Consider the following 57,671-nt stretch of genomic DNA (forward strand, 5'->3'; position numbering starts at 1 on the left):
TTATTCTCTCCCAGCGCGGTGGCTCTAGTTCTTCTGAAGCCACCTTTCTCATCTTTATTTAGTCTAAACTACAGTAATTAAGTTGATTGAGTAAAAAGCATAAACTTAGATTGTCAGTTCACTCACGCTATGCAGATGGCAGACTGGTGCTGAAAAACCAGCAACCGCCACGACTTGGGGAATCAAGACCCGATCCGAATGCTCTAGGCCCTCATTCTCAGTTAAGATGGGATACTTATAACCAGAGGATTTATCAGGCGCGAGAGTTTGATGAGTCAGGGCAACCCGTAAGAGATATTGATTTTACCAGTCCCACCTATCCTAATGGCAATCCCCGTCCAGATCATCTGCCGCCACCGCATCAACATCGGTGGATACCAAATCCCACTGGTGGTACTCCTACTAGAAGTAGAATCCCGGAAGCACTATGAAATCTGAAAAGTCGGCTATTACCTATAATATCGGTCAAAAATGGGCTGTGACTCTTTGCCCGGAAGCAGAAGAAACACTGGAATTGAAAGTTGCAAAAATCATTGAGTATTTAGACAAAAATTATCTCTTAAAGCAATGGGTAATATCTGATATTGAAGCTACGGGAAGTTACGGCAATTGCTTGACTGCGCGGTGTAATCAGGAAATATTTCAAGTATCTACTTCTGATTTGTTGGAGGTAATGGGGGAAGAAGGTCAAGTTATTGAATTAGATGCTAGTTTAATAAAAGATGACGAGGAATTGTTTAAAATATTGATTAGAGATGGGGTTTCAATTGATTTACTTGGGAGAGGGGAGATGATACCACTGACGGTTTTGGGGAAATATGTTTATGTTGACAAAGAACTGTTTATGTGGTGAATAATATATGACAGCAAAAATAAACATCAGCAACTTGGGTAATTCCTTAGCTTTGCCAATACCGGACTATATTGTAAAATTTTTAAACCTGAAAGTAGATGATTCAGTAATTTGCCGTATAGAAAATGGAAAAATAGTCATAGAACCTGTAAATCAGAAAATTTCCAAATATACCCTAGATGAATTATTAGCAGGCGAAATAGAACCCAGCGAAGAAATCTCTTGGGGAAAACCAGAAGGAGAAGAATTTTGGTAAAATATATCCCAGAACGAGGTCATTTCATTCGCCTCAATTTCGCTCCTCAAGCCGGACACGAACAAATGGGTACTAGACCTGCACTGGTTGTAAGTCAAACTAAATTTAACCGAAAAATGGGGTTTGTGTTTGTCTGTCCGATTAGCACCACACAACGCAAAAATCCGTTTTATGTTCCCATTCCTGAAGGTGAAGCGGTGACAGGTGTAATTATGACAGATCAACTCCGTTATGCAAGATTATCGCTCAAGGCAAGCAAGTTTGATTGGTGAATGTCCAGAAGATTTAGTTAAGGAAGTATTGAAGCGAATTGAACCTATTTTGTTTGAAGATATGACTGTTGATGAGTAGTTAATCATCAAGAATACGGCAGTTGTAGAGTTGGCATTAACAAGATCGCCCAACCATCCAAGAAACCGGGTTTCTGCGATAATTTTTGCATCCTCACGCCCGATTTGGGTAGGAAACCCGGTTTCTGAGCCCTTCGCGATCGCCCCTCAGCCTCAGCCAAGAAACCGGGTTTCTGCGATAATTTTGGCATCCTACCGAAGATTTGGGTAAGAAACCCGGTTTCTGATCCCTCCCCTTCCGCTAGCCACTCACCTATCCTCTGATATGCCACGTCGCCAAGTTATCTTCCAAGCGGGTAATTACTACCATGTTTATAACCGAGGTAATAACCGTCAGCTTATCTTTTTTGAGCGAGAAAACTATATTTATTTTTTACGTCAATTAAGAAACCATCTGATTACTAATGGTGTCGATATTATTGCTTATTGTTTGATGCCGAACCACTATCATTTATTAGTTTACCTGCAAACGGATGATTTTTCCAAGCTGATGCATTCATTTACTCTGTCTTATGCTAAGGCTATCAATAAACGCTATCAAAAAGTGGGTTCACTGTTTCAGGGAAGGTTTCAGGCGATTCATGTAGATAGAGAAGACTATTTATTAAACCTCACTCGCTATGTTCACTTAAACCCAGTCTGTGCTAATATAGTTTAAAAAGCAGAGAATTGGGAGTTTTCCAGCTATCAATAATATATTGCTTTGCGCCAAGGGAGTTTACCTAAAATAGATGTAATGCGATCGCAATTTCACTCAGCAGATGCTTATCGTTTATTTTTACAAGATCATTCCAAAAGCGAGAAATTAATCCAGTATTTAACCTTTGAAGAATAAAAGGTTGAAGAAACCGGGTTTCTGCGATAATTCTGGTATCCTCACCGAGATTAAGTGAAGAAACCCGGTTTCTGAACCCCACGCGATCGCCCAACCATCCAAGAAACCGGGTTTCTGCGATGATTTTTGCATCCTCACGCCCGATTTTGCTCAGAAACCCGGTTTCTGACTCCCCACGCGATCGCTGTTATCATAAAATCACTTGAGAGCAGAAGGGAATGACAATGCAAACCCAAGAAAAACCAGCAATCGAAAAGCAACCCCAAACCGAAAAACGCTACTACACGCCAGAGGAATATCTCGCATTAGAAGAAAGTGCGATCGACAAAAGTGAATACCATGATGGGGAAATCGTACCAATGACAGGCGGAACAACCAACCACAACAAACTCGCACTGAATTTTTGTCGCACATTCCCCTTGACTGTGAATGGTCAAGATTACGAGACATTTATCAATGATGTGCGCCTGTGGATACCCCAAACTCGTCGCTACGTCTATCCCGATATCATCGTCATTCAAGGAGAACCAGTCTATCAAGGAAGTAACAAAACAATTGTCACCAATCCTCTGCTAATCGTCGAGATTTTATCCAATTCAACCAAAGACTACGATCGAGGTGGTAAATTTCTCGCCTATCGATCAATCCCGGAATTTCGCGAATACATTTTAATTGACCAATACAGCTATCACATTGAACAATTTGCTAAAAATTCTAATGGGAAATGGGTATTAACAGAATATGATTCAGACGAATCTGTATTAACCCTAGAATCCGTAGAATTTCAAATGCCGCTGAGAGAGATTTACGCACGAATTAATTTTGAAGTTAAAGACGAAGAAGTAAACCAGCCAACAAGTGACATTCAAAAATAAGATCGAGTCGGCGCCAACCTGTTCAAACACCGGGTTTGTTTGGGACTTTTTCTCGATCGTGAGCTTTGAGCAAGCTCGCCGGATCGGGCCCAGCGGGGATAATGCAGCCGGGATTCAGGGGGAACAAATTGCCGTAATAATCGCGCTTCACAGCCTCCAAATCGCAAGTGCCCGCAACTCCCGGTAACTGGTACAAATCGCGCAGATAAGCTCCCAAATGCTCGTAATCTTGAATGCGGCGCACATTGCATTTGAACAAGCTGTAGTAAACTGCATCAAAACGGAATAGAGTAGTAAAAAGCCGCACGTCTGCTAAAGTCACCCGATCGCCACAAAGGTAACGACTCCTCAAGAGCGATCGATCGATCTCGTCTAAAACAGCAAACAATTCACTGCAAGCCGAATCATAAGCAGCTTGAGATTGGGCGAAACCGCAGCGATAAACGCCGTTATTCACCGATTGGTAAATCTTCTCATTCCACTCGTCAATTTGCGATCGCAAATCCAGAGGATAAAGATCCATTTCAGGATTGCTAGCAAACTCGTTAAACTCCGAGTTTAGCATCACAATAATTTCCGAACTCTCGTTATTGACGATCGTCTTTTTCGACTCATCCCACAGCACCGGCACCGTACACCGCCCCTGATAGCCCGGTAAAGCCAACTGGTAAAGTTCCGGCATCGTGTTGCAGCCAAAAGTCTCCGACTCCATCACCCACATTCCCCCTTCCGAGGGATAGACAATAGATACTGATATCGCATCTTCCAGCCCTTTGAGCGCCCTCGTCACCAGAGTGCGGTGCGCCCAAGGGCATCCCGTACCCACGAAGAGGCGATACCGTCCCGCAGCGGGTTGGTGAGGGTTGTCTGCTTCTGTGCTGACAAAGTTGCGGAAACTGCTGGTGGGGCGAATGTATGCTCCGGTGCGATCGGGCGGCGCTAGTTTTGACATCATTAATTGCCACATTGATGTCCAGACAAATTTGCCTAGCTTGACTGTTACCGATGAAGGAAGCGATTTGTTTTTCACAATGCGATTAAAAGAGGTTTGCTAAACATAATCAGCTTATTTTAACTCACATTGCGATATTTATTCCCTCGATCCCAGGCTCTGCCTGGGAACGCATATCCAGAGGCTCTGCCTCGCACTGTTCCCTCACCTGAGAACGAGTATTCTAGTATCTGCCAGAGGCTATTTCAGCATAAGCTCGATCGATCAATTGGCGAGCAACCGTCTGAATTCCCGTATGTTCGTAATAATTGGTAGTCATGTCTAAAAACGCCGCCACATAATCCAATTTGTCATCGGTAACATCAACGTATTGCTTGAGATGACCCAAAACTATAGCGGGAGTTAAGCCGCGAGACTGTACTAAATTGTTCATCCAACCTTGCGCTGAAGCGAAAGTAGTTGTCACAAATCCGAACTTTTGTGAATTATTGGCGCCCGGAATTAGGTTGCTGATATTTTGGAATGTAGAGTTTTGCTGCAAGGTGGAAGGATTCAATCCGCCTAGGGTATTTTGTGCTACTCTAAGGAAGTCCGGGCCAAGGGGAATTAAACCGTCAGCACAAACTAAAGCAGCCATCCGCATCAGAGATTCGCCTTTGTAATGAGATAAATAATTACCAAAGCTTCCCACATTGTCAAGAGAAATATTGTTAAGTTTGCAGAAGGCAATTAGCTCGATCGCCACTTTGACGCACAAGTCGATCGTTTGAGTTGTGTCAGCTTTGGGAGTGAGGCGGTTGAGAAAGGAAAGAAAGCCGATGTTTTCGCCGATTTTATTCGCCATAGCCGTTGCACCTAACGCACTGTCGGCGCTGTCTGCTAACTGGTAAAGCCTGAGTACGCCTTGATATGGCTCATTGGGGTTAGCGTAAAGCTCGATCGCGCGATCGCGAATTTTCTCAACTAATTTGCGCTTTGTTTCCCCTGTCAGCGCTTGAATAGTATTATCAAAACCCGTGAGATTGTTCCACTCCCCCGGAACCACAAAATCCAGAGATTTTAACATCATCACAGTGACGCCACCCGACGGCAAATTGTCAACCAATTCCACAATAGACTTGCTCATCACAAACTCCTGAATAGCCCGATTTAAAGTGTTCTTCCAAATACTCCAACTTCGGCAAATCCGATTCCAGATTCCAGATAAATTCCCCATAACTAAGTAGGTAAGCACAAATAAATATTACACGACGAGAGCCAGTTTTGCAATCCTCTGAGCTTTTCTCTCTTCTCTAACTCTGCGTTCTCTGCGCCCTCTGCGGTTCATTAAAAAAAGTCTTTACCACAAAACATTTGCATTTCACTCGCCAGCACAAAGTTAAGTTTCATTATATTGACAAACTCAAAATCCTCGCACTGTGTTAAAATAGATGGCGCCAAATACAAAAACATAAAATATGACGGTTGCAGTTAACCAAACTCCGGGATTAGCCTCGCGTTTAGTAAATGGCGTACTCTCCATCAAGCCTTTGGCTAATCTAGCCAAGCACCAAGCGCGGGAAATGATGATAAAAAGAGGAGAAAAAATCGGAGTGCATTGGCGACAAGAATCGCAAGCACTTTTGGCTCGGAATTGGGAGGCAGAATTGCTCAGCGTTCAAAATCCCGATATTGTTTACCCGAAATATTATCTAACTTCATTCCACGCTTATGAAAAAGGTAATATGAGCTGGGAAGCTGCTACAGAAGTTGAAGTGGCCGCCCGTACAGTTCACGCCACAATTTGGCCGGAAGCAGGTGCAGAAGGCGATGCAAAACTCCGCGCCAGCTATCACGAAGTCATCAAATCTCAAATTGCTTCTTCACCGCAAGATATTGTGGATTTGGGATGCAGTGTGGGATTGAGTACGTTTGCTCTTGGGGAGGTTTACCCGGAAGCGAAGATGACTGGGGTAGAGTTGTCGCCTTATTTTTTAGCCGTTGCTAAATACCGTTCTCAACAGCGAGAATCCCAATCTTTAAATCAAAAATCTCCGACTTGGGTTCATGCTGCTGCTGAATCTACTGGTTTGCCTGCCGCTGGTTTTGATTTAGTTTCTATTTGTTTAGTTTGTCACGAATTGCCGCAGAAAGCTACTAAAGAAATATTCCGGGAAGCGAGGCGTTTGCTGCGTGTTGGCGGACATTTGACAATTATGGATATGAATCCTCAGTCGGAAGTTTATGCCAAAATGCCTCCTTATATTTTGACTTTGCTCAAGAGTACGGAGCCTTATTTGGATCAGTATTTTGCCTTGGATATCGAGCAAGCTTTGGTAGATTCCGGTTTTGCACAGCCGACAATAACTTGCAATACAGTCCGACACCGGACTATTGTGGCTAAGGCAATATAGCGGTTTTCAGTAGAGTGAAGTACAGATATCGGGTAGGACACGGCACAGCCGTGTCTAAAGCTGTATTTATTTAATTCGATTGAAAACTGCTATAAATGGTAAAGCTGCATAGATATTATTCAATCCTTGGGGCGGTGCCTGAGTGTAAATAGTCTAATCTGTGGATTTAAAAATTTCTGCGATCGCGCCCCCTACTGATAAATAATTCCGATGCTACCGGATTTGATATTAGACAGCCGTAGAAGCTATTCACAGCGCCATTTGTTAGACATTTTGATAGAACCCTAAAAGAAGGACATATTCATGAACCCGACAGCCCCCTCTCAAAACGTCATCGATTGTTTGCAGGTTATCTTGGATGCCACGGCATCGAAGAATTACGAGCTTTTTACTACAGTGGGTGATGCAGGCTACAAAGCGAGCATTACACAAAAAATGTTTGACGATGTTAGCGAGCAGCTTGCTTCCCGCATGAAAAAGGGATACTCATTTAATTATTTTGGTGAGATAAAACAAGGTAATTCTCCGATTTATTTGTGGAAGCTGAGTTTTGAAGATGGTGGAGATGAATTTGTGGCACACATGACTATGAATGGAGACAAAGTTGCTGGGATTTTCATCGAATAACATATCTTGCTTGATATCAAATCCGTTAGCATCGGAATAGTAAATTCCAGTTCACTGTTGACGGTTCACTGTTCACTGTCAACCGTCAACCGTCAACATCATGTATGAGTGTAACCGGAAATGATATGACACTGCGTTTCACTCTCATCTAACGCCGATCGCCCACAACCGTTAATCGAAACCGATCGGGCGGCACAAAGGTGATTCCCCGGCGCACCGGACGAATTGGCCGATCGAGATTCGATACAAACTGACGGGAAGACAGCACAGTTGCTAAAACCAGCTTCATTTCAAACATCGATAACGCCATCCCGATGCAGCTTCGACTCCCGCCTCCAAACGGTAAAAATTCAGAGGCGGAAAACTTGCGATCTAAAAAGCGATCGGGATTGAAGCCGGCCGGATTTTCGTAGGTTTCAGGGCGACGGTGCGCCAAATAGACACAGGGGATTAAAATCGTTCCCGGTTGATATGTATAGCCTTCGAGTTCGATCGTCCGTTTCACCTTGCGCGGCTGCGAAATTAAGGCAATTGGATAAACCCGCAGCGCTTCCTTGCAGACTGCTGTTAAGTAGGGCGACTGCGAAAGCGCGATCGGATCGGGATTCTCGCCCAATTCATCCAATTCCTTCCGCAACCGACCAAGGCATTCGGGAAACTGATGCAGCCAGTAAAACGCCCAAGTCAACGCCGATCCAGTCGTTTCATGTCCCAATAACAACAGCGTCATCAACTGATCGCGCAATTCTCGATCGCCGAGGGATTCGCCGCTGTCATCGCGGGCCATCATCAACACCGACAGAATATCCGTGCGTGACGAATCGAGAGAATGCGATCGCCTCTCGGCAATTTCCGCATAAATCAGCGAGTCAATCTGCGCCATCTGCTGCAAAAACTGCCCCCACGGACTCCAAGAGCCCAAATTTTGCTGCAACGGTTCAAAGAAAAATTGTATCGAGTACAGTTCAGAGGTAATCGCTTCTAAAAGGTTGCTGAGCAATTGTTTCAGGCGTTCGTAGCGCTCTCCCGGCACTAATCCAAACACGACTTGCAAGATTACTTGCAGCGAAATTTCTGACATTTCTTCGCGGACTGCGATCGCATCTGGGGCTTTCCAGTCGATCGTCTGCTTTTTCGTCAAATCAACAATCAAATGCCCTTGACTGTGCAACTGTTCCCGATGCAGCGCGGGCATTAATAGCTGTCGCTGTCGCAGATGTCGCGGCCCTTCATTCATAATTAGGGATTCATTTCCCACCAGCGGGCGAAATACGTTGGTCACTTTGCCAAACTCAAAGGCATCGGCTAAGGTCGTAAACACCGCCTGAATCGCTTCTGGAGAGCCCAGAAACACCACGGGGGGCGAAGAGGGCCCCAACACGCGGGCGGTAAATGTATCGCCGTATTTGGCCGAGTAGCGATCGAAAAATGCGATCGGGTCAGCTACCAGCGAAAGCGTTTGGAACAAAGCAGGAGAACGAGATCCGGGAGGCAGCGTCATTGAAAAACTGGCGATACACAATATTTCTAGTGTATTTTGACATACTCCGAAGTCCTCGATCGACCTTGCAGCCTGAAATTTATCTGCGATCGATTGCCAAGGCCAGTAGCAAAAATAGTAATGCTATCGGGATCGATCGCAGATTGTACGGCTAGCTTCCCAACCTAAACTGCTAAAAGTTGTAGTCTTAGATGAAATGGATGCTAGCGATCGTGTGTTTGGCATTATGCTCACGAAAATCAAATGACCGAAAGCATCCAGGATACCCGCCACGTGATTCATTCCGAAAGTAGACTCAGGACCGGTGAAATAAAAAACCTGTATCCGATGAAACTTGCCGAACGTATTTATCTCGCGCAAGTCAATGCTTCAATTCTTTAATCTAAAATCTAAAATCTAAAATCTAAAATCGATTGACTTTGGGATACAATTGTTGTAAAAGCTGGTAGCCAGTTGGCTAAATTTGTTATGACATTAACATCCCGTGTTGTTCATAGCGACCCCGATATTCTGGGGGGAACCCCTGTTTTTGTTGGGACTCGTGTACCAATGAGAACCCTACTTGATTATCTTAAGGCTGGTGATTCATTAGAGGTATTTCTAGACCATTTCCCTAGTGTCAGTCGGGAACAGACAATTGCAGCTCTTGAATTAGCAAAGGAAATGCTGACAGCCTATGCGAATCCTGCTTGATGAATGTGCCCCACGACCTTTAAAGCGTGAACTTGCTGATTACGAGATACGCACAGTTGTTGAGATGGGATGGTCAGGAAAGAAGAACGGTGAATTGCTGCTGCTTATGAGTCAAGAGGGCTTCACGATTCTGCTCACCACAGATCAAAATTTGCGTTATCAGCAAAACTTGCAGCAAGCTGGAGTTGCAGTCGTTGTTCTTGTAGCATCGAGTAACAGACTTCCTGATTTACTTCCTCTGATACCAAATGCTCGTAACGTGTTGAATGCCATTACTCCGGGGGAAGTGATTGAAGTCGGAGGTTCTTAAACCCACATTCTGCAGATATTCAAGCAGATTTAATGATTATAAATTTGTGGAAATTCTAGCTTGAAAGGGTGGTTCCGCAGATTGTATGGCTAGCTTCCCAACCTAACATGACTGTTTTACGCTCTACTCCCCAGCAATAGCCACCGAGTTCTCCAGATTCTCGAATCACACGGTGACATGGAATTAGATAGCCGATAGGATTGTTACCGATCGCATTTCCTACAGCTCTAGCAGCAGTTGGGCGAGCTACCATTTGAGCTATACTCTGATAAGTTGCGATCGCACCAAATGGCAATTTCAAAAGTGCTCGCCAAACTTGAATCTGAAAGTTAGTGCCTTTTACCAACAGCGTTAGGGGTTTTTGCTGGCTGAGAGTTTCTGAATTGAAAATCAGGTCACGCAATGATTGAGTGGCTTGCTCATCACGAATAATTTCAGCGTTTTTCCATGCCAATCGCAGTCTTTGTTCGGCGGCTTGTTCGTCGGTTGTCTCCAAAAAATAAAGATTACAAATACCACGGGCAGTTGTAGCAATTAGAGATGTGCCGAACGGGGTATCATGAATGCCATAGCGAATTTGTAAACCTGCTCCGCCTGCTTTGAACTCCCCAGGTGACATTGCTTCTAAGTTCACAAATAAATCGTGTAATCGTCCGGGACTCGATAGCCTCACGTCCAATGTTAGGTCTAGAAGGCTTTTAGTCTGAGTGATTTTTGACTTGGCATATTCAACTGTCAGATATTGCAAAAACCGCTTGGGGCTAATGCCGGCCCATTGAGTAAATAGCCGTTGAAAATGATATTCACTCAGTCCTATGTGTTGGGCCACAGTTGCCAGATTGGGCTGGTTTAGGTGGTGTTGTCGCATAAAGGCGATCGCCCGAGCAATCCGGTGATAATCTTCGCTAGCATAGACACTCGCATTCTGCATCGAAATCATCTAGTTTAAGTCAAGGGAATTTTGATGTTTCCTCACTTTAGCCATAGAGTAGGCTCAAAGCCACCCGTTTCTTGCGGTGAATGCAGCCACTCGATTTTAGATTTTAGATTTTAGATTTTAAATTGAAGAGATTGAAGAGATTGAAGAGATTGAAGAAAGCGACCTCATATCGTTTCCGGTTGGATGGGAATGATCAAGTCAAGGTCGCGCAATTCCACATTCCCCCACGGATCACTCCCCACTCCCCATCATAAGGAGTGTTACCGGAATTGATATCACCCTCCGCGCAACTGCGTCACCAAGTGAACTAATTCGGGTAAAATTAGCTTTTCCACAGCTAGTTTCACGCCATTGCTAGAGCCAGGAAGAGAAAAGACTAACTTGCCTTGATACACGCCTGCAACTGCGCGAGAGGCGATCGCTCTCGAACCAATTTCTTGATAGCTCAAAAACCGAAATATCTCCCCAAATCCCGGTAAAATCCTGTCTAGCAAACTCTCCATCACATCATAGGTCGTATCTCGGGGAGCGATGCCCGTGCCGCCGTTAAAAATGATTGCATCCACATCTTCACGCTGGGAAAACGCCTGCATTTGCAATACAATTTTGGCCGCATCATCTTTAACAACAGTGTAAGCTACCACAGAGTGACCCGCATCTTTTAGCAGCTTCTTAGTTAACAAGCCGCTAGTGTCTGTTTCAGCAGAGCGCGTGTCGCTAACAGTAATGATAGCGCAATTTACGGTTATTTTAGATAAGTCGGGGTGAGGAATTTGCGTCATATAACAGATGTTGAAGGAAAAAGGAAGAAGCAAGAAGGAAGAGGAAATCAGGAAAAGGGAAGAGGGAAAAAGTCATTAGTTAGTTGTGATTTGTTCGTTATTAGTTATTCATTATCAAATAACTAATAACGAACAAATCAAATCCACTCTTCATCGGAATAGTAAATTCGAGTTCACTGTTGACTGTGCACTGTTCACGGCGTCAACAGTCAACAGTCAACAGTCAACAGTCAACATCATGTATGAGTGTAACCGGAAATGATATAACCAATGCCCCATACCCCATGCCCCATGCCCTATTCCCCATCAATTATGCCTTGCTAAATCCTAAGCCGTTTGCTTCCGAGTAGCGTTCCATAAAACGCATAAATCGATCCCATTCTTCGGGACTTCTCATTAGATAAAGAGCTTCCAAACCCGCAGGCTGACCGTTGATGAACTTAGCCTTAACCTCGCGAGTGAGGAGTTCGCCTTCGTCGTCGATCATGTACATTCCAGTAATGTCTTCGGTACTGGTGCTGCTGAGAGCTTTGGGATTTTCAAAGATAAAGGTGGCAGTGCCTTGAGCTCCCGTTTTAGAACGGGTTAGGCGCACTTCGGGCACAGCATCTTCGTCTATACCCCGAGAAAATTGAATTTTAGCCATAATCTGACACTCAAACCTTAAGGATTGCTTAATTTCTTAATGTTTAATCATAAAACGATTCGGGTACTCGCAAATCAAGACTTGGGAGAGTGGAAGCGAGCGAGAGTGGGCGAGAGTGGGTGAGAGTGGGTGAGAGTGAGGCAATCGGAGACAAGAGAGAGGGGATATGGGTTGGTTCTTCTGAGATATTGCACCATTCTCCATAATCCTTTCAGGGCGGGATCTCCTCCCAACCCCTACTCCCCACAAGAAAATCTACTCTTTGTGGAACAGGCATCCTGCCTGTTCTTAAGAATGGTGCAAGATGTGAGTTCTTTGTACCCCAAGTTCTCCTCTCCCTTGTCTCCCAATTCCCTTAGACGATGTAAGGAGAGTTTATAGGATCTGCCCGCTTTGTGGCTACCAGAGTTTGGTAGATGAGGGCGGATATCTCGCCACGGGTGATGTCGTGGGCGGGGGAAAGCTTTTCGCGCGCGGGATAGTTGACCACGATTTTGCGCTCTGTGGCGGTTGCTATCTCGTCGGTGGCAAAACTGGGAATCTGAGCTCGATCGACATAAACGCTCAAAGAATTGGGGTTGCCGCCGCCCAACTGCAAGCCGTTTACCAAAGATACGATCGCCTGAACTCTAGTCAAATTCTGCTCCGGGCGAAAAGTGCTGTCTGGATATCCAGCCAAAAAGCCAGCTCGATTGGCTTGGTCGATCGCTCCCTTGGCCCAAAAATCCGCCGCCACATCCTTAAAAACCGTCGCCTCACGGCGCGGCACCAATTCAAACGCCTTCGCCAACATAGCCGCATATTGAGCTCTAGTTACAATCTCGTAAGGTTGAAAAGTGCCGTTGGGAAACCCGCTAACAATATTCATCTTTGCTAAGCGATCGATAAAATCCTTAGCCCAATGCGTGCTGATGTCGCTAAACTTTAGCTCGCCCGGAGTCGGAGTTGGCGTCACATTGCCCAAATCAAATAAACCTTTCACCCGCGAAGAATTGAGCTGATTTCCCACCGCAGAAATCTTAACCCCAGTCGCGTTTTGCAAGTCTAATTCACCGTTATTCTGAAAAAAATTGCCGCCCAAATCTTGAGCAGTACCAATATCTGGCAGCGACTTCCCCACCGCAGTCAAACCGTCTTCCGTATTTTTTTCGATGCGATTCTTGCGTAAAATCGGCTGAGATTCCCCTGCTAAAACTATACCGGAGCGATTTTCCAAAATTTGGTTATCAGCAATCAAAGGAGCCGACTGAGCTTGCAGAGAGATGCCGAAAATCGTCTTTTGAAAAATATTGCGCCGTATTACTCCCTTAGCAGTTCCCGCCGTAGTTACGCCAGCGGCTGAGTTTTCCACAAATATGTTGTCTAGAATCGCAGGATTAGCGGTTCCCGTGGCAAAAACGCCTTCGCGCTTGCAAAGTGTGAAAGTGCAGTTAGCCACAGTCGGAGAAGTTGAATCAATCCAGACTCCCGTGCCACGACTATCGAGATTAGTAACAGTTACTCCCCGCAATTGGGAATTAGTTGCTAGTAGTATCGTGATATTTTGGCCCGCAGCGGTGGGACTGACAAATTTGCCGCTGCCTTCAATCAGAATGCCTCTACCTTTGTTAGTTTCATTGCCAATAACTTTTACTCCCGATGGAATTTCCAAGGGGAATTTTTCGCCGCTAGCAGCGCTGTAAGTTCCCGGTGCTAACTGAATCGTAGTTCCCGATGCAGTGCGGGCGATGATCGCACGGGCTATAGTTTTGAATGGGGCTGATTGGCTGCCGACTGCGGTATCGCTGCCTGTTTGCGGGTTGACGTAAAGTGTTGTCATGTTTTTGTTAAAGAGATAATTGGCGATCGAGCTTTTGTGCAATTTTCATTGTCTGTGAACTTGACACCGAATCTATATTGACCTTGGATTGCCGAGGTTATTTAATTGCAGGATATCTGCAACATTACCCATTAGAAGTTGCAACCGCAGGGGGATTCCCCCTACAAATCACTAAACTACTAATTTTATGGTCGCAAACCGGGTTTTTTGCCTCCTGTTCAACCGGAAAACCAAGAGTTTTAGTCAAGAAAGCCGATTTTTTTCTCGTTCTCAGTCAGGGGATGGTAAGCAGGGCTATTTCGTTCTAGACAGTAGGCAGGGTTTAGGTTTAGAGTTTAGAAGTCGGATTCACCCTAACTTATGATTTATGAGTTCGCTAGCAATTGTAGAAGCATTTTCGGAATTACCAGACCCACGGCGTGGAGCGGGCTGTCGTCATGAGTATACGGTCTGTTTAGCGTTATTTACCCTGGCGATTAGCGCAGGGTGTGGTGGTTTTCTAGCCATCGGGGATTGGTTAAAGGCTTACCGCGAACCTTTGATTGCGCTATTTGGCTTCCCGAAGCATGGGATTCCATCCTATAGTACGCTTCGTCGGGCGTTACTGGACTTGGATTATCAATCCTATGGCGCTTGCGTCGCAAATTTCTTCAAAATTGAACCGAAAAGAGGTGAAACCATGGCCTTAGATGGAAAAGTCCTCCGTGGCTCTTACAACAACATTGAAACGGGTGATAATCGGACGGAATCCCATCCAGCGATTCAATTGGTGACGGTCTACTTGGTCGAACGAGGACTAATTTTAACTCCCCAACAAGTGGATTGTAAAACCAATGAAATCAAAGCGATTCCACCCGTTTTGGAAGCCTTGGCCCAACGGGGAGTCGTGTTTGCCTTCGATGCCTTGAATACTCAAAAAAAACCTGTGAGCTAATTATGGAGTCTGGGAATGACTATCTCGGGGCTTTAAAAGGGAATCACAGCCATTTTCATGAGCAAATTAAGGAGAAATTTCAGTCAGAATCTCATATTAATACGGTTGAAACGGGTCATGGACGGGTGGAACGGCGAAGTGTGAGTTTGTGGACAGGCTGGCGTGGACTATCGGAGAGCGAAGACTGGGCCGGACTACGAAGTATCATTCGAGTCACGAGTTATCGACACCTGTTAAAAGGTGAATATATTCAAATCAAGAAGCCTGAAACCAGGTACTACATTAGTTCATTGGATGAAACGGTGGAACAATTTGCAACTAGAATTCGCGATTACTGGGGCGTGGAAAATAAAGTCCACTATGTCCGAGATGTGACTCAAGGAGAAGATGCTTCTAGAGTTCGAGTCGGCGAGCTCCCGGCCATTTTTGCAATTGCTCGTAACCTAGCACTCAATCTTTATCGAGAAGCTGGAGAAACAAATATGGCACAGGCACAACGGCTCGCGGGCTATGGTCTAGACGTTTTGAAGAATCTGTTTAGAATGAAATAGCCCTGGGATGGTAAGGCATTTATTTCTGGGTGTGAGCCTTCTTAACTTCCCGCCTATTTCACAATACAAGACGCATCCAAAACCACTACAATTTCATTCTGAAAAACAGCACAACTTGTGATTCCTGAAGCTAAAGCGGGAATTTTCCCTTGTTCGAGAGAAAGGCTCGCCTCCGGTATAGAATCAAATTGATTTAGCCAGCCATCATCCTTTATATACCGAAGAGTCAAAGCATTGCGATCGAGCATCCAAAAATCAACTCCATATTGATTGATAAAATTTTGCAATACAGCTCGATTGGGAGTGTATTGAGCGCGAATTAAATCGTTAAGTCGCTGCTGATATCTGCTGTAGTAGCCTTTCTGATAGGGCACTGCATATTCCTTTGCCACCAGAACCGAACGCTGACTAAAGGTTGGCAAATGATCCGTATCGGTGGCGATCGAAGCAATCAGGATATCTTTAGGTTTTTGCTCAAAGAATTTGTACAAACCCGGCATTTTACCTTCTACATACCCGACGGTGGGAAATTTTTCGACCAAGCAGGGATAAAGGACAACGGCGATAGCGATTGTCGCTGTCGTAATTAGTGCAACTAGATTTTTTACATCAAAGGTTGTTGCGCTTTTTAATGCCAAATGACCGACTCCATCGATAATTAAAGTTAGGGAAATCGCAGTTATCAAAACAACAATAAATCGCAAGCTATAGGCTGTATATCGACCGGGTTGATACAGCTTAAAAAGGGTAGCGTGAGCCGCAAAAAACATCGCCGAGGAGGCTAAAAATAGCTGAAGCAAAAGCCAGATTTTGCTTTTAATCTGATTTGCTAAGGGAAAAGCCGATCGCAAAAACAGCAGTACCGGAAATAACAATCCGACACAGTGAGTTACAGGCGTAAACAGCGACTTGGGAAACATCCCGCTGCCCCGCCCTGTCAACCAATAATCTTTGGGGTTTGGACGAAAAAAAGCATTTCTGCCACCTGGTGCAAATTCGCCCATTTGCTTCGCTTCTGCTGCGGTATAAGTTGGGCCAAATTCAGAGTGATCTAAGGCATAGGGCAGCATTACTAAAAAGATTACTCCCAAACCTGTAGTGCAAAATAGGTAATTTGTGCGATCGCCCGACAAGCGCAAACCGCCGTTTTTCCAGCATAGCAGGCGCAAAACTAAAATTCCAGCAGCAACCAAGGCGTAAGGAGGATAGAATAGTCCGATCAGGGCGATCGCCCCTAAACAAGGCAGCAACGAACTGCGCGACAAATAATATAAAAAAGCCAGAAATATCGGATATATAAAAGCTCTTGCCGTTGCGGAAGCCAAATCGTCGGTCATCCACATATGCTGATTTAACAGCAAAGATGCAATAAATCCAGTCATCGGCACTGGCAACATTTCTAGGCAAAGGCCAAAACAGTAATAAGTGGAGATTAAGCCGAGAAATAGTGGCAATATTTTGTGAAAAAATAGCGGGTGAATGCCAACTGTTGCTGCTAATTTGTAGAGCGTGCTGTATCCTGCGGGGGCGACTGATTGAAAGTAATTAGCAATGAAATCGTTGGGGAATAATTCAGGATCGACAAATCGCATCATCCAGAAAACGTGCTGCCTCGCATCGTCTTGCACCATATACTCGGCGCTGAAGACTTGCTTGAGTGCTAAAATAGCATAAACTGCGGCAAATGTCAGGCTGAGAGTCAACCAAAATATTGTGTGCGATCGGGATTTGCGATCGACTGTAGCAGTTAGAAATTTGTGCAACCGAGCTATTAATACCATTTTAGATTTTAGATTTTAGAATAGGGAATGACTGATTTTCCAAAGTACGATTATACAGCATATTCGGTGGTTCATGAAGTACAGTAGCAGCTATATTATGTGGTGTTAATCGGTAGGGTGCGTCGCTCCTTCATATTTGATAAAGATTGCAGATTGACGGTTTGCGACGCACCTTACTCGCGTCTCTCTTCTTGTGTGTACCACATATACATGGAATATGCTGTATCATGCCCGGTCAATTACCCCTAATAAAAAGTGTTTGCCGTAAGGAATAAAGTCCTCACGACAAACAGCTTTATTTTCAACTTCGCCCGATTTTAGATTATTTTCCAGCCCGCACGCCCGCAATTTTAAGGCGAATCCGATAAAGACTTTTACTTCCCGTAATATAAAGCGTTTTGCGATCGCTTTCTCCCCAAGCCAAATTAGTCGCCGTCTCAGGCACAGAAATCTTCCCCAAAAGCTTGCCATCCGGCGAAAAAATCCACACTCCCCCCGGCCCGGTGCTGTAAACATTCCCCTCTACATCAACTTTTAAACCGTCGGGTACTCCGCTTTGACTGGCATCTTTTAACTCCGCAAAAAGCCGCTCATTTGTAACAGTTCCGTCTGGTTTTACATCGAAAACGGCAATGTATCCCGCTTCCGAATTGTTGACATAAAGTTTTTGCTCGTCTGGTGAAAAAGCGATGCCGTTCGGCAGCACCAAATCCTTAACCAGCAGAGTTAATTTTCCATCGGGTGCCAGTCGGTAAACACCGTAAAAGCGCAATTCTTCCTGGTCTTTACTAACACCGTAGGACGGATCGGTAAAATAAATACTGCCGTCGGATTTAACAACCAAATCGTTCGGACTGTTAAGCCGCTTACCCTCGTATCTATCCACCAATGTGATAACTTTGCCGTCCTTTTCTGTGCGGGATACGCGGCGATTTTCGTGTTCGCCAGTAAGTAAGCGGTTTTCTTTGTCTAAAGTATTCCCGTTGGCTTTTCCCGAAGGGCGACGAAATACCTCAACTTGCTGATTTGATGCGAATTTATAGATAATATTGGCGGGAATATCGCTGAACAGCAAAAAGCCGTCTGGATGCCAAATCGGGCCTTCTATAAATTGGAAGTCGCCAGCTAGTTTTTCTAGTTTGGCGCTGTCATCGAGAATACTTTGCATGGTATTTTTTTTGTCCTGGTTTTCCGTTTGGGCGGTCAAGGTTGTCAAATCAGATGTTAATTGGTTGGACAAATTGCTGTCAGTGAAAGGTTTTAACAGATGATTCTTGAAAAGCGTGTTGCTGAATGCTAGAGTCAAAACTATAAACAAGAGGCTGAGGGTAGCAATCTTGGCGATCATGTTGGCCTGGTTAATTGCATTGAGTGAGATTGGGAGTGAAATCGATCCTACCGCATCTATATTACATTTATATTAAAAATACAAAAGTGGGCATAGTTTAAACAGATTGCCGCAGGGATAACATAGTATAGTAATGTCATTTAAATTTGCGATCGCCACCTGCTGATATCATTTCCGGTTGCATCAGCCCTGTAATAAAATCGAGTCAACAGTCAACAATCATTCCGGTGCAACCGGAAATGATATGACATTCCTGAAGTTAACACACCGGAGAATGGATTAAAATCACAAATAATATCTAGCTATATGCTTCCTACCTTAGATATCAAACTACTAGGCGGATTCTGCCTTTCCTGTGCAGACAAGCCCGTTGTCGGTGTCACCACAGATCGCCCGCAAGCTTTGTTGGCTTACCTGGTACTGCATCGCGATATCCCGCAAACCCGTCAGCGGCTTGCCTTTCAATTCTGGGCAGATTCAACCGAGGCTCAATCTCGCACCAACTTGCGCCGGGAATTGCATCACCTGCGTCAGGGACTCCCCGATGCCGATCGCTACCTGCTGGCGGATGCCAAAACCCTGCAATGGAATCCCCATGCGCCTTTCCTGCTGGATGTGGCTGAGTTTGAACGGGTATTCGCCGCCGCAGAAGCAGCGGAACGAGCCGCAGATGTTAACGGTGCCAGAACAGCCTGGGAGCAAGCGATCGCGCTTTACGGCGGTGATTTGCTGCCGAGTTGTGAGGATGAGTGGATTTTTCCAGAGCGCGAACACCTGCGACAGAAATTGCTCCATGCTCTCGAATCTCTGACTCGCCTGTCGGAAGCTCAGGGTGATTATCGGGCTGCCATCCGCTCTGCACAGCGCTTACTGGAGATCGATCCGTTGCACGAAACCAGCTACGCAGCTTTGATGCGATCGCACCATTTGAACGGCGATCGCGCCAATGCACTGCAAGTCTATCATCGCTGCATGACTTTGCTGCGCGAGGAACTAGGAGTTGACCCTAGTGCGATCACTCGCAAGCTCTACGAGCAACTGTTGCTGGAAGACGAAGCGCCCGACATTCAACCCTCGTCTCACTCTGCCGGGCAGCCCCAAACGAATTTGTTTCGCTCACCTTTAGCTTTGCCCCTAGTGGGACGCGATCGCGAATGGGCATCGATTCAGCAGTGGGCAAAGCCGATACTGCTTGGGAACTGCGGCGCGATCGCTAACGCTGAGGTATCGCCAGTGATCTTGCTCGCGGGCGAACCCGGAATCGGCAAAACTCGCTTGCTGGAAGAGCTGCGAGCCACGGCACAGGCGGTGCAAGTGCTGTGGGGACGCGGATTTGCCGCTGAGATGGTGCGACCCTACGGTATCTGGATTGATGCTTTGCGATCGCTTGCGATGCCCTCCACAGGCAACATTCCGCCGGAGCTAGGTTTCTTGCTACCAGAACTCGGTCAACCTGGGAAAGCTCCGCCCGATCGGAGTCATCTGTTTGATGCGGTGGTACAATTGCTGGCTCAATCTGCCACTGAGGCAGCGTTAATCGTCATTCTGGATGACATTCACTGGATCGATGAAGCCTCATCGGCATTGCTGCACTACGCCATCCGCTTGTTGAGTCAGAAGCCGATTTTATTCGCCTGCACCGGGCGTTCCAGGGAACTAGAGGAGAATGCGGGCATCTCGCGGGTGGTGCAGGCACTCAGACGAGAGCGACGGCTGCTAACGCTGGAATTGCATCCTTTTGATCGAGAACAAACGGCTGAACTCATTCGCAGTGTTCCAACGCTCGATCGGACAAATTTGTCTTTAGAAGTTGTGAATCGTGTATTTATTGACAGTGGGGGAAATCCCCTGTTTGCGCTTGAGGTTGCCCGCGCCCTGGGCCAAGATCACTCCACTCGCGGACACGATTTGGAAGCTTTGATCGCCGATCGCTTGCAGCAATTGGATCGCGCTGCTCGCGAATTTTTGCCTTGGGCCTCCGCATTGGGGCGGAGCTTCAAACCGACAGCGGTGGCTCAGGTGGCAGATTATCCCTTGCCCAAATTGCTCGCCGCGATCGAACAGCTCGAACAACAAACCATTATCCGTCCCAGCGCCTCTCTCGGTGACGAAATGGGCTATGACTTTGCTCACGATATTGTGCGTCAGGCTGTCTACCGGCAGTTGTCACAACCGCGCCGCCATTTGATACATTTGCAAATTGCTCATAAGTTGCATCAACTCTCCACACCAGACGGCGCTTGGGCTGGCGATATTGCCCGTCACGCCGCCATCGGGGGCGATCGAGAATTAGCAGCGTCTAGCGCCTTCTGTGCCGCCGAACGCTGCCTGAAATTGTTTGCCTACGCGGAAGCATCAGAATTAGCTCAGCTTGGGATCGAGCAGTGTCAAGGACTTGACGATCGCACTCGGATTGAATTGCATTTAAAATTGCTGCGGGTTAGCGCGATCGCAGGCGTTACGGGCGATCGAGTTTCTCAACTCGACAGCGAGGTGCACCGCTTAATCGATGAAGCAAATGCTCTAGGGTTAGAAGAAGCAGAAGCCACGGGACTTGAGGCCTTGGTGATCCTGCATTTCGATCGCAGCAATTTCGCTAACGTTCATCAACACTCGCTGCGGGCAGCAGAGGTAAGTCGGGCATCCAGTCCAGCTACTGCCGTGCGATTGCTGGTATATAGCGGGTCTTGCTTGGCTGAAATTGGACGGGAAATGACGCGGGCAGAAGCTTTGTTGCTGGAGGCACAGTCCCTGGCGGGGAGAGTTAGCGCTAAAAACATCGGAATTGCCCAAGGGTTGGGGGCTGTAGGGCGCCATCACGGGAACTATGCGGAAGCGCGAACTCTGTTGCAACAGGCGTGGCGATTGGCCCAGGCCCAGCAGGATCGTTGGTGCGAGTGTTATAACCTCAGCTATTTGGCGATGACGGAACTGGAAGCGGGCGATCCGGCTGCGGCATTGCCTTATTGTCACGAAATGGCGATCGTGGGAGCCAAAATTAAAGGCGAAGGTAGTGAAGGTGCGATCGCCCAGGCACTTTTAGCTTTAGCAAACTATCAGCTTCAGCAACTTGGAGCCGATGGTGCTTTGGAGCGGGCGATCGCAACATTGCAACAGGTGGATGCCAAACGGATGCTGTCTTACGTGCTGATTGGGGCGGCTCAAGTGGATTTAGAGTGCGATCGACTCCTTTTGGCAACAGCCCGCGCTGAAGCTGCTTTAGAAGCTGCTCAGACGGTCGATCATCCCAGCGAGATTGCTCTGGCTTGGGCGATTTTGATTGAGGGTGCTTTAGGTTTGGGCGATCGAGAAGGGGCGATCGCGCGGTTTGAATCGCTGCGAGATCGCATCGATCGTGCTGCGCTGAGTTTCCGTGCGCGCACTGCTGTCGATCGGGCGATCGAACAGATTTAGTCATTAGTCATTAGTCATCAGTCATCAGTCATCAGTCATTAGTCATTAGTCATCAGTCATTAGTCATTAGTCATTGGTTATTAGAACAAACAAATAACAAATAACCAACAGTCAACAGCCAACAGTCAACAGTCAACAGTCAACAGTCATTACTAATTAAGAGGAAGTAATTATGTCTCTCATCAAAGTTGAAACAACGACCGATCGACCAATAACCGCAGAAATGTTAGCTGATACGCGAGTTTTGGATTGTCTTGGGGCAAGAAATGCCAAGTGGTGCTACTCTTTGCTATCAGCCGATCGCGATCGCATGATTTGCACCTTTGAGGCACCAGATGCAGAGTCTGTGCGACAAGCTTATCGCCAAGCCGAGGTTGGATTTAGCAAGGTTTGGACAGCCCGAGTTATTGAACCAGAAGGTGTGCCACCTGTATGGAACGAACCAATCCTCAAGGTGTGGGAGGGAAGCTATCCGAATGGCTTTACCGATGAAGAGTGGAACGAAGCCAATCGGTTAATTTTAGCGTGCTATCAGGAACGGGGTATTGAATGGGTGCGTTCCTATGCGTCGCTGGATAAAACTCGTGTGGTGTGGGAACTGAACGCGCCCGATGCGGAAGTGATTCGAGAAGCCCACGGTAAAGCTGGAATTCCCTTCGATCGCGTTTGGTGTGCGGAAGTTCTCAAACCTTGAATTCGCGCGGATGATCGCGCTTGGATGCTTTGGGAACGCTTCGAGAACGCTTTCGGAACGGTTTCGGAACGATCGCCTCGTTAGATTGATATCAAGTTAAGCAAACAACCAGCAAATTAACTAATCCCTTTACACTTTAAGGAGAAACAAAATGGCTGAATTTGACTTTGGTACCTTGATCCGCGATGCTAATCCCGCAGGTAAGCGTGAATTCGTTGGCAATACCGATATTAAAGACACCTACAGTTTTCGTCTGGGTAACGATAGCAATATCAACATCGCCCTGACTAATATGACCGCTAATGCCGATGTTCGATTGTTCCGAGACTTCAACGGCAATGGTGTACGCGATACCAACGATTCACAGATTTCAGCATCAACTCGTTTTGGCAACCAACCTGACTCAATTAACGTGTCATCTGGGCTTACCAACGTTGATGCAGGTAGCTACCTAATTGAAGTCGATCGAGTTGGTAGTGCCAATACGCAATACGATTTAAGAGTCTCAACCAATGCCATTAGCAAACCTAGCAATCTCGTCACAGCGGAGACAGAGGTAGGAACGCTGACTTCTTCCCGCACTTTCACCGCAGAGACGCTCTCTAATGCTGATACCTTGGATAGCTACCATTTTGCTGTCAACTCCAGCCGCAATTTCCGCTTTAATCTCAGCGGTTTAAGTGCCGATATGGATATACGACTGATTAACGATCGCAATAACGATTCAGTGGTAGATGCAAGTGAAATCATTGCTAGTTCAAATCTGGGTAGCAATCAATCTGAGTCAATTACTCAGTTCTTGACTCCAGGTAGCACCTACTATCTTCAAGTTTATCAATACAGTAGCGGTGGCAGCTACAACCTGAACATGACTCCTGTCTAACAGCTAGAGGGTTTTTTCAAACCAGGATATCCCCCCTAGCCCCCCTTCTTAAGGGGGGGACAAGAGCATTCAAATTCCCCCTTTTTAAGGGGGATTTAGGGGGATTGGAGTCTGAGAGGTCGAAGTCAAAATCCGTCTTCTTCCTTCTCTCGTTTACATCCGTTAAATCCGTTACAAAATCCGTTGCCGAACTTCCTTCTGCTATATGAACGCAGTTTTACAAATAGGAAATCGCACAATCAATGGGGAGGGAATTATTCCTCGACTTGCCAGCTACCAAATGCTGCCCCAATTATGTCGCGAGAGCATCATTGATGAAGCGATCGCCCCCATTGATTGCACCGCCGAAGAAATCGCGAATGTCCGCCAGCAGTTCTACGAACAAAATCAACTGATCGACGAAACCACACAACAAATTTGGCTAAAACAGCACGGGATGAGTCGGGAATTTTTAGAGACGGTTTTCATTCCGCGGCTGCTCAAAATTGAGAAATTCAAATACCAAACTTGGCATCACAAACTAGAGTCATATTTTCTGCAACGCAAGCGATCGCTAGATCGAGTCATCTATTCTTTGATTCGGGTTAAAGAGGCAGAAATGGCGCGAGAACTGTATTTTCGGATTCAAGAAAAAGAGCAATCCTTTGCCGAAGGAGCGCGCGAGTATTCCCAAGGCCCAGAAGCTCAAGTCAATGGGATTCTTGGCCCGGCGGAACTCGGCACAATCCACCCGAATTTGGCGCATCTGTTGACCATCAGCGGGCCCGGTCAGCTTTGGCATCCTATCCGCATAGAAGAATGGCTGGTAATTGTCAGATTAGAAACATTGATTCCGGCGCAGTTCGATGTAGCCATGCGTCAACGTTTGCTCCGCGAACTGTTTGAAAATTGGGTGCAAGAACAGATGCGTATCTCTATTCTCTAACTCTGCGTTCTCTGCGTTCTCTGCGGTTAAATCGTTCAGAAACAACCGTAAACGATATAATCCCTGCCAAAATCCAATCTTCCAAATAGAAACTTTTGAATACCATCACCATTAAATTATGATGACACAAACATTCGATCAAACCAAAGCAGAAGCATTCGCCGGACGGATGCTGGACATTCTCAACAGTGGCGCACTCGCAGTCATGATTTCGATCGGGCATCGCACCGAACTGTTCGACACAATGGCAGAATTGCCGCCCTCTACCAGTCAACAAATTGCCGATGCTGCCGGATTGAACGAACGCTACGTGAGGGAATGGCTCGGTGCAATGGTAACGGGTCGCTTAGTGGATTATAATTCGATCGACAAAACCTACACTTTGCCGACAGAATATGCAGCATTCCTGACACGGGCTGCGGCTTCTAACAACATTGCCCCCTTTGCTCAATTCATTCCGGTGTTGGCATCGGTGGAAGACCGGATTATTGATTGTTTCTACAAAGGCGGCGGTGTACCCTACTCAGAGTTCAAACGTTTTCATGCCGTGATGGCAGAAGATAGCGGTCAAACCACGGTATCTGCTCTATTTGACCACATTCTGCCACTGATTCCCGGACTTACCGAAGCGTTGCAACAGGGTATTGAGGTGCTAGATGTCGGCTGTGGCTGCGGGCGAGCACTCAACAAGCTGGCTGAAGCCTTTCCGAATAGCCGATTCACAGGCTACGATTTTTCGGGAGAAGCCATCGCCAATGCCAACACGGAAGCCCAACTGCGGAAGTTGAATAATATCCAGTTTGAGGTGAAGGATGCCGCCACATTGGATGAGCGCGATCGCTACCATTGGATCGCCACATTTGATGCAATTCACGATCAAGCCAGACCCGATATTGTACTACAAAACATCTACAAAGCGTTACGTCCCGATGGTGTTTACTTGATGCAAGATATCCGCGCCACAACGGATGTAGGCGGTAATCTAGAGCACCCCATTGCGCCGTTGCTCTACACCATTTCTTGTATGCACTGTATGACAGTTTCTTTAGCCTACGGTGGCATGGGACTGGGAGCGATGTGGGGTCAAGAAAAAGCGCTGCAACTGTTGAGTGAAGCTGGGTTTAGCAGCGTTGAAATCAAGCAACTAGCCCATGATTTCCAGAACGACTATTATATCCTAAAAAAGAGCTAAAATCATGTGCAAACTTTGTGCGATCGGTCAACAATTGCAGAAAAAAAAACAGCCTAATTCAGGCTTGTTGGATACCAGCCAATTTTCGGTATTCATCGATCTGAAGCAATTGCCTTCCACACCGGAATTCAAATCAGCTCAACCACTTAAAAGTGAGCGGTCATCAGTTAAGCCCCTGGTTTAACACCCAGGAAGTCTAATCAGGAAGAGGTTGGTCTGTGAAATGCTTAAGTTTACACTAATGCTTGATTCCTTAACCCTGACTTAAGAGGAATAAAGTCTTCACTATGAAACTGTTTGTAGTAAGGACTTTATTCCTTTCAACTTTTAAGCAGGAAATGATATAAAGAGCGAGGCAATACCGATCGCGATCGCCCCTATACCCATCACAAAAGACCAGAAGCGGTGATAACTCTTAACCGTCGTACCGCTATCGCTTTCAAGCTGAATCAAATCCATCCAAGGTGCAACACCCCGGCGGAACCAACCCAAAGTCCTAACATCCATTCCAATCAAACTTTCAACCCGTTTCATGCCAAACAGAAAATTACCAATTGGCCCAAAACGAGAAGCATAGCGCAGATAAATCATTCCCGTTCTGTCTTGCAATGTCAAATCAGAACCAAACGCATAACCCGCATCGCCGCGACCAATTAATTCGCCTTGTAGTTGCGCCGGTTGACCCCGCAAAGGACTTGCATAAGGGTCAGACATTAATGTTAAAACATCCAAGTGTTCTGCTTGTTGGTAATTCGGGAACATCACCAGAGTTTTGAGCAAAATTCCCGCACCCAAACCGATCAAAGGACAAGCAACCATCATCATCGGGTTGACAGCATACAGGGAAATGCCGATCGCAAAACCCACCGCTAAGCCCAGAATTTCTGCACTGTACAGCAGTAAATCGAACACAAAATTGCCGTACAATCTCCGCTTGCTCAAATCGTTACCTTCGCCGACAATTCGCCCCATGTCAAACTCAATATCCAAGCCTAATTGTTCGGCATAAGTGCTCAAAGCGCGAACTCGTTTACCAGTCAGCGGGTGAGTCGAGTTCAACTCCATCCACCAACCCCACGGATTAAACATATCCCACAAAAACACTCGCCCAATCTTTTCGGGTTCCGAAGAAATCCGGTAAGCAGTGCCAGTAGATGTGGCAGCTTTGGCATCGTAAATGCCTAAAGCGCGAGTTCCTTCTAATAAGCGGCTGGGTTCTGTTGCCCTTTGTCCTTCTTCCAGAATACCGTAAGCAATTTTTACCAAAGCGCGAGACAAAGCGTTGGGGTTGCCAGTAGTTTCGGCTGCAAAATGGTCGGCAAAATATTCTCGCGTCCGCGACAAATACAGCAATAAATAAGTGCCGGCGATGTAAAACAAATAAGCAACAGCAGCTACAGTACCCGCCGCATCTTTAGCTTTGTCGCCACCACTTCGACCCATTCTTTGAGTTGTAGTGTAAATTAAATAAGTAATCTGCACCAAAGTTGAAGCTAAAGTCATTACTGCAAAGTCCCAGTGGACGATGTGACCGAGTTCGTGGGCGTAAACAGTGGCAATTTCCTCGTCGTCTAAATAGGTAAAAAGACCTTGGCTGACGACTAAGCGAGCGCTGTTGGGAAATGAACCGTAAGTAAAAGCAGTAGGGTTTTGGTCGTCGATAATTCCTAAACGCACAGAAGAGAGTTTTTTCTGCTTGCAAACCTTCTGAATAACTTTAGCTGTTTCGGGACTTAGGCTTTCAATTTCTGCTAGGGAAACCCAGCGAGTATTGTAGAGCCAATTTTGGCTTAAATCCATTAAGTAAGGCGATAGGAAAAAAGCAGCGATGTTAAAAATCAGAGTTATGGGAAGTGCGATCGCCAATCCGGCGACTGGATCGGGACTGTTGAGAATCAAAACTGAGGCTAAAGATAGCGCTAACACCATACCAAACAGCAGGCTGATGGTGACGCCGGAAGCTAAAACGAGATTTCCGCCAGTTTTCTGTATCAGTTTAACGCCGGCTTTGGCGGCTCGCCCTGCCTTGCGTAAAGGGGCATGAGATGACATAATAATCTCCAAAGGTTATTGACAAATGGAAATGACCGTGGGATTTTATCTATACTTCACTGTTGTAACCTGTTAATGCGGATTGCTGTCAGGGGTCTCAACAAAAATATAGAATTTCCTCTACAATTGTTAAGACTGAAAACCGCCCCGAAATTTATTTGTGCGGATTCAATTCACAACTCAAAATTCAAAACCCCACAATCAAAACTATTTAAAAGTTACTGCCATGTCTATTATTGAAATTGCCCAAAAAACGCGCGTATCTGCTAGAAAATTGGCAGTTTTGTCCGCTAATGCCAAAAATCAAGCTATTGAAGCTATTGCGAAAGCTTTAGAAGCTGCTGCGCCGGATATTGTGGCGGGGAATGCTGCTGACTGCAAGGCGGCCCAGGCGGATGGAATTGCCAAACCGCTGTACGATCGCCTAAAGTTGGATGAGAGCAAGTTGAAAAGTGCGATCGCGGGCGTGCGCGACGTTGCGAAACTCCCTGATCCCGTAGGTTCCGTACAAATTCACCGTGAATTGGATACAGGATTGATTCTGAAGCGCATCACCTGTCCTTTGGGCGTTTTAGGCATTATTTTTGAAGCGCGCCCAGAGGCTTTAATTCAGATAGTATCCTTGGCAATCAAATCGGGAAATGGCGTCATTCTCAAAGGTGGCAAAGAAGCAGTCCGTTCCTGTGAAATATTGACAAAAGTGATACATCAAGCATTAGCAGAAACAGCGGTTAATCCAGAAGTCGTGCAGTTGCTCACGACGCGGGAAGAAACAATCGAACTGCTGAAAATGGATGAATATGTAGATTTAATTATTCCCAGAGGTTCTAATTCCTTCGTGCGGTTCGTGCAGGAAAATACCCGGATTCCCGTCTTGGGACACGCCGACGGCATTTGTCATTTGTACGCAGACAAAGCAGCGGATATTCAGAAAGCCGTAGAGATTTCTGTCGATGCAAAAACTCAGTATCCAGCCGCCTGCAATGCCATTGAAACTTTGTTAGTTCATAGTGCGATCGCCCCCAACTTCCTGCCCGCTGTCGCCGCAGCTTTGCTGCAGAAAAAAGTTGAATTGCGGGGAGACGAAAAAACTCGCGCCATCCTCGAAAATATTGCCGAAGCAAATGAAGCGGATTGGTCTACAGAATACAGCGATTTGATTTTGTCAATCAAAATAGTAGATTCTGTGGAAGAGGCAATTAACCATATCAATACTTACGGTTCCAGACACACCGATGTCATTGTTACCGAAGACAGCGAAGCCGCCGAAACTTTTTTAAATGGAGTCGATGCGGCCGGAGTTTATCACAATTGTTCGACTCGATTTGCCGACGGTTTCCGCTACGGTTTCGGTGCAGAAGTGGGGATTAGCACCCAGCAAATGCCACCTCGCGGGCCTGTTGGTTTAGAGGGGTTGATTACCTATAAGTATCGAGTTGTTGGAGATGGTCATATTGCCGCGAGTTATGTAGGGAAGGATGCGAAGGAGTTTACTCATCGGGATTTGTAAAAAAGTAATACCATTTGCGAAAAACATCGCTACAATAGCAGTGATAAAAGGGACAATATTACATTTTATCAACCCTGACAAATGTAACATTAGTTTTGATAAATGGTATTATAACAACAGTATTGAAAGGTGAAACAGATGTCCTCTAGCATCACAATTAACCCTTACGAAATTCAGCAAATCTCGCAAGCGCATACAATCAGTTCGTCAAAGCTGCGATCGCTCGCCCAAAAAGCAGAAGGTTTAGCAACAGCAGTAGAGAAAAAGTGGGATGATTTTTCGGCTCAAGAGCGTGAGTTGCTTAAAGCTTTGATTTACACCTCAATTATTAATAAAGACTGTAATGAAGGTTTCCTGGCTTCTTTGCGAACAAGGCTATCCTTAGCTTGGATACTAATCCGGGGCGAAACAGATGCTCTTGCTGACTACTTAAATGCCTTAATACGCCTGAAAAATGCTGTACTGGGAGCAATAGAAAAAGAACACCAAAATTACGAACAAAGAATGGCTGAAGTTGTGCAGGAAGCTTTGGCTAAATCAGGCGATCGCCCTGCATTGACACCCGATGAGTTTTGTGAGTGGCTAAGCAGTGTTTCGGATTAACCCATCTGATAAATTTAAGCGTTCCTACAAAGAGCTTCTGAAGCGGTATTATAAAGGTGAAAAAGCTAAGAAATCTTTTCAGGACTGTATTGCACAAATTGTCAAAAATTTGAGCAACGATCCTTTTCTCCCTAATTCTTTTGCTGAAGGATAGCCGGGAAGTTTGCGGAAACCGGAGGAATGGGAATTCCGAAAATATTACTTTGATATGCCTGGTTTACGGGGTGCTTCAGGCGAGGGAAGAATTATGTACTTAGTCGATCGCACTCAAAGTGTAATTGATCTTGCATGGATATATACGCACAGTGAATTTCCCAAGCGTCCTCCTGACAAGAATTTAAAGCAATTGCTTGTAGAACTGATGGAGTCACAGCAAGAGGAGGAAAACTTGTCAGAGTCAAATGATGATGAGGGAGAGATGACATCATCAAACAATCGGTAAAGCTATTGAGTCGAACATTAATAATTCTGGGGCGATCGCCCTGACATTCAAACAAACTTAGCTACAATAAGCTATACTGTGCTCCGCGACTCCCCAACTCGAACAATTTGCCGTGGTTTATGTCTAACTCCTCCCTCCTCGCCCCCGGTTCGACTCTCGAAAAACGCTACCGCATCCTCCGCGAATTAGGCCGTGGTGGCTTCGGGCGCACTTACCTCGCCGAAGACATCAACCGCTACAACGAATCTTGCGTGCTCAAAGAGTTTTCTCCGGTGGTGCACAGCCCGAAAGCCGCCGAATTATTCGATCGCGAAGCGAGTATGCTGTACAATCTCCAACACCCGCAAATTCCCCGCTTTCGAGAACTGCTGCGAACGGATTTGGGCGGGAATCCATCTTTATTTTTAGTCCAAGATTATATCAAGGGTCAAACCTACGAAGAAATATTGATATCGCGCCAGCAAGAAGGTAAAAATTTTACCGAAGCTGAAGTTACTCAACTGCTATTTCAGCTTTTACCAGTTTTAGAATACATCCACTCGAAAAATTTAATTCACCGCGATATTTCCCCGGATAATATTATTCAGCATGATGCTGACAAACTACCCTTTTTAATTGATTTCGGTTCTGTAAAACAAATCGCAGCAAATGCCGTACTTCAGTTTAACGGACAATCGGATACGGCGATCGGCAAACAGGGTTATTCGCCCACGGAACAAATGCGGCAGGGTAAAGTGTCTCCGGCTAGCGATTTGTATGCTTTAGCAGTCACGGCTTTAGTCTTGCTAACTGGCAAAAAGCCTCAAAAATTGTACGATATCAATCATAAAACTTGGAATTGGCGATCGCACGTCAGTGTCAGCCCAAATTTAGCCAGCGTATTGGATCGGATGTTAGCAGAACAACCGGGCGATCGCTACCAATCCGCAAAAGAAGTCCGCGAAGCACTCAAAGATCCAAAACTCTCTCAAATTGGCAGTATAATTTCCCAAATGGTGACAATGAACTTTGTTGGCCGCCCGTTCAAAAATAGCACTCAAACTGCTACCAGCAATCATACTCCTGTTCACCAAACTCCTCAAATTGTTAATAACAACAGCACATTCAAGTTAATTCCTTGGAAAACCCTAGGGAGTTTAACTGTCGTTTTGGTGCCAGGAATTTTAGCTTTTAGTGTAGTCAAATCTGGTTTCACGTTGCCCAAGTTGCCGGATTTACCTAAATTTTCTTCGCGCCAGCAACCTGCCGATACATCCTTAGAGGAAGCAGAGATAATTCGTCAAGAAAAGATTGGGAAACGACGCAAAAATCTCAACATTGAGCAAGATATATTCTATCAAAAAGTTGATGAATTATATTACAATAAATATCCAGAATTACAAGGGCGCAGCTTGACAGAAAAGCCAGAAGATGCTGATATTAGGCGGAAATGGTATGAAGTTGCTGAGGATTTACTGGACAAGTTGGAGAAAGGAGGAGAGTTGTGAAATTTAAGATAGAATAAGAGTGATTGAACCACAGAGAGCGCAAAGAGCGCAGAGGCAGAAGGAAAAGGGCGAAAAAAGAGAGGGAAGGGAAAGAGAACTTTATCTGGTTTAATACAAATTGGTATAGACAACGCACTTTTAGTTTATTGCAAAATGGATTCTATTCAACTTACAGGAATTCGCTGTTACGGATATACGGGCTATCTGCCGGAAGAGCAAGTTTTGGGGCAGTGGTTTGAAGTGGATGTTACTCTCTGGCTGGATTTATCGCAAGCTGGAAAAAGTGATGATATTCAAGATACTCTTGATTACCGCAGCGCCATTACTCTGATTCAAAAGCTAGTAAAAGAGTCGAAATTTTTATTAATCGAACGCCTAGCAGATACTATTGCTCAAGCGCTTTTAGAACTACCGTTAGTCGAAAAAGTTAAACTACAACTCTCGAAACCTGCTGCCCCCATCCCTGATTTCGGGGGTAGAATTACTCTAGAAATTACTAGAAGTCATTAGTCCTTAGTCCTTAGTCATCAGTCTTTAATCTGCATTAGTTTGTCGCTAATGACTGATGACTAATGACTGATGACTATTGATGAATTACCACTTCAGCAAGTTAAATTCTTCCATGTCTACGGTATTGCGGTTGCGATAAATCGCCAAAACAATTGCCAAACCCACCGCAGCTTCAGCCGCCGCTACCGTAACTACAAACACGGTAAATACTTGGCCCTTAATTTGTACAGGGTCGAGATAATTGGAGAAACCCATCAAATTGAGATTGACAGCATTCAGCATCAACTCGATCGACATCAACACGCGCACTGCATTTCTGCTGGTAATCAAACCGTAAATACCAATACAGAAAAGTGCGGCGGCTAATAACAGGAAATACTGGAGTTGCAGTTGCATAAATTTTGCGATTTTGTCTCAATCTAAAGTTACTACAAAACTAACACTATGGTGCGCTTAGCGCACCATAATATTACTTAGATTCTGGCGAAGACACATCTCCGGCAGAAACTAATTCGCGAGGTCTTTCCGGCAAACTCAAAGCAGGTGTTTCGGATAGCTTTTTTGACAGTTCATCCGGGAAGAAATCGCGGCGCGCCAACACAATTGCTCCCACCATTGCCATCAACAAAAACACTGATGCTAACTCGAAAGGCAGCAAAAAGTCGGTGAAGAAATGTTTGGCGATAGTGACGATCGAACTTTCGGCCGGTGCTCCTGTCGTCGCGACAATAGCCCAAGGAGTAGACACCACCATCGTACCCAAAAGCGCAAACAAGCCTACGCAAACTACTGCTGTTGCTACTTGACGCACCCAAGCGTTGGGAATTGTGCGGAAATCTTCGCGCTTGTTCACCAACATAATCGCAAACAAAATCAAGACGTTAACAGCGCCAACATAAATCAACACCTGCGCTGCTGCTACAAAGTCGGCATTCAGCAACAGGTACAAGCCCGCAATGCTGGTAAATACGCCGCACAGCAAAAATGCTGAGTAAACGATATTTGAGAACAGCACTACTCCTAGTGCTCCTGCAATCATCATTACGGACAGTATGCCAAATGAAACAATTTGAACCCCTTCGGCTAGATTCACAATTTTTAATCCTTTGTTAGTTGCTAATTGGTAATTGGGCATTGGCCAAACAGGGCAGTGGGCAGTGGGCAGTGGGCATTTGTTATTGGTTATTTGTTATTGGTTATTTGTTATTTGAAAAACTACTAACAAGTAACCACTAACCACTAACCACTAACTACTAACTATGCCCCATGCCCCATGCCCCATGCCCCATGCCCCATGCCCCATGCCCCATTACCTATTTCTCGATAATTTCCTCTGGACGCAGACCGGCGCGGCGATCGGTGTAGGAAACTTCATGGGGGTCGATCGCACCTTTCGGCAAATAAGCGAATTCGCGCATCGGTGTCACCATCGGATCGTCTGTAACCTTGTAGGGCAAACGTCCGAGGGCCACGTTGTCATAATTTAATTCGTGACGTTCGTAGGCGGCTAACTCATACTCTTCTGTCATCGACAAACAATTAGTCGGACAATATTCTACGCAGTTGCCACAGAAGATACAAACACCAAAATCGATACTGTAGTGCTTGAGTTGTTTCTTCTTAGTTTCTTTGTTAAATTCCCAATCCACCACAGGCAAATTGATCGGACACACCCGAACGCACACTTCGCAGGAGATGCACTTGTCAAATTCAAAGTGAATTCTGCCCCGAAAACGTTCGGAAGGAATTAATTTTTCGTAAGGATACTGCACCGTAATCGGGCGGCGTCTCATGTGGTCAAAGGTAACAGATAGCCCTTGACCGATATACTTAGCAGCTTGAAGAGTCTCTTTGGCGTATTCGCCTACTTGATTGAGGAATTTTAGCATGGTGTTCTCTCTCTGTACTTGAGTTTTTGGTAATTGCTAATTGATAATAGGTAATTGCTTAACAGCTATTTTTTTTAGCTGTTGCCATTTACCTATTACGAATTAACCGCCAAAAGCAAAGGGAAAGGCAAGCTTCAAAGCTGCGGTCAATAGCAAATTAACTAAAGCAACGGGCAGCAAAAACTTCCATCCCAAATCTAGCAATTGGTCTATCCGAACTCGCGGCAGAGTCCAGCGGAGCAGAACTGCGAGAAACAAGAAAAAGTAGGCTTTCAGCATCGTCATTGTAATGCCCAGCAAGCCTGTAATTACCTGCAACCAAGGAGTCGTCTCGCTCAATCCCAGGGCATTTGTCAGCACTCCGACAGGAATCGGGCATTCCCAGCCGCCGAGGTACAAAACTGCTACTAGCAGGCAAGAAAGGACGAGGTTAACGTAGGAAGCGATATAGTACAAAGCAAATTTCATGCCTGTGTACTCAGTCTGATATCCTGCTACCAATTCTTCTTCTGCTTCCGGGAGGTCAAAGGGCAACCGTTCGCATTCTGCTAGTGCTGCGATCCAGAAAATCAGGAAACCTGCTGGTTGCCGCCAGATATTCCAGCCGAGAATGCCGTACCCGGCTTGCTGCTGTACGATGTCGATCGTACTGAGGCTGTTGGACATCATTACAACTGCCAATACTGCCAAAGCTAGGGGAATTTCGTAGCTGAGGGATTGAGCGGCGGCTCTGAGTCCTCCGAGGAGGGCGTATTTGTTGTTAGAAGCATAGCCGGACATCAGCAAGCCGATCGGCTGAATGCTAGACAAGGCAATCCACAGAAATATTGCTGTCCCCATATCGGCGATCAGCATATGCTCTCCGAAGGGCACGATTAAGTAAGACAGAAAAACTGGAATCACCACAATTACCGGGCCTAGGGTAAATAGCAGCGCGTCAGCTTTTGCGGGTACGATGTCTTCTTTGAATACCAACTTCAGACCGTCAGCAACGGGTGCTAGCACTCCCAGAGGGCCGATGAATTCCGGGCCTACCCGCTGTTGAGCGGCGGCGGAAATTTTCCGTTCCAGCCAGACGCTAGTCAGTACCCCGAAGACGGCAGCGACAATCATCAGCAACATTGGCAGCGGTAGCCAAAGCACTTGGGCGATGTCCGCCGGTAAGCCCAAATTCATCAGGGCTTCTACAAAACTTCCTTGTAAGTCAATTCCTGGGTTCATTTTTCCAGCTTTTGAGCGCTCAGCATATAATTTTTAACCCGTCCTTTGTAGGAGTAGGCTTAGAAATCGGGGTCTTTGTAAAGATTTTTAATGCTTTACCGCCTAATAGTATATCGCCCGACAGGCTCCAAGAACGCACAGACAGGGTGAAGTTCTAATTATATGAGCCTGCAGCGTAGCTAATGGGTGGTAAATTATGGTTGGCTGTTCACGGTTGACGGTTGACTGTTGACTGTTGACTGTTGATTGTTGACTGTTGACTGTTGACTGTTGACTGTTGACTGTTGACTGTTGGCTGTTGACTGTTGACTGTTGACTGTTGACTGTTGGCTGTTGACGGCTGACGGTTGACGGTTGCAACGCGGTGAGGACGCAAATTGAAAAACGACCAGCAAATATTTCAGTCCCCTCGCGGGGAAAACGTAGATCACTGCACGGATTGTGACACGGATACACGGATGAGTTGAGCTATCTGAGCCAAACAAAAAGGCAGAGAATTAAATCTCTGCCCTTTTAATGCTTTAAAGTAACTTTCAAATGGTTTAAACCATTGATTTTACGCTACTTTTTTTATGGAACTGGGCAGAATCGAACTGCCGTCCAAAGCGGGTATTTACCTTCCGATCGTTCACAGGTTTATCCCCTCTAATCCTCGGGGCGGGAACCATCTTTATCCTAAATGGGAGGATTTTCTAGTGATTGCTTTCCTAGCTAGCCGACTAGAAACGTTTAGCTAGGGCATCCGTTGGGGGTTGTTATGCTACCGTTAACGGAGTGAGGTGGCATACACTCTAAACCAAGCTCAAGAAGTTTTTAGGCTACAGCTACGGCTTTGCGAGCGAAAGGAACGATGTTGTTCGCATTTACTATTTTTTTTGAGCCGATATTAACGAGAGTAGACTCCCTCTCGACCTGCATCACGGAGCAGCTTTCGCCACCCTGTCGAAACCATTACAGCCCCTCGTGCGTTCTCTAATTATAGACAATATTTCGTGTTGCGTCAACTAGATTTTAGATTTGGGATTTTAGATTTTCGATTTTGGCACAAAGCTGAGTCGGGAATATTTACATCTTGCACCATTTTTTTGAACAGGCAAGATGCCTGTTCCACAAGAGTTGAGTTTTCCTGTGGGGAGTAGGGGTTGGGCCGGAAAGCCCGCCCCGGTTTATTGACAAGGGTGCATGATGTCAGCGCTGCCAAGTTTAATGCAAATTTTCGTCCCAGACGCCGATGTAAATCCGATCGCGCTCGTTGCGTTCGATCGTCCCTTCCAGCGAACCCTTCCTAAACGTAAACCGATTACTCCGGCGCTGCTGCACGTCGCCCAAGCCTTGCAAAATCTCCCGGCTGGCGCCGCCCACCATGCCGTTTAAGGCGGTTCGCACTACCAAATCGTCCACAGACTGGGCAAAAGAACCCTCTGTTTGTACTAGCTCGCCCGAATCGCGATCGTAAATGTAGCCGAGAGTAATCCGATTTGGCAATATTTCGTAAAGTGCGGTGCGAGTATTTGGCCAATAGCCCCGCGCTTGAGAGTCAGTCGGTTCTCCCAAGTCTGCTAAAATCTGACTTTCCGGCGTACCAACGGCATACCCAGGGATTGTGGGAGTCTTCTGATAATTGGTTCCCGGTTGTTCGCTGGGTGCGGGCGATCGATCTGGCGGCAATTCTTTGTCAACAAGTTTTTCTGTTGGTGTGGGTTCGGCAGCATCGGGAGTTGGCGCTGGTGTTGGCGCTGGGGCTGGTGTTGGAGTTTCAGCAGCCGGCGGCGGAGTCTCAGTATCCGGCGCTGGAGTTTCACCAGCCGGCGCTGGTGTTTCAGCCGCCGGCGGCGGAGTTTCTCTGGGAGTCGGCGAGAAAGGCGTTGGTGTCGGCGCGGGAATGGGTGCGGGGTTTGAGCGCGCGTCTGGATCTGCGGGGGTCGAAGTGCGATCGTTCTGGGCTACCGGTGCGGGTTCTGAAGACGGCCGGCTGAGGAAAACCCTAGCAATACCGACCAAACCTGCAACAATAAGTGCGATCGCCACGAACCCCAAAATCCACCAAACGTTGCGGTTGCCTTGCCCAGAAGACACCACAGCAGGCGCTGTTCTGGAACCCGCAGGCGACTGAGGCCCGTGTCCCGGAATCACCGCCACCGTCGGCCCGGTGCTCGGCGACGCTGCACCCCCCTGCCCATGCAGCAGCGACAGCCACTCATCCACGGTAGCAGGGCGATTTTGAGCTTCTACCGTCATCCCCCGCATCACCGCCGAACTGACAGCCGCACTTAGCTGAGGCTGCAAGTCGCGGGGCGAAGGCATCGGCTGACTGGTACGCAAAATTGCAGCCACTGGCACTTGTGCTGTCAGTAAAGTGTAAAGCGTCGCCGCCATACCGTAAACATCTGTGGCGGGCGTATATTTTCCTTGGGCGAAATACTGTTCAGGGGGCGCGTAGCCGTCGGACACCATATTAGTGTGACTTTGGGTTGCACCGGGAGTAAACTCGCGAGCAATGCCAAAATCGATCAGCACAACTTCTTGGGTGTTTTGGCGTAGCAGAATGTTTTGCGGCTTGATATCTCGGTGCAGCAAACCCTTTTGATGAACAACTTTTAAAGCAGCGCCAATTTGAGTTATGTAGAGAATAGCGAGTTCTTCTGGCAGCGGCCGATTTGGGAATACGACATCGCCCAAATTCTGACCGGCTATGTAGTCCATCACCATGTAAGGCTGCCCGTCTTCGACAAAGAAATCGCTGACGCGGACAATATTCGGATGAACGCAGGAAGCCAACCGCCTCGCTTCGTCTTGAAACTTGCGATCGAACTCAGCAAAATTGGGTTGCTGCCGCAGAGATTCGTTGAGGGTTTTAATGACTACAGGCTGTCCTAAATAGCGGTGATTTGCCCTGAAAGTTATTCCAAAGCCGCCTCTTCCCAATTCTTGTTCGAGGGTGTACTTTCCACCCTGTAAAGTTTTGCCGATTAGCGCATCCATAGGTTCAGGCGATCGCGTACCAGAGAATATCGCTGATTATGGCACGTATGGTGGGCTAAGTTACCAGTCCAAAGAGCGATCGATCTACCCCTGTATTAGTTAACCTGTTAGAAACACTACTCATAATGCGTCCACATCCGCAAAATTCTTACCGTATTCTCGGACTCAATCACCTCGTACACCAGACGATGCTGAATGTTGATTCGCCGTGAATATGCACCTTCCAAATCTCCCACCAATTTCTCATAGGGTGGCGGATTCTGAAACGGATTGGTTTGAATGATGTCGAGTAACTCTTGCGCTTTGTCTCGTAAATTGCTAGAAGCGAGCTTTTTGGCATCTTTCTGTGCCTGTTTGGTATATACCAGATTCCAATTCACCACTCCAACTCCCTAGCGCACTCCTCGATCGGCGTTGCCATTCCTTCCAGAATCGATTCCCGCATCCCTGGCACTGAGAGAAGATACAGTGTTTCTTGCACCGATGCCGAGTCAGCTTCAGAAAATAACACTGCATTGCTACTCTGTCCTGCAATAACAATGGGTTGATCCGCAATCTTAGTCATTGTCATGAATACAAGAACAACAACAGGCATGATGTAGACTGCTGCTGTACCTATTACTGGGGCGATTGCTGCTGAAACAGAACTCACAAGAGTTTTTTGTAGTACCTCTGACGAAGAAACTAGCTGTTTGTGTTTATCAGCGTATTTTTCATCGCCGCTTAAGAATTTTTCAATTTCATCCCGGACTTTTTCAATAAATAGATTTCTCGCTTGTTCGGCTCCAAATGGGAATGTGTTCTCTGGCATTGCATTCAGCCACTGTTTTGCTGCCTCTTCGTAAGAGTTAGTGGAATCCACTAGCTCCTTGATCCTTATTTGTTGGTATTTAGGCAGCGTTGTGAGCCACTCTTCCTTATCAACCTGAAATAATTGTTCTAATTTATTTTCCATATCTACAACATTTCCCTAACGTACTCAACAGAGACCGCATGAGTAGTCTGATGGAGGGTATGCGGATCTACTCCACCCAATGAAATACCACCTCCACCACCCGGAGCATATGACCCAATCAGGATAGCAACAAGCACTGTAGTTTGTGCAGAGAATATAGGGCTTCCAGATTGACCTGGGCGAGCCTGAGTGTTCAGGACGACATGCTTCGTTTTGACTATTCCATTTTTAATTAAGATTCTGGCACCTATCTCAGTTCGTTGATGAGTGAGTACCAATCTTCCATGATCTGCGTGAGGATAACCAAAAATATCAACAACACTGCCAAAATTTAGAAGATCTGTACTACCCATCGATATATTAGAGAACCAATCAATATCAGCCGACAAAATACACAAATCTGTGAAAGGATCAATAGCTTCAATGCGAACCGGTATCATCTGAACTCGATCATCAGAAGTATCTTGATAGTCATTGATGCTCGAATTATCAGGTTTTACAACCACGACTAGATTCTGCTCATCTTTATTAGTAACATGGGCAGCCGTAACAAACTTTCCAGGACTATTTAGTAGAGTTGCTGTACCAAGCAGCGATACCCCATTTGCTCCTGTTCGTCCGACCGCAAATACTATGTTTGCGAGAGATGAGTATGACATTTGACTTCTTACGATTAAAGTATGAACTTGCCATATAAGTATTAATTATACCACACCAGCAGTATAATAACACTCTCATTGATAGATCATACCGCACTTTCGCCAAAGTTATGTTTCTAAGTTAAGTAAATCGTACCGCAACTTCAACATCATACCTGATCCGAGTATCAATTGCCGCAGCAATAGCTCGCTCTTTCTCGAACCGCCTGTCTCGTCGGATCGCTAATTGACATCTTGAGCCGCCATCATTGCATTGATGTGGGTAAAGATACGATCTAATTCCCCAATGGCGTCGAGTTCCGCTACCTCTTCTGCCATTAGTTGATCTGCCTTTTTTTTCTCTAACAATTGTTCCCTGCGCTGTTGGAGCGATTCACTAAATTTTAACAACTTCCACCGCTCGACTTTTTTAATGCAAATCTCATGGATTAACGAGGAGGGTTTGTTGAGAATTGAAACCATTGTAGGCTCCGAGCTTCGGGTTTTAGGTAGTGACTAGATTATAGCTTTTATTCAATCTGGCAGATTTAATGCTCCAACCGAGAACCTTCAAATTACCGCCAAAACCAGTGACTTAAACAGCAAAACGGCGTTACAGTTCAAGTCGGATGATATTCATCCCTGCTTATTTGCCATCGCCATATCTTGCCTTCTTCAGGATCGTCCACCTCTGCAATGAACTTCATTCCCACTTTTTGCAACACCCTATTCGAGGCATTTTTTTCAGCTAAAGTGTGGGCGATGACTGCTTTAACCTCCTCGTGAGCGAAAGCATAATCGATCATTCCCTGTGCCGCCTCAGTTGCAAATCCGCGATTCCAATATTCGGAAGCAATTTCATAACCTATCTCTATAGTTCCCGACTCATCAGGTGAGCCTTTGAAACCTCCATTGCCGACAAGCACTTCATTTTTTGGATGAATAAAGAAGTAATTGCCCCAGTCAGTTGGAGGCGGATTGGATTCGCAAGATTCGTCAGCAGGGAGGGAAAAGGCTTCCGGGAAATGAGGCCAGCTATTAGGCACTATGACATTTAACATTGCTGCAAGCTCGCTTTTATTGCGTAACAAAGCTTCTACGTGAATCCTTTCGACGGGAAGTAGTTCAAAATTGTTAGTTTTAATCATTTTTATCCCTTGTTTAACCAAGTATTAAATAACACTAGAGACACTATCGAAACGCTGTTCTCGGAACCCTGGCGAGTTGGTAAGCACCCCGACTGTCCAACAATTGATATTGATTTTGCTGCAATCCTAATTCCACAAATTTCTCTGGATATCCCAGCAACAAAATAGAGGGAGAAGTTGGGTTTTTAGACTCTTTAATGTAGTCGATCGCCCTTCTGACAGCTCGGTAGTAAGTCACAGGCTCTTGGGTATAAAAAACCAGACTGGGTTTCCAGAAACCAACCATAATAAACTCTTCCCCTGGCAGTTTTTGTTGAACCGCAACCTGCGCTAACTGTCTCAGAGGTAGCTGGCGGTTGATATCGACCAAATTGTAGGCGGGAGTAAGACCAAAGATGATAAATGCTACTAACCCGATGAAGTTAGCAACCAAAATCCAGCGTTGTTGCCGCTGCCAAAGTAAAAGTCCGATCGCCACCGCTGTAATTATCCAAATCGTACCGCCTACAATCAGCAATCCCGACTGCTGAATTGCTTGGGGAAAATTGGGCATAGCCGGGTCGTCTCCGAGCCAGTTGTAGCAGTAGAAAGTTGCTCCGGCTATAATCAGTAAAAATATGACATTGAAAATGTATGTAACTAACAGCCCTCGCGGTAAAGAATTAGGTTTTTTTTCTAACTTTGCCCGCCTATTTTCTGGTTCGTTGCCTGCAATAATATCGCTCCACAGCAGCGTTACCAAAATCGCAGCGGCGGGGATTAAAGGCAATACATAACTGGGCAATTTTGTCACGGCGATCGTGAAAAAGCCAAAAATGCAGCCGAACCAAAATAGGGCAAATAAACTCAACTGAGTCGATCGCGGTTGACGGCGCCAGTAACTGCGCTGCCAAAAACGGGTGCGGGCGATCGCCACCGGCAAATAAATCGACCAAGGTGCAAAACCAACTAGCACTACAAAAAAGTAAAAATACCAAGGCGCCGAGTGCTTGTTGACTACTCCAGTAAAACGCTGGAAATTGTGATAGCCGAAAAAGCTGTCAATATAAGTTTGACCGTTGGCTAAAATAACGAAAATGTACCACGGCAGGGCGATCGCCAGAATAATCAAGATTCCAGACACCGGACGCATTTCGCGCCAAAGTTGCCGAAAATTTCCCAAATAAAGCCCGAAGCAGCCAACAATCAGCGCTGGGACGACAATTCCCACAGGCCCCTTAGCCAGAATTGCTAAGGCAATTAGTACGTAAAAAGTCAGATACCACTTATTAGGAAATCGGGAAGCGGAAACAGTGGAAAATTCTGCTTGTTCTCTCTGTTCTTCTAGAGTGTAACCGAGAAAAAATGCGAATAGTGCGGAACACATACAACTAACTAATAGCATATCGGAAACGCCAGTCCGTCCCCAGGCAATAGTTTGGGGATTTAAAGCTATTAGGGCAGCACCAATCCAGGGAGTAGAAAGAAAAATAGGAATACTAGGAGAGGGGGAGAGTGGGGGAGTGGGAGAGTGGGAGAGTGAGGGAGGAAAGACAGTTACATTCATCCGTGTATCCGTCTCCGAATCCGTGTCGTGCCCTTCTTCCTCCTTCCTTCTTCCTTCTTCCTCCTTCCTTCTTCCTTCTTCCTTCGATAGGGTATAAAATCCAAGGCAAGTCAGACCGATCGCACACAAAGCCGACGGAAGACGCACGGCCCATTCGTTAACGCCGAGAGTGCGGTAAGCCACCGCCATCAGCCAGTAAATCAACGGCGGCTTGTCAAACCTCGTTTCGCCGTTGAAATAAGGAGTGATGAAATCCCCTGTCACCGTCATTTGACGGGCGGCTTCGGCAAACAACGGTTCGGTTTCGTCAACTAAACCGATGTTGCCGAGATTCCACAAGAAACCTACCCAGGCGATCGCGCACAGCCATAAAAGCGATAGCAGCAAAGGTGCGATCCGGCGATTTCTAAACTCTGACAAACTTTTAATAACTTCCTTCACCCAAACTTCCTGCGATTTTAGATTTAAAATTTTAGCTCGCTTAGAGAGTCTACCGAAAGATTCGCATTCTCGAAACTCCCAACTCGATCGAATCTGGTTAAACAGAGATGTTACACCATTCTCAACAAGGCTTTTATGAACAGGCTTTCCGGCCTGTTCCACAAAATATAAATTTTCTTGTGGAACAGGCCGGAAAGCCTGTTCTTGAGAATGGTGCAAGATATCAGTTAAACAGAGATGTTGCACCATTCTCCACAAGGCTTTCATGGGCGGGCTCTCCTGCCCAACCCCTACTCCCCACAATAAAATTCACTCTTTGTGGAACAGGCCGGAAAGCCTGTTCTTGAGAATGGTGCGGCTATGTGAGGTTAAACTCACATAGCCGCACCATTCTCAACGAGACCGGATCAACCGGCTTTCTCGACCAAAATCTCGGCACCTGCAGCTAAGCGTTCACGGCTGCAAAATTAATTGCCATTCTCCGGCTGTGCTGTTCCAAGCGGGCGAGGGTGTCTCCCCGGCGACGTAAGGCCCCCAGTAGTGGCGAGAACCATCCTGAGCAAAAACCACTAAAATGTCTCCCCGTTTGACTTGTAACTTGCCCTCCGGCAGCGATAGCATCAGTCCCTTGCCGCCGCCTTCCCCCGGCGCAAAATCCCAGTGCGCGGGTTTGCCGTAGGATTCCTTGGCTGGCCGTTTCGACAGCAGGGCCACTCGCACTGGGTGTTCGCTGCGGTTGCTGACGCGCAGACTGCCGGTGGCTTTAGTATTTCCAGGGATTGAGGAAAGCAATTCCTCCTCTGACTGTCGGGGGGTTGGTGTTGAGTCGGGTTTGGGCTCGCTGGCGGTGTCTGCTGAAGCTGTCGCCACTGGGGAAACGGGGGGTATGGGGGGGAGTGCGGTGGCTTGTGAGGGCCAATCGCTCGACTGATTTGAACCGTTGGAGATAGTGATTTCAAAACGTCCTAGAAACATTCCTGTAATTAGGACGATCGACACTCCAATTACGATCTGGTAAATTTTAAGATTCATAAATTTAGGCTTAAAGGATAGACTGCACCCGCAATGAGTCTTAACTATTTTTAATGTAAAACCAGGGGCTGCTGTGCCACAAGATACAGTTACACTTAATTACTTGACCGTTCTCGGCTATAAGTCGCCGATCGCTCAATACCATCTTAGATGTTAAATTTGAGATTTTAGATGGCGACATACTGACCCCGGTAAGGATTTGCAGTGGGTGGGGAGGGGCATTTGTTGACTTATCGGTATAGCTTTTAAAACCAGTTGAAAAAAAGAGTGCCACTCTAGGCTCGTACTCCCAACCCCAATATTCATCAGTAATTCCGCCTCTCAAATCTCAAATCTCAAATCTCAAATGGTATAACTTTTATGCAGAATACCCGAATTAATCGATTAATTGATGTTCTGGGCGATCGCTTCCGAGGCTGGCTGAGCAATCCTTGGCGGCGGATTTCGCTTCTGCTAATTAGCCTGCTGTTCGGCACTTTTTTGGGAACAGCTATTTCGACGATCGCCGGACAATCTGCGGAGTGGGATATTATCGCAGCCGGGCTGTTGGTGTTGTTGACCGAGTTGGTGAACTGGCTGGTTTACGGTGGCCCGCGGTCTGTAGCCCGTTCTTTGTGGGTGGAGATGCTCAATGCTCTGAAAATTGGTCTGACTTACAATTTATTTGTGGAGGCTTTCAAACTTGGCTCTTAAAAACTTTTTGCATCGGCGCGGGTTTAGGATGAAATATTTGTCAGTTGCGGATAATATTTGTACAAAACCCGCCCTCGCATAGAGAGTTTTTAGGATATGGCTCGATCGACTGTAACCCCTGTTGAAATTTTACATCGGTGGCAAGCCGGCGTTAGCGGAGCCCTCGAAGAGGATCGCCCGTTAGCGAAGCCCTCGAAGAGGATCGCTCCCGACTTCGAGCACCTGGCTTTTTGGGAACTTGCAGATGATTTGCGATCGCGCGCTTTTGGCATTACTCCTGACAGTGTAGCCGATGTTGTCCGCCGCAAAACCGATTTATTCTTTTCTATTATTGACGAGCTGCATACTTTCCCCCTAAAGTCAACTATTTTCCTCGAAACTTTGTGGAATCTTTGGCTGCCGCTGGCAATGCAATTATCGACTGCCAAACAAAGTTTAAAGCGTCCTCTAATTCAAGGAATTTTAGGAGGGCAAGGAACGGGAAAAACTACTTTATGCCAAGTTTTAAGCCTGATTCTGGGAAAATTGGGATATTCTACTGTCAGCCTTTCTTTAGACGATCTTTACAAGACTTATGCCGATCGCCAACAACTCCAAAAAGCAGACCCGCGTTTAATTTGGCGCGGCCCCCCCGGCACTCACGATATTGACTTGGGAATCGCAGTTTTAGACAAGTTGCGCGCTTCTCAAACTCCCAGTTTAGCAGCAGTTGAGAATCCCAAATCTAATGCCATCAAACCGGATATAATTAAAAATATAGAAATTCCCAGGTTTGACAAATCTGCCTACGGAGGTGCAGGAGATAGAAGTCAACCCGAAATTATTTCCGGTGCGGATATTGTACTTTTTGAAGGTTGGTTTGTCGGCGTGAATCCAGTCGTTGAACCCAAATTGAACGAGTTTTTGGCGACTGCACCGTTTCCGATTTCCACAGAAAGCGACTGTCAGTTTGCGCGCGATATGAATGCGAAGCTGCACGACTATCTGCCGCTGTGGAACCGATTAGATCGGTTGATGGTTTTGTATCCCCAAGATTATCGCATTTCTCAAGTGTGGCGCAATCAGGCGGAACGGGAAATGATGGCTACGGGAAAGTCGGGAATGTCAGAAGCTGAAATTAATCGGTTTGTCGAATATTTCTGGAAAGCGCTGCATCCCGAGTTATTTATTAAGTCGATGGTGGAGGGCGATCGCGTGGATTTAGTAATTGAAATTATGAGCGATCGCACTGTCGGCAAAATTTGTCGGGCGATCGACTTAAAATTAACGCTTTAATGACACAACCTTGTTGTGTCCCTACTGTATTGCAGCTTTTAAGGACACAACTTTTTTATGTCCCTACTGTATTGCAGCTTATCGTGCACTCACTTGAGCATTCAGGAGTTATGCAAAAAGTGGTTTGACGCGCGAATTAGAGGGGTAAGGCGCGCCATAAGCACCCTACAATACAGAGGTTTTGCATCGAGGATTGAGAATTGCTAAATTAGCTGCCGGGAGTACCAAGATCGATCGCTTTCTGCATCAAATCGTCGCTAACTTCGCCCGGTGTACCTGCAGGCGTAATGTCGTGAGCCATCGAACGAAAATCAGCGGGATTGCCGCTTGTATCTGCAGGCTTTGCGATATCTTTAGGAGCAGGAATAGGAAATTTAGGTGCAGTTGCAGCGGCGGCAGCTTGAGCGCCGGCACCTGTGCGATCGATGTCACTAACGCTGAATTCTTTTGAAGCTTCGTAGTCTGCTGATACATCAACTGTCGGCAACTTTTGTTCTCCAGCTTCCACGCTTTCAGTGATCTGCTGAGCGTCAAAGCTTTCAGTGTTATTTGGTTCTGTATTGATTTGAGACATAGCCGACTCCTTGCTAGTTTTATTTAACAATTTACTGTATTTATTGTGATTCTATTTCGTTGCTTTTTCATCTACCCGTAGATGTATCGCGGGCTTCTATCTCAAGGCTGATTTATTCTAATGTGGCTGGTCAACATTACAGGATTTTCCTAAACTAATGTAACTATATGCAAGCTCCAAACCCATACATCATCTGTCCTTCTCAATTCTTTCATCTAAAATCTAAAATTTAAAATCTAAAATCGTATTACCTCTTCGGGATGGTGACTGGCACTTACAAATGTTGATATTTATATATTCTGAAAGCATTTTTAAGGCATTTTGTTTATGAACTCACCCGCCGCGACCCATCCTCACTCTCTCTCCAACGACACTCAAAACATCGTTCAGACAATCAACGGGTTGGGTACAGATGAAAAACTGGCGCTGCTCTACTTTGTTTATGAAAAAATGGGAGATTCAGTTACACCAGCAGCTCCCGCCGCTGCCGACCCACAATTAGCTCCCATGCTGCTGGATGATTTTTACAAGCTTTCCCATGACCAACAACTGAATATAATGCGAGGGATTGTCAACCGCGACGACACGCCGTATTCTCACGCTTACGGAGCTTTAACTGCTAACAATCAGTTGGTGGTTTGGTATGCTTGGGCTATTGGTATGGGGGAAACAATTGTCGATATTCCCGAAGGATATGAGGCAACTGAGGCGGTGAATGGCGTGTTGGGTCAAATCGAAGGTCTTGATTTTGAACAGCAAATTACAGTGCTGCGCGACGTAGCTAATAATATGGGCTACACCGATGTTAAACCAATTGCTACTCAGGCAGAAGTAGGGAAAACTTCTAGTCTTTAGATAAGAGTCTGCTGTTGCAACCTATCCTACACAAACTCTCCTCCTAGCAGAGAGGGACTCAAGAATAAAGGAATTACCCAAAACCTCTATATGTAGGGTGCGCCTCGGCGCATCCTACCGCTATAATTAGTAGGTAAAACTTTTTTTGCTCTTAGTCCTATTTATTCTTTCGTGTCTTAGAGAGGGACGAAAGTTTTTGTATGAGCCGTGAAAACCGGCTATTCTGATAAATAGAAAAAGGTTTTTACTCAGCAAATGAGTTTTTTAGGGTAAACTTTTCGCTGGAATTCCATGCGAAATGTCGAGCCTTTTTGGGGTTGACTTTCGGCAGTAATTGTGCCATTCATCATTTTGACTAAAGAGGCAGTAATCGCTAGTCCTAAACCGGTGCCTGGATATTTGCGAGTTGTGGTTTGGTCGGCTTGATGGAATTTGTCGAAAATGTGGGGAAGCTCGGTTTCACAGATGCCGATTCCTGTATCCCGAACGGTGATAATTAGCCGATCGCCCTTTAATTCCCGCACCTCAATGTAAATGCTGCCCTGATGCGTAAATTTAACCGCGTTGGAAACGAGATTGACCAAAATTTGCCGCAGGCGCAACTTGTCATTAACTATAAACTGATGCTGCAAGCACACGCTGACGGACAATGCCACATTCTTATCGGTGGCTTGATTTCCGAATTCCAAGGCGACATCCATTACTAAATGCGCTAAATCAAATTTTTCAATTTTTAATTCTGTGCGGCCACTCTCGATTTTGGAGAGGTCGAGGATATCGTTAATCAGCAGTAGTAGATTTTTGCCGTTATGTAAAATGCGCCCCACCATTTCGGTTTGCTGGGCGGTCAGCAGTTGTTTGTGCTGGCGCAGCAGCAATTGGGAAAAGCCGATAATCGAATTCATCGGAGTTCGCAATTCGTGGGACATAATGCCCAAAAATTGCGATTTTAACTTGGCTGCTTCTAGCAGTTCCAATTTTTGCTGTTGAATGCGTCGCCCCTGATTTTCCAGTTCTTCCTGCTGGCGAATTAGCAGCTCGTTTTGCAAGTCTAAAAGCTGTTCTTGCTTTTTTAATTTTTCGATCGCCAGTGCGTTGTTAATTGCCATCGCCGCTTGTTTTCCCATCACCGCCAGCAGTTGCTGAGTATGCCCGTCAATCGCCATGCTGTCTTTCCCGTTGCCGATGGCGAGCACACCCAAACGCCCGCTTGGCCCTGAATCGATCGCCGCTGCACAAGCCGCCGCCGGCAGCAAGCCTTTGCGGCACTCCGACCGCCACAGTACAGACTCTCCCGTCGCAAATGCTTTCCACAGCAGCTTGTTTTGCACGTGCGGGGTTTTGCCCCCACCAAAGTTTTCCGTGCCCCCGACAGCGCTGAGTTTGAGACCGCTGCAATCGGACTCCAGAAGAGCAACTAGGCAAAATTCCGCTCCTGCGATCGCCTCCACAGTCGCGTCCGCGATGGCTTGCAACAATTCATTCCAATTACCCGCGCGCTGGCTCAATATATTTGTAAACTGCTCTATCACCTGTAACTCCCCCCCAGCCTTTATTACCGTCCGGGCTTGGCACCATTTTTCATCTTTGAAGTTAGCTTCCGAGCGCGCTTGATGGCGCCAAAACTCTGGTTCTGCTTGGGGCTCGGGTTGAGTTTGTTCGATCGGCTCCATATCTGTGTAGGTTCCCACCCACTCCAAAACTTCCTGACTGTCCGGGTTAGCAGGCCCTCCTTTTGCCACGTTCCAGCGGTAAGTGCCCTCTCGCGTCTGCAGACGAAATATAATTTCGTAGCTTGGCGGCGGGAACTTAGAACTGTGCGATCTCGCCAATAGACGAGGGCGGTCTTCTGGGTGGACGCGCGCCAGATACCCGAAACCCAAAGCTTCTGCTGCTGGTACCCCGGTGTACTCCTCCCAGCGCTGACTGAAATAAGTCGCCCAGCCGTCGGCATTTGTTTTCCAAACAATGTGAGGAATTGCCGACCACAGGCGATCGTCCTGAGTTTCGCAGTCGCCAACTTGGGGTTGGGGCGATGTTATTTCAGATACTTTGTGTAAGATTTCCGAGTCGGAAAACTCCGAGGGAAAAGACTTATTGCCGTGATACTGAGTCATAACAGGTTATATAAATAAGCGTTGGACTAGAGCCCTAACACCGATTAAAGACTCGTGCTGCTAGCTTTATTGATTTTGAGGGCCCAAGTGCATCAAAATTTTTTATACTTTAAATTTATCTGGGTAGTGGTATCCTTACCTCTATCAACGGGCGGACAATGAGATAATTCAGTTAAACTATTGAAACATTGAGAGCTTACCTGTCCCGATCTGGCTCGTGCAGGCATCGCCGCAAAATAACTTAAAAATTAACTTGCATTCTTGGCGGCTGCATGAGTATGCTTGAAAATGATGTGCAGCCTGTAAAACCCTAAATCAGGACACATTCTCAAATTTACTCAGTTTAGCTGAGTCAGTTGACGATATTTTAAAAGTTTAGAGGACTATTGGAAGAAAGATGAGTAAAATTCGCGTTGCTTTGGTAGAAGACCATGACCTGACAAGAGTCGGCATCCGCACAGCTTTACAACAGCGTGACACGATAGAAGTTGTGGGGGATGCAGCTAACGCTACAGAGGGATTGAAACTGCTTCAGTCTTCAAAACCTGACGTGGCAATTGTAGACATTGGCTTGCCGGATTTTGATGGCATTGAACTTACACAAAAGTTCAAGAAATCGGTAGCGGAGTCCGATCCCGATACAAAAATTTTGATTCTGACTTTTCAGGACAATGAAGAAGAAGTTCTGGCAGCTTTTGCCGCCGGAGCTGACTCTTACTGCATGAAAGATATTAGCTTCGATCAGTTATTAGATGTAGTAAAAGTAACTCACGAAGGTAACTCTTGGATCGATCCCGCGATCGCCCGTATCGTCCTGAAACAAGCTCGCACTCAGGAACCCGCGCCGGAAGAACCGAAGACTGAGGGCAAAAGAGTCACAATTAAGGCAGCCGAACCCGAGTTTAGTCACATCATTGAGACTTACCCTTTAACCGAGCGGGAATTAGAGGTTTTGGAACTGATCGTACAGGGTTACAGCAATGCTGCAATCGCCGAAAAGCTTTACATTACTGTCGGTACAGTCAAGACTCACGTCCGCAATATTTTGAACAAGTTGTGCGCTGATGACCGCACTCAGGCAGCCGTTCTCGCCCTGCGTTCTGGCTTGGTTGGATGAAGCGTTATCATCAGGCAAAATCAAGTTAAAAGTAGGGTGCGCTGGGCGCACCTTACCGTCACTGATTAAGGGTGTGCAGTGCACACCGACTAACTAATTGTTACCAAAAAATTAGGGTAGGCAGTGTGCACCAGCCCACGAATTGTTTATTGTTAAAAAAAGTTAAAATTAAAAGCCGGATCTATCCCAGTACAGATATTTTTTTAAATCATTTAACCAGTAAATCTACCTTAAGATAGATGTTAAAAAACTCTCCTGTTACTAATACTTATTGTTGAGCGATCCCCAGTTAGATAAATTTCGATCGCACTGCCGATATTGCGCGATTTCACTTCATAAAAGGCAGAGACAGAGGCCAGATTACGATACTTTTAGGAAGAGTTAAGCCTTAAAGAAATTATATCCGTAGAGTGATGCTGAGTTCGCTTAAATTTGCGAAATTAAAAGTATCAACTGCTACTGAAATATTTTAGAAAGAGGTATTATGGCCGCCCCAATTGAATTCAAGTTATTTGCTCCCTACAACAAAGGAGCTGCCTTGATTGGATCTTTTTCTAATTGGGAAGATATTCCGATGGAAAAGGACGAAGAAGGTTATTTCCGCACGCGAGTTGAGTTGGAGGATGGCGTTTATCAATACAAATTCCGCGTTCAGTCGAAAAGCTGGTTTCTGGAAGCAGATCAGTGGGTAGATGTGGTAGATCCCTACGCCACTGATATCGACGATCCTACTCAAAACGGCATTGTTCGGATCAAAGATGGCGATCGCATTATCGATACCTATGTTTGGAAACACGACGATAAACCGCTACCGGCCGATCGCGAATTAGTGATTTACGAAATGCACATTGCCGACTTTTCCGGTGGCGAAGATGATCCCTTCGCCCGCGGCCAGTACAAGCACGTCGTCGAAAAACTCGATTACCTAGTCGAACTCGGCATCAATGCGATCGAACTCATGCCCCTCAAAGAATACCCAGGCGACTACAGTTGGGGCTACAACCCCCGCTACTTCTTCGCTGCCGAGTCCAGCTACGGAACCACAGAAGAACTCAAAAACCTGATAGACGAGTGTCACGGGCGCGGGATTCGCGTCATCATGGACGGGATTTACAACCACTCGGAAGCGTCGAGCCCCCTCACTCAAATCGATCACGATTATTGGTATCACCACGAACCCCGCGATCCAGATAACAATTGGGGCCCGGAATTTAACTACGAATTCTATGACGAAAACCTAGGAACTTTCCCGGCGCGCAGATTTGCTGGCGATACAGTCCGCTTCTGGATTCAAGAATATCATCTCGACGGCATTCGTTTCGACGCGGCGCGACAAATTGCTAACTACGATTTCATGCACTGGGTAGTTCAAGAAGCCAAAAATGCCGCCGGCCCCAAACCTTTTTATACCGTTGCCGAATACATTCCCGACGAGCCCAGCATCACTAATCTAGACGGGCCGATGGACGGCTGCTGGCACGACAGTTTCTATCACTCCATAATTCCACAACTCTGCGGGGACAATTTTGATTTAGAACGCCTCAAAGAGGTAATCGACTGCAAGCGGCAAGGTTACTTGGGTGCGACGAATGTAGTCAATTATTTGAGCAATCACGATCACGATCGCATTTTTGCCGAATTGGGCTCGCGCGGAATTTTGGATGAAGCCGCCTTCAAGCGGGCAAAGTTGGGAACCGTGCTGTTAATGACAGCAGTTGGCGTGCCCCTAATTTGGATGGGCGAAGAATTTGGCGAATACAAAGCCAAAACCATTGAGCAATCTAAAATTGACTGGACGCTGCTAGGAAATGACCTGAATAAAGGTTTGTGGGAATACTACAAAGGCTTGATTCACCTGCGTAAAAATAACCAAGCACTTTACACAGAAAACATCGAGTTTTTCCACGAAGACCCTGACTCGAAAGTTTTTGCTTACACTCGCTGGAACGATGAAGGTTCGAGAGTTGTAGTAGTGGCGAATATGTCGGAAAATTATCTGGCAGGTTACAGCGTTCCCCACTTCCCGGCCAACGGAACTTGGCACGAATGGACGGGGAATTATGATATTGAATCTGGCGATGACAATATTATGATTGACTTGCCGGAATACGAAGCGAAAGTGTTTGTTTGGCAGTAATATCATTTCCGGTTACACCGGAATGATGTTGACTGTTGACTGTTGACTGTTGACTGTTCACTGTGAGTCAACAATCAACAGTCAACAATCACGGACGGTGCAACCAGAATCGATATTATTTCCCAGATTGATTTTCTAGGCACAATTGGGTTATAGCCGCCGCCGGTATTGGTTTGCTAAAGAAGTAACCCTGACCCATATCGCACTGATGCGAGTGCAAAAACGCCAACTGTTCTGCTGTTTCCACTCCCTCAGCAATCACCTGTAAATTCAGGCCCTGTCCCAAGGCGATCGCCAGTTTCACAATAGTAGCACCGTTGCTGCCCGTCACCAAATCGGCCACAAAGGATTTGTCTATTTTTAAATTATTGAGGGGAAAGTTTTTCAGAGACCACAGCGAAGAATAACCAGTGCCAAAATCGTCCAGAGAAATGTGAATTCCCATGTCCTGCAACTGCTGCAATACCGACACCGTAAAGCTCACGTCTGTCATGGCAATGCTCTCGGTAATTTCTATTTCTAAATACTCGGGATTTAACTTGGTTTCTGATAAAATTTCAGCGATGATTTGTACCGTGTGAGGTTGCAGAAACTGGCGGGCTGATAAATTCACCGCTATCCGCATCGGCGGCAATCCCAGTAACTGCCACGCTCGATTTTGCAAGCAAGCAGTCCGCATCACCCATTCGTCAATTTGGCAGATTAATCCTGTTTCCTCAGCTAAGGGAATAAATCGATCTGGAGGAATCAAACCGCGTTCGGGATGCTCCCAGCGAATCAGAGCTTCCATGCCCACTATTTTGCCAGTCTTTAAATTTATTTGCGGTTGATAGTACAGGACAAACTCAGATTTTTTTAGAGCTTTGTAAAGATGATTTTCTAAGTTAAGATCCTCGGAGACTTTACTGCCGATCGCCTGCGTGTAAAACTGATAATTATTGCGACCTTTCTGTTTAGCTTTGTACATCGCAGCATCAGCATTTTTCAGCAAAGTTTCTGCATCTTCTCCATCATAAGGAGCCAACGCAATTCCCAAGCTAGCCTTAATATAAAGTTCCAGACCCTCAAAATCAAAAGGACTGCTTAAACTCTGGATAATTAGCTTGCAAATTTTAGTTGCTTCCTCCGGGGTGTTGATATTGTACAGCAGCACAGTAAATTCATCTCCGCCCCAACGAGCCATCGAATCCCCGACGCGCAAACAGTTAGTCAAACGCCTAGATACACTTTGCAGCAACAAATCGCCCACAGGATGACCGAGAGTATCGTTAACATTTTTAAATCTATCTAAATCTAGAAAGATTACCGCCAGCATTTCTCCATTTTGGTGAGCGCTAGCTAAAGCTAAAGACAGCCTTTCATTAAACAGTAATCTATTAGGTAAACCAGTTAAGGGGTCGTGAGAAGCTTGATGTCGGATCATCGCCTCTACACGCCTCTGCATTACAGCCATGTACAGGTGAGTTCCTAAAGATTGTGCTAGCTTCTGTTCCTCGCTGCTCCACTTTTGAGCTTCGCCGGTTTTGATTTCTTTCCAAGCTGCAAAGGACTGTCGGGGACGATCGTTCCGGGTGTCCGAACTGCAACGGCCCGCCCACAAAATTTCGGTTTGTATAGGGCTGCGAAAAACGGTGAGACAGCCGATGCACTGTTGGCGATATTGCAGCGGTACTGCCAAAAATGATCGAATGGAAGCTGCGACTAAATTGGCAGATACAGATTTAAGTTGAGGTTCTTTAGAAATATCGGAAATTGCGTACAAGTGCGGTACGAGAAAACTGGAAATATTGGTGTCAATTGAGCTGTAATGCTGGGAATAGAGATTTTCAAAAATACCTAATTGGGTTTTATGATTAGCAGTTTGTGCTGGATCGTCTTGGTTTGCCCTCCACATAATCTGCTGCCAAAATGGGCTGAGTTCCAGGTCGATGTCCGCGGGCTGCTGGCCACAGGTATAAAGCAAAGCGGGTCGATCGCCAAACTCGGCTGCAATGTAGAGTCGCCCTCCCGAACCACGCAAATGCTTGACAGTTTGTTCGAGAACTGCTTTCCGAATTTCGTTTAGTTCCAGAGGAGAATGCAGCAAACTGGTAATTTGGTTGATAACGGCTTCGTCACGCGCTTGCTGTCTAGCTTGACTCAGCAGAAAAGATTGGGCGATCGCAATTGAAAGTTGATCCACAAGCAATTGCACCATTTTCAATTCTCGATCGCTAAACCGTTTCGGTTGGCTATGGTGAGACACCAACAGCCCCCAAAGGTGATTTTGATGCAAAATCGGCACCGTCAGAGAAGAACGTGCCCCCATAGCCTTCAGATATTCAGCGTGACAAGGGTCTACAGGACGATAGGTAATATCTTCAACTGCTAAAGTTTTACCGGTTTCGGGACAATCTAACCGATTAATTGTTTGATGCTGCAATTCCACATCTACAATCACTCGCTGCCGCGCTTTGAGAAACATTTCCCGAGCACTCTGGGGAATGTCGCCTGCTGGAAAGCGCAAACCCAGCATAGATGGTAAATTGTCGCCGTTGATGGACTCAGCAATTACCTCACCGCTACCGTCGGTCTCAAAGCGATAAACTTTTACTCGATCGCTCTCTAAAAAGCTGCGGATTTCTCGGGCAGTTGTCGTCAAAATCTCTTGGAGTTCTAAAGAGTTGCGGATGCGATTGGTAATTCGATTGAGTAAAATCTCTTGTTCTAAAGTCGATCGTGACATTTGTGTAACTTTGGTGCGGGTCATGCCTTTTGATCTCCCGGGCTGTTGACAGCATTTTTGCGAGCCACAGTCTTAACTTGCCCTGTATTATACATTACAATACTTTCGTTCCGTCTAGGGGCTTGACCCAACCCAAGAGCGCGAAACTCTGTTTCTGGGGATATTTCCACTTTTTAGACAAATTTCAGTGATAAACCGGGTTTTTCACAGCACTTACAAGGCAAGGAAAGAGCAATCAGAAAATTAGTGAGGACGAAAGTCCGAGCGAGTTCGATCAAACTTTAGTCCTCACTACAAAGCAATTGCAGAGCTACCAGACAAAAGGTATTAGAGAAACCGGGTTGAGCAACCAGTATTCTGCCCTCTGGAGGGAGAATACTGGTTGCTCAACCCGGCTGGTAAGTATTTATACTTTAAAAGGTCTCGTTAAGCCGACTCCCAAATTTCCCGAATTCTGTCCGGCAAAAAGCCAGCTATTTCCTGAATTCGCTCCTCGGACAGCTCATCCTTCGTTGCCGAAAATACAGCGGCGATCGCAGTTTCCGGTTTTACTCCTGAAGGAAGTGCGCCTTCTAGTTCCACCCTCCGTGCAAACAAATTGCCATCGATCCCCCAAGGTGCAGGCTCGCCGGTCAAAGGTTGACGCACCCGGCTGAGCAATCCCACCAGCGGATTGGTATCTTTCCAGAGGTCTGCTATTTCTTGTTGCAGGGTTTTGTCATCCGTAGGCAAAACTTCTTTGTGCAATTCAGATTCCACGTGCTCGATGGCTTCTTTTGTCATCACATCGCGCATGACCCGGTACACTATTTCGGTAATGTCGCGGGCATCAAAAATATCCTCCAAGTGACCGTTTACCATCACTTTTTCCAAAAACGGCATATCCTTTGAAGCGATAGGAACTGCCGATCCTTCGTGGTGGAGCGACCTCGGAGGATTCGTCTCCATTTTGTCTAACAGTTTGCGGCCTTTTTCGGTTAAATCAGCTTCTTGAAATGCGACTAAAGGCGGCAATAACTCAGCTCCTCCGTAAGGATCTCCACTAAACTGAGCTTTGATAAAGTCCCTTTGGTTGAGGTAGTCCAAATGACCGAGCAATTCTGCTTCCGCCACCTTGTGACCGACATATTCTTCCGCTGCGTTCCTAATTTCCGACTCTCCCCTGCCGTTGCCGCTGCCAATCTTTTTGAGCAAAATGTAAGTCAGGTCGTCTCTGATTGGAATTGTCATTAAAACCTCCTAGGTTAATATCCGGTAAAGCTCATGTAAAAACAGAATCTTTTTACTGGCTTAAATTGTGATCATTACTACTTAAAAACATTGAAGTCTAAAGTAGAGTAATCAAGTATCTCTCAGCAGGTGGAAGTTATTAAAATTAAGTATCGGTTATAATCTTCCTTTAGGTAGATCCTTGTAAGGGAACCCATGTCTAATGTGGTTAATATCCTAAAAAGCTGTCGCCACTATTGAATGCTATTAAGCGAGGATGCTTTATTGGTAAGATTTTTCGTATTTATTGCGTATTTTTACCAAGGCTGACGCACCAAGAGGGCCTCAGTTGGTAATTGGCGCTGGGAGAGGTAGAATTAAGCAGATGCTATGGAATGAATCAACTGCGGTCGTTTTTGCCCGCAGCTTGTAGCGATATTGTATCGGCTTAGACCAAAAACTGGTCATGGGAGAGCTACAAATACGAGCCAATCTGTGTCAAGTGCCGCAGCGCCACTTGAAGAATGCCTCGGGGACAATTTTTTTGATCGTTTCGATCGGCATTTATGAACTACCCTAATTGGAACAATAAATTGGAATCCTCGTCTTTTATTAGCGGTCAACCCCCGGTTGACAAGCGTCCTTTAGTGTTGGCTGTAGACGACAATCCAGACAACTTAGAGCTGCTGACACAAATACTCGATTTATTCGGCTGCGAGTGCGTGGGAGCAGTTGACGGGTACGCAGCTCTTTCCGCAGCAGTCGATCGACAGCCCGACCTAATCGTACTCGACATTTGCCTGCCCGATATAGACGGTATGGAAGTAGTAAAGCGCGTCCAACAAAACCCCGCTATCAGACATATTCCGATTGTTGCTATCACAGCACTAGCAAAACCAGAAGACCGCGCTCGCATTCTCGAAGCAGGCTGCGTGGAATACCTTTCCAAACCTTTTAAC

Annotated in this window: 56 protein-coding genes, 1 other RNA gene and 1 pseudogene (1 of these 58 running past the window's edge); 28 read left to right on the forward strand and 30 right to left on the reverse strand. The window is 46.2% G+C overall.

The annotated features are described in order from the left end of the window. The first annotated feature begins 110 nt into the window (after positions 1-110). Genes QUB24_RS12170 through QUB24_RS12185 form a run of 4 tightly spaced genes read left to right on the forward strand, consistent with a single transcriptional unit; the run spans position 111 to position 1,381 of the window. Complete coding sequence (locus QUB24_RS12170) at positions 111-431, forward strand: hypothetical protein (RefSeq protein WP_333153415.1); 321 nt, start codon at positions 111-113, stop codon at positions 429-431. Beyond that, positions 428-853: a hypothetical protein gene (locus QUB24_RS12175; RefSeq protein WP_333099586.1), complete on the forward strand. Its 426-nt coding sequence runs from the start codon at positions 428-430 to the stop codon at positions 851-853. The genes QUB24_RS12170 and QUB24_RS12175 overlap by 4 nt, the downstream gene beginning before the upstream one ends. Before the next feature lie 7 nt (positions 854-860). Further along, positions 861-1,109: an AbrB/MazE/SpoVT family DNA-binding domain-containing protein gene (locus QUB24_RS12180; protein WP_333153416.1), complete on the forward strand. Its 249-nt coding sequence runs from the start codon at positions 861-863 to the stop codon at positions 1,107-1,109. Beyond that, positions 1,103-1,381 carry a type II toxin-antitoxin system PemK/MazF family toxin gene (locus QUB24_RS12185; protein WP_333153417.1) on the forward strand — a complete coding sequence of 93 codons (279 nt, stop codon included), beginning with the start codon at positions 1,103-1,105 and terminating at the stop codon, positions 1,379-1,381. The genes QUB24_RS12180 and QUB24_RS12185 overlap by 7 nt, the downstream gene beginning before the upstream one ends. Before the next feature lie 86 nt (positions 1,382-1,467). On the opposite strand, the gene QUB24_RS12190 is transcribed toward QUB24_RS12185, so the two are convergent. Further along, positions 1,468-1,650, reverse strand: a complete 183-nt coding sequence (locus QUB24_RS12190) for a hypothetical protein (RefSeq protein ID WP_333153418.1) — start codon at positions 1,648-1,650, stop codon at positions 1,468-1,470. A 74-nt stretch (positions 1,651-1,724) separates the two neighbouring features. Here QUB24_RS12190 and QUB24_RS12195 point away from each other — a divergent pair, with 74 nt between their 5' ends. Beyond that, positions 1,725-2,117 carry a transposase gene (locus QUB24_RS12195; protein WP_333153419.1) on the forward strand — a complete coding sequence of 131 codons (393 nt, stop codon included), beginning with the start codon at positions 1,725-1,727 and terminating at the stop codon, positions 2,115-2,117. A gap of 159 nt (positions 2,118-2,276) precedes the next feature. Here QUB24_RS12195 and QUB24_RS12200 read toward each other — a convergent pair whose 3' ends face one another. Beyond that, the gene (locus QUB24_RS12200; RefSeq protein ID WP_333153420.1) at positions 2,277-2,426 is read right to left on the reverse strand and encodes a hypothetical protein; all 150 of its coding nucleotides are present in this window, start codon (positions 2,424-2,426) and stop codon (positions 2,277-2,279) included. A 92-nt stretch (positions 2,427-2,518) separates the two neighbouring features. On the opposite strand from QUB24_RS12200, the gene QUB24_RS12205 reads away from it, so the two are divergent. Next, complete coding sequence (locus QUB24_RS12205) at positions 2,519-3,169, forward strand: Uma2 family endonuclease (protein WP_333153515.1); 651 nt, start codon at positions 2,519-2,521, stop codon at positions 3,167-3,169. Positions 3,170-3,191: 22 nt separating this feature from the next. Here the strand turns inward: QUB24_RS12205 and QUB24_RS12210 are convergent, their stop codons facing one another. After that, complete coding sequence (locus QUB24_RS12210) at positions 3,192-4,136, reverse strand: glutathione S-transferase family protein (protein WP_333153517.1); 945 nt, start codon at positions 4,134-4,136, stop codon at positions 3,192-3,194. A gap of 208 nt (positions 4,137-4,344) precedes the next feature. Further along, positions 4,345-5,247, reverse strand: coding sequence for a hypothetical protein (locus QUB24_RS12215; protein ID WP_333153422.1), 903 nt, complete (start codon positions 5,245-5,247; stop codon positions 4,345-4,347). A 331-nt stretch (positions 5,248-5,578) separates the two neighbouring features. Between QUB24_RS12215 and QUB24_RS12220 the strand changes: the two genes are divergently transcribed. Both QUB24_RS12220 and QUB24_RS12225 read left to right on the forward strand, forming a co-directional pair. Continuing rightward, positions 5,579-6,514 (forward strand): class I SAM-dependent methyltransferase, encoded by a 936-nt coding sequence (locus QUB24_RS12220; protein WP_333153423.1) that lies wholly within the window; start codon positions 5,579-5,581, stop codon positions 6,512-6,514. Between the two features lie 303 nt (positions 6,515-6,817). Continuing rightward, positions 6,818-7,141 (forward strand): hypothetical protein, encoded by a 324-nt coding sequence (locus QUB24_RS12225; RefSeq protein ID WP_333153424.1) that lies wholly within the window; start codon positions 6,818-6,820, stop codon positions 7,139-7,141. Positions 7,142-7,289: 148 nt separating this feature from the next. On the opposite strand, the gene QUB24_RS12230 is transcribed toward QUB24_RS12225, so the two are convergent. After that, positions 7,290-8,642, reverse strand: a complete 1,353-nt coding sequence (locus QUB24_RS12230; protein WP_333153425.1) for a cytochrome P450 — start codon at positions 8,640-8,642, stop codon at positions 7,290-7,292. Between the two features lie 36 nt (positions 8,643-8,678). Between QUB24_RS12230 and QUB24_RS12235 the strand changes: the two genes are divergently transcribed. The 3 genes from QUB24_RS12235 to QUB24_RS12245 all read left to right on the forward strand — a co-directional run bounded on the left by QUB24_RS12235 (position 8,679) and on the right by QUB24_RS12245 (position 9,645). Next, the gene (locus tag QUB24_RS12235) at positions 8,679-8,810 is read left to right on the forward strand and encodes a hypothetical protein (protein ID WP_333153426.1); all 132 of its coding nucleotides are present in this window, start codon (positions 8,679-8,681) and stop codon (positions 8,808-8,810) included. Positions 8,811-9,110: 300 nt separating this feature from the next. Next, entirely contained in the window at positions 9,111-9,335 is a 225-nt protein-coding gene (locus QUB24_RS12240) for a DUF433 domain-containing protein (protein ID WP_333041786.1), read from the forward strand. 64 nt (positions 9,336-9,399) lie between these two features. After that, on the forward strand, positions 9,400-9,645 hold the full coding sequence (locus tag QUB24_RS12245; protein ID WP_445300403.1) for a hypothetical protein: 246 nt from the start codon (positions 9,400-9,402) through the stop codon (positions 9,643-9,645). Positions 9,646-9,700: 55 nt separating this feature from the next. Here the strand turns inward: QUB24_RS12245 and QUB24_RS12250 are convergent, their stop codons facing one another. The 4 genes from QUB24_RS12250 to QUB24_RS12265 all read right to left on the reverse strand — a co-directional run bounded on the left by QUB24_RS12250 (position 9,701) and on the right by QUB24_RS12265 (position 13,832). Then, on the reverse strand, positions 9,701-10,585 hold the full coding sequence (locus QUB24_RS12250; protein ID WP_333153428.1) for a methylated-DNA--[protein]-cysteine S-methyltransferase: 885 nt from the start codon (positions 10,583-10,585) through the stop codon (positions 9,701-9,703). Positions 10,586-10,860: 275 nt separating this feature from the next. After that, positions 10,861-11,367 (reverse strand): MogA/MoaB family molybdenum cofactor biosynthesis protein, encoded by a 507-nt coding sequence (locus QUB24_RS12255; protein ID WP_333057061.1) that lies wholly within the window; start codon positions 11,365-11,367, stop codon positions 10,861-10,863. Between the two features lie 310 nt (positions 11,368-11,677). Further along, a complete protein-coding gene (psb28, locus tag QUB24_RS12260) occupies positions 11,678-12,013 on the reverse strand; it encodes a photosystem II reaction center protein Psb28 (RefSeq protein ID WP_333153429.1) in 336 nt (111 codons plus the stop codon). Between the two features lie 355 nt (positions 12,014-12,368). Further along, on the reverse strand, positions 12,369-13,832 hold the full coding sequence (locus QUB24_RS12265; RefSeq protein ID WP_333153431.1) for a DUF1565 domain-containing protein: 1,464 nt from the start codon (positions 13,830-13,832) through the stop codon (positions 12,369-12,371). A 367-nt stretch (positions 13,833-14,199) separates the two neighbouring features. Here QUB24_RS12265 and QUB24_RS12270 point away from each other — a divergent pair. Next, positions 14,200-15,317, forward strand: a pseudogene (locus tag QUB24_RS12270) (ISAs1 family transposase). 53 nt (positions 15,318-15,370) lie between these two features. On the opposite strand, the gene QUB24_RS12275 reads toward QUB24_RS12270, so the two are convergent. Both QUB24_RS12275 and QUB24_RS12280 read right to left on the reverse strand, forming a co-directional pair. Then, positions 15,371-17,098 carry a hypothetical protein gene (locus QUB24_RS12275; protein ID WP_333153432.1) on the reverse strand — a complete coding sequence of 576 codons (1,728 nt, stop codon included), beginning with the start codon at positions 17,096-17,098 and terminating at the stop codon, positions 15,371-15,373. Positions 17,099-17,420: 322 nt separating this feature from the next. Further along, a complete protein-coding gene (locus tag QUB24_RS12280) occupies positions 17,421-18,266 on the reverse strand; it encodes an SMP-30/gluconolactonase/LRE family protein (RefSeq protein ID WP_333153433.1) in 846 nt (281 codons plus the stop codon). 486 nt (positions 18,267-18,752) lie between these two features. Between QUB24_RS12280 and QUB24_RS12285 the strand changes: the two genes are divergently transcribed. The 5 genes from QUB24_RS12285 to QUB24_RS12305 all read left to right on the forward strand — a co-directional run bounded on the left by QUB24_RS12285 (position 18,753) and on the right by QUB24_RS12305 (position 25,554). Further along, positions 18,753-21,860 (forward strand): BTAD domain-containing putative transcriptional regulator, encoded by a 3,108-nt coding sequence (locus tag QUB24_RS12285; protein ID WP_333153434.1) that lies wholly within the window; start codon positions 18,753-18,755, stop codon positions 21,858-21,860. A 172-nt stretch (positions 21,861-22,032) separates the two neighbouring features. Next, complete coding sequence (locus tag QUB24_RS12290; RefSeq protein ID WP_333153436.1) at positions 22,033-22,554, forward strand: DUF4242 domain-containing protein; 522 nt, start codon at positions 22,033-22,035, stop codon at positions 22,552-22,554. A 151-nt stretch (positions 22,555-22,705) separates the two neighbouring features. Next, complete coding sequence (locus tag QUB24_RS12295) at positions 22,706-23,437, forward strand: pre-peptidase C-terminal domain-containing protein (protein WP_333153437.1); 732 nt, start codon at positions 22,706-22,708, stop codon at positions 23,435-23,437. Positions 23,438-23,642: 205 nt separating this feature from the next. After that, positions 23,643-24,362 carry a peptidylprolyl isomerase gene (locus QUB24_RS12300; RefSeq protein ID WP_333153438.1) on the forward strand — a complete coding sequence of 240 codons (720 nt, stop codon included), beginning with the start codon at positions 23,643-23,645 and terminating at the stop codon, positions 24,360-24,362. Positions 24,363-24,480: 118 nt separating this feature from the next. After that, a complete protein-coding gene (locus QUB24_RS12305; protein ID WP_333153439.1) occupies positions 24,481-25,554 on the forward strand; it encodes a class I SAM-dependent methyltransferase in 1,074 nt (357 codons plus the stop codon). 327 nt (positions 25,555-25,881) lie between these two features. Here the strand turns inward: QUB24_RS12305 and QUB24_RS12310 are convergent, their stop codons facing one another. Further along, on the reverse strand, positions 25,882-27,606 hold the full coding sequence (locus QUB24_RS12310; protein ID WP_333153440.1) for a zinc metalloprotease HtpX: 1,725 nt from the start codon (positions 27,604-27,606) through the stop codon (positions 25,882-25,884). A gap of 226 nt (positions 27,607-27,832) precedes the next feature. On the opposite strand from QUB24_RS12310, the gene QUB24_RS12315 reads away from it, so the two are divergent. The 5 genes from QUB24_RS12315 to folB all read left to right on the forward strand — a co-directional run bounded on the left by QUB24_RS12315 (position 27,833) and on the right by folB (position 32,158). Continuing rightward, complete coding sequence (locus QUB24_RS12315) at positions 27,833-29,116, forward strand: glutamate-5-semialdehyde dehydrogenase (protein WP_333153441.1); 1,284 nt, start codon at positions 27,833-27,835, stop codon at positions 29,114-29,116. 138 nt (positions 29,117-29,254) lie between these two features. Then, positions 29,255-29,719, forward strand: a complete 465-nt coding sequence (locus QUB24_RS12320) for a hypothetical protein (protein WP_333153442.1) — start codon at positions 29,255-29,257, stop codon at positions 29,717-29,719. 208 nt (positions 29,720-29,927) lie between these two features. Then, positions 29,928-30,161 (forward strand): hypothetical protein, encoded by a 234-nt coding sequence (locus QUB24_RS12325; protein WP_333153443.1) that lies wholly within the window; start codon positions 29,928-29,930, stop codon positions 30,159-30,161. A gap of 119 nt (positions 30,162-30,280) precedes the next feature. Continuing rightward, complete coding sequence (locus QUB24_RS12330) at positions 30,281-31,648, forward strand: serine/threonine-protein kinase (protein ID WP_333153444.1); 1,368 nt, start codon at positions 30,281-30,283, stop codon at positions 31,646-31,648. A 153-nt stretch (positions 31,649-31,801) separates the two neighbouring features. Then, positions 31,802-32,158, forward strand: coding sequence for a dihydroneopterin aldolase (gene folB, locus QUB24_RS12335; RefSeq protein ID WP_333153445.1), 357 nt, complete (start codon positions 31,802-31,804; stop codon positions 32,156-32,158). Positions 32,159-32,242: 84 nt separating this feature from the next. On the opposite strand, the gene nuoK is transcribed toward folB, so the two are convergent. The 14 genes from nuoK to QUB24_RS12405 all read right to left on the reverse strand — a co-directional run bounded on the left by nuoK (position 32,243) and on the right by QUB24_RS12405 (position 44,010). Beyond that, on the reverse strand, positions 32,243-32,548 hold the full coding sequence (gene nuoK / locus QUB24_RS12340; RefSeq protein ID WP_228042566.1) for an NADH-quinone oxidoreductase subunit NuoK: 306 nt from the start codon (positions 32,546-32,548) through the stop codon (positions 32,243-32,245). Between the two features lie 79 nt (positions 32,549-32,627). Further along, entirely contained in the window at positions 32,628-33,251 is a 624-nt protein-coding gene (locus QUB24_RS12345; protein ID WP_333070831.1) for an NADH-quinone oxidoreductase subunit J, read from the reverse strand. 220 nt (positions 33,252-33,471) lie between these two features. Next, entirely contained in the window at positions 33,472-34,047 is a 576-nt protein-coding gene (gene ndhI, locus QUB24_RS12350; protein ID WP_193975265.1) for an NAD(P)H-quinone oxidoreductase subunit I, read from the reverse strand. Positions 34,048-34,149: 102 nt separating this feature from the next. Next, complete coding sequence (gene nuoH, locus QUB24_RS12355) at positions 34,150-35,268, reverse strand: NADH-quinone oxidoreductase subunit NuoH (RefSeq protein WP_333153446.1); 1,119 nt, start codon at positions 35,266-35,268, stop codon at positions 34,150-34,152. A gap of 208 nt (positions 35,269-35,476) precedes the next feature. Continuing rightward, entirely contained in the window at positions 35,477-35,644 is a 168-nt protein-coding gene (locus tag QUB24_RS12360) for a hypothetical protein (RefSeq protein ID WP_333153447.1), read from the reverse strand. 194 nt (positions 35,645-35,838) lie between these two features. Next, positions 35,839-36,229, reverse strand: a transfer-messenger RNA (tmRNA) gene (gene ssrA, locus QUB24_RS12365). A 242-nt stretch (positions 36,230-36,471) separates the two neighbouring features. Continuing rightward, positions 36,472-38,250 carry a serine/threonine-protein kinase gene (locus QUB24_RS12370; protein WP_333153448.1) on the reverse strand — a complete coding sequence of 593 codons (1,779 nt, stop codon included), beginning with the start codon at positions 38,248-38,250 and terminating at the stop codon, positions 36,472-36,474. Between the two features lie 116 nt (positions 38,251-38,366). Beyond that, entirely contained in the window at positions 38,367-38,633 is a 267-nt protein-coding gene (locus QUB24_RS12375) for a Txe/YoeB family addiction module toxin (protein ID WP_333153449.1), read from the reverse strand. Next, positions 38,627-39,205 (reverse strand): type II toxin-antitoxin system Phd/YefM family antitoxin, encoded by a 579-nt coding sequence (locus tag QUB24_RS12380; protein ID WP_228050324.1) that lies wholly within the window; start codon positions 39,203-39,205, stop codon positions 38,627-38,629. Before QUB24_RS12380 ends, QUB24_RS12375 begins: the two co-directional genes overlap by 7 nt. Before the next feature lie 2 nt (positions 39,206-39,207). Beyond that, positions 39,208-39,864, reverse strand: coding sequence for a serine protease (locus tag QUB24_RS12385; RefSeq protein WP_333153450.1), 657 nt, complete (start codon positions 39,862-39,864; stop codon positions 39,208-39,210). A 222-nt stretch (positions 39,865-40,086) separates the two neighbouring features. Beyond that, positions 40,087-40,326, reverse strand: a complete 240-nt coding sequence (locus tag QUB24_RS12390; protein WP_333153451.1) for a hypothetical protein — start codon at positions 40,324-40,326, stop codon at positions 40,087-40,089. A 137-nt stretch (positions 40,327-40,463) separates the two neighbouring features. After that, positions 40,464-40,991 (reverse strand): GNAT family N-acetyltransferase, encoded by a 528-nt coding sequence (locus QUB24_RS12395; protein ID WP_333153452.1) that lies wholly within the window; start codon positions 40,989-40,991, stop codon positions 40,464-40,466. Between the two features lie 43 nt (positions 40,992-41,034). Next, positions 41,035-43,245 carry a glycosyltransferase family 39 protein gene (locus QUB24_RS12400; protein ID WP_333153453.1) on the reverse strand — a complete coding sequence of 737 codons (2,211 nt, stop codon included), beginning with the start codon at positions 43,243-43,245 and terminating at the stop codon, positions 41,035-41,037. Positions 43,246-43,431: 186 nt separating this feature from the next. Continuing rightward, positions 43,432-44,010, reverse strand: coding sequence for a hypothetical protein (locus tag QUB24_RS12405; protein WP_333153454.1), 579 nt, complete (start codon positions 44,008-44,010; stop codon positions 43,432-43,434). A gap of 360 nt (positions 44,011-44,370) precedes the next feature. On the opposite strand from QUB24_RS12405, the gene QUB24_RS12410 reads away from it, so the two are divergent. Further along, a complete protein-coding gene (locus QUB24_RS12410) occupies positions 44,371-44,703 on the forward strand; it encodes a DUF565 domain-containing protein (protein ID WP_333153455.1) in 333 nt (110 codons plus the stop codon). A 96-nt stretch (positions 44,704-44,799) separates the two neighbouring features. Next, positions 44,800-45,978, forward strand: a complete 1,179-nt coding sequence (locus QUB24_RS12415) for a glycerate kinase (protein ID WP_333153456.1) — start codon at positions 44,800-44,802, stop codon at positions 45,976-45,978. A gap of 208 nt (positions 45,979-46,186) precedes the next feature. On the opposite strand, the gene QUB24_RS12420 is transcribed toward QUB24_RS12415, so the two are convergent. Then, positions 46,187-46,552: a hypothetical protein gene (locus QUB24_RS12420; protein WP_333153457.1), complete on the reverse strand. Its 366-nt coding sequence runs from the start codon at positions 46,550-46,552 to the stop codon at positions 46,187-46,189. A 327-nt stretch (positions 46,553-46,879) separates the two neighbouring features. On the opposite strand from QUB24_RS12420, the gene QUB24_RS12425 reads away from it, so the two are divergent. Continuing rightward, the gene (locus QUB24_RS12425) at positions 46,880-47,407 is read left to right on the forward strand and encodes an orange carotenoid protein N-terminal domain-containing protein (protein ID WP_333153458.1); all 528 of its coding nucleotides are present in this window, start codon (positions 46,880-46,882) and stop codon (positions 47,405-47,407) included. A gap of 248 nt (positions 47,408-47,655) precedes the next feature. Here QUB24_RS12425 and QUB24_RS12430 read toward each other — a convergent pair whose 3' ends face one another. Beyond that, complete coding sequence (locus QUB24_RS12430; protein ID WP_333153459.1) at positions 47,656-49,524, reverse strand: PAS domain-containing sensor histidine kinase; 1,869 nt, start codon at positions 49,522-49,524, stop codon at positions 47,656-47,658. A gap of 397 nt (positions 49,525-49,921) precedes the next feature. Here QUB24_RS12430 and QUB24_RS12435 point away from each other — a divergent pair, with 397 nt between their 5' ends. Next, a complete protein-coding gene (locus QUB24_RS12435; protein WP_333153460.1) occupies positions 49,922-50,641 on the forward strand; it encodes a response regulator transcription factor in 720 nt (239 codons plus the stop codon). 484 nt (positions 50,642-51,125) lie between these two features. Continuing rightward, positions 51,126-52,778 carry an alpha-amylase family glycosyl hydrolase gene (locus QUB24_RS12440; RefSeq protein WP_333153462.1) on the forward strand — a complete coding sequence of 551 codons (1,653 nt, stop codon included), beginning with the start codon at positions 51,126-51,128 and terminating at the stop codon, positions 52,776-52,778. Positions 52,779-52,893: 115 nt separating this feature from the next. Here QUB24_RS12440 and QUB24_RS12445 read toward each other — a convergent pair whose 3' ends face one another. Together QUB24_RS12445 and QUB24_RS12450 are read right to left on the reverse strand one after the other, a co-directional pair. Further along, positions 52,894-55,527, reverse strand: coding sequence for an EAL domain-containing protein (locus QUB24_RS12445; RefSeq protein ID WP_333153463.1), 2,634 nt, complete (start codon positions 55,525-55,527; stop codon positions 52,894-52,896). A gap of 402 nt (positions 55,528-55,929) precedes the next feature. After that, positions 55,930-56,733: a DUF2267 domain-containing protein gene (locus QUB24_RS12450; RefSeq protein ID WP_333153464.1), complete on the reverse strand. Its 804-nt coding sequence runs from the start codon at positions 56,731-56,733 to the stop codon at positions 55,930-55,932. Between the two features lie 545 nt (positions 56,734-57,278). On the opposite strand from QUB24_RS12450, the gene QUB24_RS12455 reads away from it, so the two are divergent. Beyond that, a protein-coding gene (locus tag QUB24_RS12455) for a response regulator (protein WP_333153465.1) crosses the window boundary here: on the forward strand, positions 57,279-57,671 show its 5' portion. Its footprint extends 66 nt past the window's final position; only the first 393 of its 459 coding nucleotides appear in the window; the start codon lies at positions 57,279-57,281; its stop codon lies off the right edge, out of view.

Source organism: Microcoleus sp. B9-D4, from assembly GCF_036705105.1.
Taxonomy (GTDB): domain Bacteria; phylum Cyanobacteriota; class Cyanobacteriia; order Cyanobacteriales; family Microcoleaceae; genus Microcoleus.

Bases quoted from the DNA above. Each gene is read 5' to 3' on its own strand.
- QUB24_RS12310 (WP_333153440.1), bottom strand. From the start codon at position 27,606: ATGTCATCTCATGCCCCTTTACGCAAGGCAGGGCGAGCCGCCAAAGCC.
- QUB24_RS12430 (WP_333153459.1), bottom strand. From the start codon at position 49,524: ATGACTCAGTATCACGGCAATAAGTCTTTTCCCTCGGAGTTTTCCGAC.
- QUB24_RS12320 (WP_333153442.1), top strand. From the start codon at position 29,255: ATGTCCTCTAGCATCACAATTAACCCTTACGAAATTCAGCAAATCTCG.
- QUB24_RS12210 (WP_333153517.1), bottom strand. From the start codon at position 4,136: ATGTGGCAATTAATGATGTCAAAACTAGCGCCGCCCGATCGCACCGGA.
- nuoH (WP_333153446.1), bottom strand. From the start codon at position 35,268: ATGAACCCAGGAATTGACTTACAAGGAAGTTTTGTAGAAGCCCTGATG.
- psb28 (WP_333153429.1), bottom strand. From the start codon at position 12,013: ATGGCTAAAATTCAATTTTCTCGGGGTATAGACGAAGATGCTGTGCCC.
- QUB24_RS12395 (WP_333153452.1), bottom strand. From the start codon at position 40,991: ATGATTAAAACTAACAATTTTGAACTACTTCCCGTCGAAAGGATTCAC.
- QUB24_RS12315 (WP_333153441.1), top strand. From the start codon at position 27,833: ATGTCTATTATTGAAATTGCCCAAAAAACGCGCGTATCTGCTAGAAAA.
- QUB24_RS12450 (WP_333153464.1), bottom strand. From the start codon at position 56,733: ATGACAATTCCAATCAGAGACGACCTGACTTACATTTTGCTCAAAAAG.
- QUB24_RS12250 (WP_333153428.1), bottom strand. From the start codon at position 10,585: ATGATTTCGATGCAGAATGCGAGTGTCTATGCTAGCGAAGATTATCAC.
- QUB24_RS12245 (WP_445300403.1), top strand. From the start codon at position 9,400: ATGGGATGGTCAGGAAAGAAGAACGGTGAATTGCTGCTGCTTATGAGT.
- QUB24_RS12415 (WP_333153456.1), top strand. From the start codon at position 44,800: ATGGCTCGATCGACTGTAACCCCTGTTGAAATTTTACATCGGTGGCAA.
- QUB24_RS12220 (WP_333153423.1), top strand. From the start codon at position 5,579: ATGACGGTTGCAGTTAACCAAACTCCGGGATTAGCCTCGCGTTTAGTA.
- QUB24_RS12420 (WP_333153457.1), bottom strand. From the start codon at position 46,552: ATGTCTCAAATCAATACAGAACCAAATAACACTGAAAGCTTTGACGCT.
- QUB24_RS12215 (WP_333153422.1), bottom strand. From the start codon at position 5,247: ATGAGCAAGTCTATTGTGGAATTGGTTGACAATTTGCCGTCGGGTGGC.
- QUB24_RS12295 (WP_333153437.1), top strand. From the start codon at position 22,706: ATGGCTGAATTTGACTTTGGTACCTTGATCCGCGATGCTAATCCCGCA.
- QUB24_RS12330 (WP_333153444.1), top strand. From the start codon at position 30,281: ATGTCTAACTCCTCCCTCCTCGCCCCCGGTTCGACTCTCGAAAAACGC.
- QUB24_RS12425 (WP_333153458.1), top strand. From the start codon at position 46,880: ATGAACTCACCCGCCGCGACCCATCCTCACTCTCTCTCCAACGACACT.
- QUB24_RS12405 (WP_333153454.1), bottom strand. From the start codon at position 44,010: ATGAATCTTAAAATTTACCAGATCGTAATTGGAGTGTCGATCGTCCTA.
- ndhI (WP_193975265.1), bottom strand. From the start codon at position 34,047: ATGCTAAAATTCCTCAATCAAGTAGGCGAATACGCCAAAGAGACTCTT.
- QUB24_RS12230 (WP_333153425.1), bottom strand. From the start codon at position 8,642: ATGACGCTGCCTCCCGGATCTCGTTCTCCTGCTTTGTTCCAAACGCTT.
- QUB24_RS12400 (WP_333153453.1), bottom strand. From the start codon at position 43,245: ATGAAAGCCTTGTGGAGAATGGTGCAACATCTCTGTTTAACTGATATC.
- QUB24_RS12325 (WP_333153443.1), top strand. From the start codon at position 29,928: ATGCCTGGTTTACGGGGTGCTTCAGGCGAGGGAAGAATTATGTACTTA.
- QUB24_RS12225 (WP_333153424.1), top strand. From the start codon at position 6,818: ATGAACCCGACAGCCCCCTCTCAAAACGTCATCGATTGTTTGCAGGTT.
- QUB24_RS12265 (WP_333153431.1), bottom strand. From the start codon at position 13,832: ATGACAACACTTTACGTCAACCCGCAAACAGGCAGCGATACCGCAGTC.
- QUB24_RS12390 (WP_333153451.1), bottom strand. From the start codon at position 40,326: ATGGTTTCAATTCTCAACAAACCCTCCTCGTTAATCCATGAGATTTGC.
- QUB24_RS12370 (WP_333153448.1), bottom strand. From the start codon at position 38,250: ATGGATGCGCTAATCGGCAAAACTTTACAGGGTGGAAAGTACACCCTC.
- QUB24_RS12240 (WP_333041786.1), top strand. From the start codon at position 9,111: ATGACATTAACATCCCGTGTTGTTCATAGCGACCCCGATATTCTGGGG.
- QUB24_RS12275 (WP_333153432.1), bottom strand. From the start codon at position 17,098: ATGGTATTAATAGCTCGGTTGCACAAATTTCTAACTGCTACAGTCGAT.
- QUB24_RS12440 (WP_333153462.1), top strand. From the start codon at position 51,126: ATGGCCGCCCCAATTGAATTCAAGTTATTTGCTCCCTACAACAAAGGA.
- QUB24_RS12195 (WP_333153419.1), top strand. From the start codon at position 1,725: ATGCCACGTCGCCAAGTTATCTTCCAAGCGGGTAATTACTACCATGTT.
- QUB24_RS12175 (WP_333099586.1), top strand. From the start codon at position 428: ATGAAATCTGAAAAGTCGGCTATTACCTATAATATCGGTCAAAAATGG.
- QUB24_RS12180 (WP_333153416.1), top strand. From the start codon at position 861: ATGACAGCAAAAATAAACATCAGCAACTTGGGTAATTCCTTAGCTTTG.
- QUB24_RS12200 (WP_333153420.1), bottom strand. From the start codon at position 2,426: ATGCAAAAATCATCGCAGAAACCCGGTTTCTTGGATGGTTGGGCGATC.
- QUB24_RS12300 (WP_333153438.1), top strand. From the start codon at position 23,643: ATGAACGCAGTTTTACAAATAGGAAATCGCACAATCAATGGGGAGGGA.
- QUB24_RS12255 (WP_333057061.1), bottom strand. From the start codon at position 11,367: ATGACGCAAATTCCTCACCCCGACTTATCTAAAATAACCGTAAATTGC.
- QUB24_RS12380 (WP_228050324.1), bottom strand. From the start codon at position 39,205: ATGGAAAATAAATTAGAACAATTATTTCAGGTTGATAAGGAAGAGTGG.
- QUB24_RS12305 (WP_333153439.1), top strand. From the start codon at position 24,481: ATGATGACACAAACATTCGATCAAACCAAAGCAGAAGCATTCGCCGGA.
- QUB24_RS12445 (WP_333153463.1), bottom strand. From the start codon at position 55,527: ATGACCCGCACCAAAGTTACACAAATGTCACGATCGACTTTAGAACAA.
- QUB24_RS12385 (WP_333153450.1), bottom strand. From the start codon at position 39,864: ATGTCATACTCATCTCTCGCAAACATAGTATTTGCGGTCGGACGAACA.
- QUB24_RS12190 (WP_333153418.1), bottom strand. From the start codon at position 1,650: ATGCCAAAATTATCGCAGAAACCCGGTTTCTTGGCTGAGGCTGAGGGG.
- QUB24_RS12205 (WP_333153515.1), top strand. From the start codon at position 2,519: ATGCAAACCCAAGAAAAACCAGCAATCGAAAAGCAACCCCAAACCGAA.
- folB (WP_333153445.1), top strand. From the start codon at position 31,802: ATGGATTCTATTCAACTTACAGGAATTCGCTGTTACGGATATACGGGC.
- QUB24_RS12290 (WP_333153436.1), top strand. From the start codon at position 22,033: ATGTCTCTCATCAAAGTTGAAACAACGACCGATCGACCAATAACCGCA.
- QUB24_RS12435 (WP_333153460.1), top strand. From the start codon at position 49,922: ATGAGTAAAATTCGCGTTGCTTTGGTAGAAGACCATGACCTGACAAGA.
- QUB24_RS12280 (WP_333153433.1), bottom strand. From the start codon at position 18,266: ATGCAAAGTATTCTCGATGACAGCGCCAAACTAGAAAAACTAGCTGGC.
- QUB24_RS12410 (WP_333153455.1), top strand. From the start codon at position 44,371: ATGCAGAATACCCGAATTAATCGATTAATTGATGTTCTGGGCGATCGC.
- QUB24_RS12285 (WP_333153434.1), top strand. From the start codon at position 18,753: ATGCTTCCTACCTTAGATATCAAACTACTAGGCGGATTCTGCCTTTCC.